Source organism: Paenibacillus sp. FSL K6-1217 (genome assembly GCF_045040735.1).
In the GTDB taxonomy this organism is placed as follows: domain Bacteria; phylum Bacillota; class Bacilli; order Paenibacillales; family Paenibacillaceae; genus Paenibacillus_AQ.
Genome location: NZ_CP150271.1, coordinates 5,760,784 through 5,818,454 on the forward strand (window position 1 = coordinate 5,760,784; position 57,671 = coordinate 5,818,454).

The following is a 57,671-nucleotide window of genomic DNA, read 5'->3' on the forward strand; positions in this document are numbered from 1 at the left end:
TGCTGGCGATCACTTTCCTGCTGACGGTATTCGCTGATCTGACCGTGGCGGTGGAAGTGGGGCTGATCCTGGCCGTTGTCCTCTTCGTCAAGCGTATGGGCGAGGTGCACAGAATCTCCAAGGTGCTTCCCGACCCGTCTTCCGTCAAGGTTGAGGCCCACATGGTAACAGAGAGCCATGATTGTCCACAGATTGGTATCTATAATGTAGAGGGGCCGCTGTTCTTCGGGGCCGCTTACCGCTTCGACCACACCATGCCCGAGCTCGGCCCGGATCAGCCCAAGCTCATTCTGCTGCGCATGGGCAAGGTGCCGCTGATGGATACGACTGGTGAGGCCAATCTGGCAGCGCTGGTGAAGGAGCTGCAGGCCGCTGGCGGCAGGCTGATGATCTCAGGCATCCAGAGTCAGCCGCTGGAGCTGCTGAAGAGAACAGGTCTATATGACCGGATCGGTGCCTCCCAGTTCTATGATCATACTGGCGAAGCGATCAATGATGCGCTGGGCAGCGTGAACCCCAGCCGTTGCCGGGGCTGTGCGCATGCGGCCTTCAGAGAATGCAGCGCCCTCTCGGGGCTGGAGGATTCCTCCTCGCGCAGCGCCACCTTCAAGGGGCGCACCCCGGCGGTGGCCCGCAAGCTGAGCGGCGGGGTATAAGCCGGGCGATGCAGGGCTGACGCGGGTGCAAGGCAACCTTAGTTGCCGGTCCGCAGGCAGCAGTTGCAGCTAGGGTAAATCATACACAAGCAGTGTTTCCCTTCGGGGTGGCGCTGCTTTTTTATTTTTGGGGTAAGGGCCAGTAACATTTATAGATAAATCCTGCATAATGTGCAACATTGCTGCTTCATACAAGCGGCCGGTGAGAGAGAGAAAAGTCTCAGGAGTGGCAGAGGTAGGAAAAAGAGAAGAGTTTAGACAAAAACTGAACACAATGGCACCCTGAGGTGGCGCATAGGCCAAATGTATGTGAAAAACCAAAACCGAATACAAAGCGCAGCGTGAGGGTTGGGAGAGTTACCTGTCCCATATTGGACACTCCCGCCCCATATTTGTACAATTACATCATTGGACTATATCAAGGTAAGGGGATATCCTTCATGAAAGAACTGAATTATACCAAGGTCTTCATACTCTTGGCTGCTATGACGGCGGCGACGCTTGCCGTGTACCGTGTAGTTTCGCTGCAGACCGATACGTTCTATGCTTTTCTGCTCTGGAATCTGTTTCTGGCCTGGGTACCGTTCTTCTTCTCCATGGCCGCGCATGAGCTGGATAAGCGGAAGATCGGCGGACTGCTGATTCTGCCGCTGGGCGTAGCCTGGCTGCTGTTTTTTCCGAATGCGCCTTATATTATGACCGATCTGGTCCATCTGACGGTCCGCAAAAGCAAGTATATCGTAGGCGGAACGATCCAGAACCGGTACTGGTATGATCTGACCACCCTCCTTCTGTTCACCTGGAGCGGCTGGCTGACCGGCTTCTTCTCCCTGTACCAGTTCCAGCACGTGATCTACCGCAAAAGCAATATGCTGCTCTCGTGGGTCTTCGTCCTGTTTGCCTGTATCATGGGCGGCTACGGCGTCCTGCTCGGCAGGGTCTACCGGCTGAACAGCTGGGATGTTCTGACGGACCGCCATCAGCTGTACCGGCTGGTCATGGATAGTCTGAACAGGCAATCGGTGTTCTTCAGCCTGTTCGTCGCTTTTGTGCTGCTGGTGATCTATGCTACGATGTATTGCCTGCTGAACGGGCTGGGCGGGAGCCGCCAAGGCCGGAGGAAGTTAAGCTAAGCCTCCTCCTCATCGCCGAACTCTGGCGGAAGCCCCAGCCCACACTCCAGCTCCAGATCAGGGGCCGGAATGTACTGGTAACGCTCCAGGTCAACCGCGCCCCGTTCATCGAAGACAACGCCCTCTCCGGTTAAGTATAGCTGCTGCAGGGAGGCGGATTCGTCCTCGGTGAGCGAGATCATTCCTTTGGCGTTGATGACCCTGTGCCACGGCAGCTTATACTTCCTGCTCATGGAGTGCAGAATGCGCACGACCTGTCTTGCAGCCCGGGGACTTCCGGCAGCCCGGGCAATCCCGCCATAGGTCATGACGGAGCCTTCCGGGATCGACTGAATGATGCGGATCACTTTTTGTGTGAATGGTGTCATCTTAGGGGCTCCTTTTCTTATGGTGTATAACCGAATGATCCGCTGTTTGATATCTATACTAACCATACCATAAAGCGGCTGCTGCAAGCAGCTTGTGCCGGGGGAAGCAGCGGCCTGGCGAATATCACTGGCTAATATCATACGAAGCTTGGCGTAAGTCAGCCCCTCTTGTACAGAGCGGGCTTATTTGCTGTGCCGTTCAGGGAGCAGTCTTCTGCTCAAATATAAGAATGTATATGTTTTATGCTATACATTATCCTTCTATTTCTCGCCGAAACGGTACCGTCCTTTAAAAGGACGGCAAAGCCGTTTCTACTTGTTCCATGCAGCAAATTTTGGCGAATAGAAGCCAGAGAGGCGGGGGATAATCAGAGCAACAGACCTGTGACAGGAGTGATGGCAGTGAAGAACAAGCAACCTGTACTGAACAGCGAAGCTGCCGGTAACCTATCAGCGCATCCCCCGCTAAGCCCTTCGCTGGAGGAGACGGTGGCGCAGCTGCGGAAGATTTTCAATAATGACGGGACACTCAGAGTAAGGATTATAGAGAACAGCCAGGGCACTCCCGTCCGCTACGGGTTAATCCATGTCGATGGCATGGTGGACCGGAATCTGATTCAGACCGGCATTATCAAGCCGGTACTGGCTTACCAGCCTACAGAAGAAGAATACCGCGAACCTGTCGCACTGATGGAAAGAATCCGGTTGACCGTCATTGATACCGCTGATGTCCTGGTTTCCGGGGAGCTGGATGGACTGATCGGGGCGATTGTCAGCGGGAAGGCGGTGCTGCTGCTCGAAGGCTATGCCGGAGGGCTTGTCATCAATGTTCAGGGATGGGATTCCAGAGCGATAGAAGAGCCTACTACAGAAAAAGCGGTACGCGGCCCCCGTGAGGGGTTCACCGAATCGCTGCTCGTCAATCTGACCCTGATCCGCCGCAGAGTACAGGATCCGGATCTGAAATTTGAATTCACGGAAATCGGAACACGCAGCAGGACACAGACTTGTATCTGCTATATGGAGAGCCTGGCCTCCCCCGCAATTATTAAGGAGCTGTATGACAGGCTGGAGAAGGTGGATCTGGATCTGATTCTGGACACGGGTTATCTGGCCGAGCTGATCCGTGATGAGCCTTACTCTCCGTTTGAAACCGTCGGGAATACCGAACGGCCGGACACCCTTGTCAGCAAAATTATGGAGGGCCGGGTTGCGGTCCTCATTGAAGGTACCCCTTTTGCACTGACCGTCCCTTATGTATTCGTAGAGAACTTCCAGGCCAGTGAGGATTATTATATCAATTATTATTTTGCAACGTTTAACCGTGTGCTTAGAGTCATGGGAGCCTTCATGTCAATCAGTATCCCGGCCGGTTATATTGCGCTTGTGACCTATGCCCAGGAGATGGTTCCCACTCTGCTGCTGCTTAGTATTGCGACTGCCAGGCAATCGGTGCCTTTTCCAACTATTGTAGAAGCGCTGCTCATGCTGACCATCTTCGAGGTGCTGCGGGAAGCGGGGGCGCGGATACCAACATCGATCGGCCAGGCTGTAAGCATCGTCGGGGCGCTAGTGCTGGGCCAGGCAGCCGTGGATGCGCGGATTGTCAGTGCGCCGATGGTCATTGTGGTGGGATTGACAGGGATAACGACCCTGCTGAATCCGAGGCTGACCGGGCCGCTGATCATAGCCAGACTGGCGCTGCTGGTCACCACCTTCCTCCTGGGTCTCTACGGGTATTTCTTCGGTCTGCTCGGTCTGGTTATTCATCTGATGAGTCTGCGCTCCTTCGGCGTCTCTTATATGCTCGGGGTAGGCTCGATCCGCCCCCAGGATATTAAGGACACAACCATCCGTGCGCCCTGGTGGGATATGAATCTGCGGCCGGCGGTTATTGGAATGCGCAACAGAAGACGGAAGCCGCCCAAGAGGCCGGCCAAGCGGTCATGAGGTCTGTACGGAGAGGATTCACCGCTCTTATCTCACTATTGCTGCTGACTCTGGGACTCACCGGCTGCTGGAACTATACCGAGGTGGATGATATGGCAATTGTAGCCGGGGTAGCCATTGATAAGAATAAGGATGGCAAGCTGCTGCTTACAGCAGAGATCGTGGATACAGGCGGATCGGCGGATAAGGCACAGGCAGGCTACAAGATGGTGAGCCTCAGCGGAAATACGATGTTTGAAATCGTCCGCAATATGATCTCCATCACCGGCAAGAAGCTTTTCTGGAGCCATGCGAAGGCCATAATCGTCAGTGAGGAAGCCGCCAGAGAGGGGCTCGTCAAAGTCATTGACTGGTACAGCAGGGACACGGAGACACGCTCGGATGTGTTCATCTTCGTGTCGGGGGAGAAGACGGCCCGCGAGGTGCTCAATCTGAACAGCACCACGGAAGCGATCCTGTCTTTTGAATTGGCCCAGATGATGCGTGATGAGAAGCATACAAGCAGCGCCCCTACAGTGGAGATATGGGATTTCATCGACAAGCTGGAGACTTTGGGGATTAATGCGACTGCTCCAATCATTCATATTCATGCCAAAAATGGCAAGACGAACGAGCGGGTGGAAGGAACCGCCGTATTCGTGAAGGACCGGATGGTAGGCAAACTGAGCGGGGATGAGACGAAAACGATGCTTACGGTCAAAAATGAACTGCGGGGAGGGGTGCTGGCTGTGGATGATAAGCAGGGAAATCCGGCGTATTCGCTGGAGATTGTCTTCAGCCAGACCAAACTGAAGCCCAGAATGGTAGATGGCAGACTCCATATGGAGATTAGTACCCTAACCAAGACCGGTCTGGATGAAGTGATGATAACGGATGGCTTTCTTGGGGAGGAGAGTATTCAGGATATCGAGCAAAGAGCGGCTGAACGGCTGCAGGCGGATATCCTTGCGTTAATTCATAAGGTGCAGCAGCAATATGATGCTGATATTTTTGGTTTTGGGGAGACCCTTTATGAGGACCAGCCCAAGGTCTGGGCCAAAGTGAAGGATCACTGGCCCGAGGTTTTTGCCGATCTTGAAGTGAGCGTCAAGTCCAAGGTGACGATAGAGAGCAGTGCCAAGACTTCGCGGGCTATCCGGCTGGGGGATTAAGCATGGTCATTTACGTGATATTGATCTACGCATTGATAGCTGTAATTGATCCATACGGGCTGCGCAAGAAGGGAATGAAGCGGGATTTCCTGGTCTGCTCCGCCCTGTACCTGATCTCCTTCACGCTGGCTTTCGCCCTGTCGATGCACTGGGAGATTCCCAGTCCGTCGCCGCTGTTCGTGGATTGGGTGAAAAGGCTATATTAGAGCGTACCGCAGAAGGAGGAGGAGATCGTGAGCAAAGAGATTATTCCGGCTGGCCAGTCCATCAGCATCGCTGTGTTATTTATTACCGGTGCTTCCCTGTTCCTGGGCACCTCGTCACAATCGGGTAACAGCAGCTGGATTGCTCAACTGCTGGCGATTCTGCTGGCGCTTCCGCTGATGCTGGTCTATGCGAGGCTCCATGTCCTGTTTCCGGGTAAGGATCTGTATGACATGCTGATTACAGTGTTCGGTTCCGTCCTGGGACGGATGCTCTCTTGTCTGTATATCTGGTATGCTTTACACCTGGGAGCACTGGTGCTGCGCAATTTCGGGGAGTTCAGCAAGACCATCGCCTTAACCTCGACTCCGATGCTGGCCCCGATGCTTACGATCGGCCTGCTCTGTATCTGGGCCGTCCATGCCGGGATAGAGGTGATTGGAAGAAGTGCCAAGTTCCTGCTGCTGTTCTCGCTGATTGTTATCGTCGTCCTGCAATTGCTCTCCGTACCCAAATTTGAATACCATCATCTGAAGCCGCTGCTGAATAACAGGTTCGACCTGATCCTTGCAGATACAGCAGGCTCGTTCACCTTCCCTTTTGCCGAGATTGTGGTCTTCCTGGGCGCATTCGGTGCGCTTCCGGCCAAGGGCTCTGCCAAGCGTGTACTGGTCGGCAGTACGCTGATTTCAGGGATTATCATTATCATGATTACGCTGCGCAACCTGCTGATGCTCGGACCTGATATTCTGTCCGGTCTCTATTTCCCTTCTTACGTGGCGGTCAGCCGGATTAATATCGGCGATTTCGTCACCCGGATCGAGGGCTCGGCGGCCATTGTGTTTGTTACGGCGCTATTCATCAAGGTCAGTCTATGCCTGTATGTAACCTGCAACGGGGTAGCGAAGGTGTTCAAGCTGGAGAGCTACCGGTCTGTAGTGCTGCAGATGGGGCTGATCATGGTCTATCTGTCAGATTTCATCTATTCCAATATTATGGAAATGGAGGAATTCGCCTATCACATCTACAAGATATATGCCCTCCCGTTCCAGGTGCTGATCCCTGTCCTGCTGTGGCTTACCGCCGAGCTTCTGGCCCGCAGAAGGAACAGTAGACACAAGGCCCTTCCAGAGCAGCAGCCGGAAGGTTCATAGAGCAGCGTCAGCTATTCAGCCCCGCCCTGCGGGGCTGTCCGGTTTTCAACCTGTGCTGAAGTTAGCTATAATGAGAGGCAAGAGAGAATCTCATAGAACAGGTAGGAAAGGCGTGGATGATAGATGAGCGTATCCAGCATTGTAATGTCCTCACATTGGGGCAGAGAGGTCAGACATAAGCTTATTACGCAAGGCTCCAAGATGCTGGCTGTGGTGTTTCCGGGACAAAATTATTCCGCCGAGCGGCCGCTGCTGGATTATGCGGGCAAGTTGGCCCGGGAATACGGCTGTGACCTGCTGCTGCTTGAATACGGCTACCAGGCTGCGAGAGTATCCTTCAAGCGCGAGGAGATTGATATTGTTGCCGAGGAATGCAAGATTGCGCTTGCTTCACTTCCCGACTACGAGCAGCTTTTGTTCATCAGCAAGAGTATGGGGACGATTATTGCCGGTAAGGTGGCGTCGGAGCCCGGAGTGGGCGAGAAGGTCTCGCATCTGTTCCTTACACCTGTTCCCGAGAGCCTTCCGTTCATCAGACAGAGCAGGGGCAGTGTAATTTACGGCGGGAGTGACCCGATGTTCACCGGGCAGTATCCTGCCGAGCTTAGCAGCATGAAGCAGGTACGGGTATACAGGATTGACGATGCCAACCACTCTCTGGAAGTGGACAGTGTCAACGAATCGCTGGCCGTGCTGCTGGTTATAATTAATTTCTATCATGAGTTTTTCCGCGATTCACTATAACATTCACTATAAAGGGAGATGGGCGCATGATCACAGAAGCAGCCATGCTACAGGTGAAGCCGGGATTTACCCGGCAATTCGAGCAGAGCTTCAGGGAAGCCTCGCCGCTGATTGCTTCGATTGACGGTTACCTGGGTCACGAGCTGCAGCACTGTCTGGAGGATGATCATAAGTATCTGTTGATTGTCCGCTGGCGCAGCCTGGAGGATCATACCGTGGGCTTCAGGGAATCGGCCCAGTATCAGGAGTGGAAGGCCAAGCTGCATCATTATTACAGTCCTTTCCCTATAGTGGAGCATTACTCGCAGATCAGTCTGGAGTAGCCGGGAGGGCATGCAGATGCAGGGGAAGGTAATCGGTCAAGGCAGAACGGCGGAAGTGCTGGAGTACGGGCAGGGAAGGATTCTTAAGCTGTACAGAGATGATGTTCCCGAAGAGCATGTGGATATAGAGTACCGCATCAGTAAATGGGTCTATGACCAAGGCATCGCTACTCCGCAGCCCCATGAGCGGGTAGTGGCAGAGGGCAAACAGGGAATTGTGTATCAGCAGATCGCTGGTCCTACCCTGCTGCAGCAGATGAACCGGAAGCCGTGGCTGAACTTCAGCGGCTTCAAGCAGATGGCCGGCCTGCATTACAGCCTTCATCAGCTGGGTGGCATGGGCGAAGCCGGAGCGCAGAAGAAGCGGCTGGAGCAGAATATTATCGCCGCACCGATGCTGGAGACTGAGGAGAAGACACAGATTCTGACCAGACTGGCGCAACTGCCAGACGGGGAGAAGCTGTGCCATGGAGATTTCCACCCGGATAATATCCTGATGGACGATAAGCTATGGGTGATTGACTGGATGACGGGTGTCCGCGGCAATCCTGCAGCAGATGTTGCACGTTCGGTGATCATGTTCAGTATCGGGGCTGTGCCTGAAGGGGCTTCTGTGTTCACTAAGATGTTCTTAGGATTCGCCAGGAAGAGGCTGACCGCGCAATATGTGCGCAGATATCTGAAGCTGTCGGGGTTGAGGCTTGCCGACATCGATCCGTGGATACTGCCGGTAGCGGCCGCCCGGCTGGTGGAAGGACTCCCGGTCCCCGAGAAGGAACTGCTGGTCCGTGAGATCCGCAGACGTCTGAGAGCATAGCGCTGCGGGAAATAGACTGTAGAGAGAAGGCGGAGCGCGGATGAATACATACATTGCTTGGCTGCGCGGCATTAATGTCGGCGGCAACAAAATCATTAAGATGCAAGAGCTTAAGGCGATGTTCGAAGCGCTTAATTATGGGAATGTGCGGACCTACATTCAGAGCGGCAATGTCGTGTTCGAGAGTGAAGCAGCCGCTGCTCCTCAGCTCGCCGGGACGATCAGCCAGCGGCTTCAGGAGACCTTCGGCTTTGAAGTGCCCGTGATCATCCGTTCCCTGGAGGAGCTGGAGGCGGTGATTGCCGGCAATCCGTTCCCGCAGGAGGAGCCGGAAGCCTACAAGCGGCTATATGTTTCGTTCCTGGAAGCGGAGCCGGCCGCTGAAGCGATGGAGAAGCTCCGCCCCTATGAGGATGGAGCCGACAAGGTACGGTTAATCGGCAGAGAGCTGTATGCCTTCTATGAAGTGAGTGTAAGCGCATCGCCGCTGTTCAAGGTGCCGTTCGACAAGCTGCTCGGGACAACGCTGACCGCGCGCAACTGGAATACCCTGAACAAGGTAGCAGCGCTGGCCCGTAAGTTGTAGAGGAAGTCAAACCCGTTTCTGTTAGAAGCTCTGCCAAATACCCCACCGGACCTGATCTGTCCGGCGGGGTATTTGGCATGTCTGTTGCTCCCGGTACGTTCAGCAAACATTCAGCGGGTATTCATTACGGGTTAAGGTATGGATGCCATAATACACCTAAGAAATGAACGAATCGGAGTGGATCAAACAATGAAATTGCTGAAAAGGCCGGGTACCGATGTGGTACTGCTAATGATACTGCTGCTGGCAGGCGTCCTGTACGGATACGGAATCTGGAATGAACAATATGCTAATACGTACTATACAACCGCAGTGGGGAGCATGCTGCAGAGCTTTCATAACTTTTTCTTCGCTTCCCTGGATTCAGCGGGTTCTGTAACGGTCGACAAGCCGCCGGTAGCCTTCTGGCTGCAGACCTTAAGCGCGCTGGTCTTCGGCCTGCATGGCTGGAGTGTCATTCTTCCGCAGGTGCTGGGCGGCGTAGGCTCGGTGCTCTTGATCTATCTGCTCGTGAAGCCTGCATTCGGCCGGGCGGCGGCAAGGCTCGCAGCGCTCGTTATGGCGGCTACCCCGGTAGCAGCGGCGGTAAGCCGGACGAACAATATTGATGCGCTGCTGGTGTTCACGCTGCTGCTGGCAACCTGGTTTCTCTTCAGGGGCACCCGGACCCACCGGACGGGCAGCCTGCTCGCTGCCTTCGGGCTGATCGGTGTCGCCTTCAATGAGAAGATGCTGCAGGCTTATATGGTTCTTCCGGCCTTCTATCTGTTCTATCTCCTGGCCGCCAGGGTGAACTGGAAAAAGAAAACCGGCACCCTTGCAGCCTGCACTGCCGTACTGCTGGCGGTGTCCCTATCCTGGGCGGTCATTGTGGATTCTATTCCGGCGGAAGAGCGCCCTTATATAGGGAGCAGCGGCACCAACTCTGTGCTGGGTCTGGCTTTTGGCTATAACGGGGTGTCCCGTCTGACCGGTGACCGCAGCACCGGAGGAAGCGGGAGCGGCGGCTTCGGCGGTGGCGGAATGCCCGGAATGAACGGGGAAATGCCGGACTTTAACGGTCAATTGCCGCCCATGGCTGGAGCTGGCGGGCAAGGGGGCACTGACGGGCAAGGGACGATGACCGGCCGTGATTCCGCCGCCGTGGACAATCAGAGCCGTGACAGCGGCGGGGCTGCTTCAGGCCAGGACGGACGCGGTGGCGGAATGGTGCCGGGCGATCAGGACGGCGGGCGGCGCGGAGAAGGAGAGAACGGCGAATTCGGCGGGTTCGGAAGCCCGAACGGACGCGGTGGGATGGGCGGTGGCGGCATGTTCAACACAGGCACTGCCGGTCCGCTGCGGCTGTTCCAGCAGGAGCTGTCCGGCCAGGCGAGCTGGCTGCTGCCGTTCGTGCTGCTTGGCAGCATCGGGATCTTGGCCGGCCTGCGCCGCAGAAGCTTCACCCGGCAGCATAAGGAAGCCCTGTTCTGGCTGGCCTGGCTGATCCCGGTCATGGGATTCTTCAGCATCGCCGGCTTCTTCCACCAGTACTACCTGATTATGATGGCTCCGCCGGTGGCGGCGCTGGCAGGTGCGGGCTGGTCTCAGCTCTGGAGCTACTATAAGGAGCGGAAGACCTGGCTGTCCTGGCTGCTGCCCGCAGCCGTGCTGGCTACAACGGCGCTTGAGGTATACATTATCCGTCCGTATGACGATACCATCGGCAGCGGGTGGTCCGTGGGCATACTGGCAGCAGGTATTGCCATGACGCTGCTGCTGGTGATTCTGCGGGTGCTGAAAGCTATGCGCCATAAGCTTTCCTGGCTGCATGCCGCTGCGGTAACAGGGTTCCTGGTGCTGCTGATTGGCCCGCTCTACTGGGCATTCACACCGATTGTCTATGGCAATAATAGCATGACTCCAGCAGCAGGGCCGGATAGCGGCAGCTCCTTCGGGATGGGGGCAATGGGCAACATGGGCAACGCGCCTGGCGTGGACACCAGGGCCGGAATGGGCGGCATGGGGGGAAGGAATAACGCCGCTGGTATTAATGAGTCTCTGCTGGGCTATCTCAAGGAGCATAATACCGGCGAGAAATATCTGTTCGCAGCGATGGATTATGGAACGGCAGGCCCGTATATCATCGACGAAGGGGAGCAGGTTGTTATCCTGAACGGCTTCAATGCGTCAGATACGCCCTACACCCCAGCCACTCTGAAGGAGCTTGTAGAGAGCGGGCAAGTGAAGTACTTCCTGGTCACCAGCGGCGGCATGGGCGGTGGTCGTGGCGGCAGCTCGGAGATTACGGAATGGATCACCAAGAACGGCACGGAGATTCCGGCCGCAGACTGGCAGGGGACGCAGAGCAGTGGCAATGCCGGAACCTTGTACGAGATCACCCTGAACTAACCTGCGGTAGCAGGAGAACAAGAAGCGCGTATATCCGGCCATGTACCGGCGCGCTTCCTTACTACTTTTGAGGAGGAGCTGCCCATGAGTGTCCAAGTGCGCTATTCCATCATTATACCGATGTTCAATGAAGAGGCTGTGATACAGGAGACCTACCGGCGCATCAAAAAAGTTATGGGGTCTACAGGCGAGCCCTACGAGCTGATCTTCGTCAATGACGGCAGCACGGACAACTGCGCACAGATGGTCGAGGAATACAGCTATTGGGATGAAAGTGTGAAGCTGATCGACCTGTCCCGTAATTTCGGACATCAGATCGCCATTACCGCAGGGATGGATTATGCGCTGGGCGATGCGGTTGTTATCATTGACGCCGATCTACAGGACCCGCCCGAGCTGATTCCTGAGATGATTGCCGAATGGAAGCAAGGCTACCAGGTCGTATATGCCAAGCGGATCAAGCGCAACGGGGAGACCCTGTTCAAGAAGTGGACAGCCAGTTTATTTTACCGGGTGCTGCGTTATTCGACAGATATCTCCATTCCGGTGGATACCGGCGATTTCCGCCTGATGGACCGCAGAGTCTGCGACGAGCTGAAGCGTCTGCCGGAGAAGAACCGCTTCGTGCGCGGTCTGGTGAGCTGGGTCGGATTCCGCCAGAAGGCGATTGAATACGAGCGGGAGGAGCGGCAGGCCGGTGAGACCAAATATCCGTTCAGACGGATGCTGAAGCTGTCGCTGGACGGCATTACCTCCTTCTCTTATAAGCCGCTGAAGCTGGCAGGCGTTCTTGGCGCGCTGTTGTCCGCATCCGGGTTCCTGTACCTGATGTATGTGCTGTACCTGGCCCTCTTTACAGACGCAGCCGTCAAGGGGTGGGCATCGATGATCGGGATCACCTTAACCTTCAACGGCTTCGTGCTGCTCATGCTGGGTATCCTGGGGGAATATGTCGGCCGGATCTATGATGAATCCAAGGGCCGTCCCCTCTACATTGTTCAGGAGTTCTACAGCGGCAGGCCGCAGCAGAGCTTACAGGAGCAGAGAACCGCCAGTCTCAACAAATAACAATATTTCTTAAGTGAGCGAACTTAGTTTTGAGGCAGCCCCATTTCTTTTGGCTGGATTGATTCAAATATTGGTTCTGTTGTAATTAATACAACTGAGTGCCTTTTTGGATGAATTAAAGTGAAATCTATTGTAGAAAATGCAATTGGAGTTAGTACACACACCACGGTCGTAGCGCTAACTCAAATAGACGAGCATGTCTTACTCAAGTAAAAAGGCTGTCCCAATAGTCATGTAATGACCATTGGGACAGCCCCTTGGTTAGCAGTCGCAACCTATGCTTTCAGCAAATCATGATCTACATACCGTGCACCGTTCAGTTCACTGATAATGTTGACGGCAACCTTGGCGCCGTCCCCGGCAGTTATAATCGCGTGAACACTCATTCCGGCCACCGTTCCGGCGGCCCAGATCCCGTCGATGTTCGTTCTGCCTTCCGGTGTGGCGGCGATAACCGTCTTGATTCTTGGCTCCGTACCCTCCTTGGTCGTTACCCCGGCTGCTGCAGCCAGATCCGTCAGAACACCCGTCGCCAGCACGACATGCTTGGCTTCATAAGTGGCACCGCTCTCCGTGCCGATGACGAAGCCTCCGCCGCTTGCCTCCAGCGAAGTTGCCTGTGCGGCAACCAGCTCTGCTCCGAATTTCACGGCCTGCTTATGTCCGGTTTCGACGAGATCCGGTCCGCCGATTTCGCTGATGCCGTAATAATTCTCATACCAGCCTCTGCGGGTCATGCCTTTGTCATTGTCAATCAGCAGTGTTTTTTTGCCGGCCTTGGCGGCGAACAGGGCGGCGCTTGCACCGGCAGGCCCGGCACCGATAATGGCGATTTCGTACATGAGATAACCTCCTAAAAGTTTTGTAGCATAACCTTCACTGAATCACTTCGCAAAACTCGCTTCGGAAGCATACGCCTTAAGTTTTGTAGCATAACCTTCACTGAATCACTTCGCAAAACTCGCTTCGGAAGCATACGTCTTAAGTTTTGTAGCATAATATTCACTTATGACTATTATATCGCTAACTGCAGCTCATTAGCTAATCCCGCAGACAAGGGAGGAAAACTGTGAAGACAGCGCCCTCACCCGGGGTGCTGGATACCGTAACTTCTCCCTGATGCGCCTCGGCAATAGACCTCGTAATCGATAATCCAAGCCCGGAGCCGCCGTATTTGCGTGTGCGGGAGGAATCGCTGCGGTAGAAGCGGTCGAAGATATGCGGGAGATGCTCGGCAGCGATGCCGGAGCCGTTATCCTTCACGGTCAGCGCTGCCAGTTCTCCCTCAGCGTGAAGGGAGATTTGGATGATGCCTGTTGCCGCATCGGTATGCTGAACCGCATTGTGGAATAGATTAAGAAGGACCTGTCTGATCTGGTCAGGATCAACCAGGCACTGGATACCGTAGGCGATGTCGAAGATGGTCTGCCGCTCTCCGGCCAGTACCCGGAGCTGCGGCTGCATGTCTTCTACCAGCTCGCCCAGAAGTACCTGCTTGACCCGAAGCCGGGGAGCGCCGTCCATCCGGGCAAGCAGAAGCAGGTCTTCCACCAGCTTGTTGATCCGCTTGGCTTCACCATGCATGCTGCCGAGCGCGCTGTATAGCTGTTCCCTGTTATCGGCGGCTCCGCGCAGCAGCACCTCCAGGAAGCCGTAGATGGAGGTCAGCGGTGTCCGCAGCTCGTGGGAGGCATCGGCGGCGAACCTGCGCATCTGCTCCTTCGCCTCCCGCTCATTCTTGAACGAAATCTCCAGCCGCTCCAGCATGCCGTTGAACGACTGGGCGAGCTGGTCGATCTCATGCTGGCCCTGCTCCACAGGGAAGCGCACATCAAGCTTGCCGGCATCGATAATCTGGGCCGATCTCCCCATGTTGGATAAGGGAATCAGCGTCTTGCGCAGTGCCGGCAAATACAGCAGCAGCCCGGCCAGCAGCGCTGCTGCCGACAACACGCCGAAGATGAGCAGCTGCTGGAGGATGACATCCCTCAGCGGTGCGGTCTCCACAGTCATCTGCAGGAGCATCCGGGGAGCGCCGGGCCTGCCCAGATTCATGAAGACGGCCAGATGCCGGCTGCCATCCCCGGCGGTAATCAGCCGGTAATCCCCGCCCGGCTTGTCCGGGCGGAGCTTCAGCAGCTGGTTATAGGCCTCATTGCTCATTCTCGGTGCAGATGAAGCTGACAGGGTCTCTTCCTGCAGATCCCTGAAGCTGCCGTCCTGATTGTAGATAGCGAGGGTGGTATGGGCGTCCAGCAGCAGGGGACGGCGGTCTCCGCCGGGCCGCCTGTTGCCTGTATTATTGAAAATTTCATACGGTACAGAGCGGATCTGGGTCTCCATCGCCTCGGCCCGGTTGCTGTAGATGAAATTACGCATAAGTACATACTGGAGTACGCCGATCAGTATAAGCAATCCCGAGAGAATGAGCAGCGAGGCGGCGAGCAGCTGCTTGCGCAGGGAACGCGGAGCATGGAATCTGCCCGTAAGCCTCCGGGTCCAGGCAGTCATAGCAGATCTACCCGGTACCCCGCGCCGCGCAGGGTGCGGATAATCCGGTGTTCCTTGTCACCGAGCTTCTCCCGGAGGGAGCGGATATAGACCTCGACGATATTCTCCTCCCCGCCGAAGTCATAGCCCCACACCTTGTCGAGAATCATCGGCTTGCTGAGGACCAGCCCATGGTTAATCACCAGGTACTGCAGCAGTTCATATTCCGTCGGAGACAGCTCCAGCACCTCCTCTTTATAGCGGATCTCCTTGCGGCGGCCGTCAATCCGGAAGGGGCCGCAGCGGACCTCGCCGAGCAGGCCGGGGAACTGGTTGCGCAGCCTTGCCTGAATCCGGGCCAGCAGCTCATCGAAGCTGAACGGCTTCACCATGTAATCATCTGCGCCCAGAGACAGGCCCGCCACCCGGTCGTCCACCTCATCCTTGGCGGTCAGCATGATGATCGCCACCTCCGCTTCCTCTGAACGGAGGGACCGGCAGACCCCGAATCCGTCCATGCCGGGCATCATCACATCCAGGATGACGACATGCGGCTTGAAGTCAGCCGCCGCTGCCAGGGCTTCAGTACCATCTGCGGCAGTCTGTACCTCGAAGCCTTCATTGATCAGGCCAAGCTCCAGGAACTGGAGGATATGAGGCTCATCATCCACCAGCAGCAGCCGGACACCTTGTGGCGCTTTCATTAGCATTTCCTCCATTTTAAGTAAGTATAGTTAGTGTAGTATGTCCATAGTATGAATTCCCCGGTTGAACGTTTGCTGAAAATAGGCCTTTGGAGCCACGGATTCGATTCATCCCGTCCGATTGCGGTTAATCATAATGGTTATCTTATTATAGAAATATATTAACGCCATTCATCTGAAATATAGTTATAAATTTAAAGTTTAAGGCAGGCAATAAAGGGTTTTGACGGCGGATCTAGAACACTTTAGAATATAAGGATACAAGCTGGTTTTTGCGCTTTATCACTCTGCTTAACCGGTAACCGGTCCTTTTCAGCTGTTTTCCTCCCCGTATAATTCGTATTCATCCTGTCACTGCATTTCTTTTGGGCTACATCTTTTCATAACACTTCTTTTTAGGGTATCTATTTAGGTCTACACTTCACAGCATAACTCATTCAACCTAATTTATTACATGTTACATTACCCATAAGTCAAGGAGGCTCTTCCATGAAGAAAAAAGAGATGGTAGCCATGCTATTGGCGGGAGGCCAAGGGAAAAGATTGAAAAGTTTGACCAAATCGATTGCCAAACCGGCTGTATATTTCGGAGGAACCTACCGCATCATCGACTTCCCTCTAAGTAACTGCTCGAATTCAGGCATCGATACCGTGGGTGTGCTGACACAATATGAACCGCTGGTGCTGCATTCGTATATCGGGGTCGGCAGCGACTGGGACCTGAACCGCAAGGATGGCGGCGTATTCGTCTTGCCTCCGCATGAACGGGAGAACGGAAGCAGCTGGTACCGGGGAACGGCAGATGCGATCTACCGCAATCTCAAGTTCGTGGATCAGTTCGATCCGGAGCATGTGTTAATCCTGTCGGGAGACCATATTTACAAGATGGATTATCATGCCATGCTGCAATATCACAAATCCAAGAACGCTGACTGCACCATCTCGGTCATTGACGTACCGCTGGAGGAAGCGAGCCGCTTCGGCATACTGAATACAGAAGATGATCTCAAAATTTACGAGTTTGATGAGAAGCCGGCCCAGCCTAAGAGCACGCTTGCCTCTATGGGTGTATATATTTTCAAATGGGATGTTCTGCGCAAGCACCTGCTTGAGGACGGAGAGAACGCCGGCTCATCGCATGACTTCGGCAAGGACATTATTCCGATGATGCTGGATGAAGGCCAATCCCTCTATGCTTATCCATTCGAAGGCTACTGGAGAGATGTGGGTACGGTAGACAGCCTGTGGGAAGCGAATATGGATCTTCTGAGCGATACGCCTCCCCTGAACCTGAATGATACCGGCTGGAGAATCTTCACCCGCAATCCGAATCAGCCTGCACAATATGTGGCGCCGGGAGCGAAGGTATCGAGCTGCATTATTAATGAAGGCTGCATCGTGCACGGCGAGGTGAAGCATTCGGTACTCTTTTACGGAGTGGAAGTGGGCGAAGGCAGTGTAATCACCGATTCTGTGATCATGCCCAAGGTGAAGATCGGCAAGAACGTGAAAATTCACAAAGCGATCATCAGTGAGAACACGGTCATTGAGGATAATATGGAAATCGGCATCGACCGGGAGAATGAGGATGAAATTCTGCTGATCGACAAACGAAGCAAGAAGCTCAAATCTGTAGCAGCCAAAACCATATAACCACAAGAGGACGGGGGATTAACGATGAAAGAGCTTATGGGCGTAATTAATCTTGATCATGAACTGGATAATCTCAATGAATTGACCTATTTCCGCTGCGGAGCAGCGGTCCCCTTCGCCAGCCGTTACCGGCTGATCGACTTCGTCTTGTCGAACATGATGCGTGCGGAGCTGGAGAGCGTAGGGCTGTTCGTCCGCCGCAAATACCGCTCACTGATGGATCATCTGGGCGACGGCAAATCGTGGGATATGAACCGTAAGCATGGCGGACTGTTCATCCTGCCGCCGGACTGGAATGACCCTACGGACACTTCCATCGGCGATCTCCAGCATTATCATAACAATCTCGATTTCTTCAAAAGGGCTGCGGCCAAATATATCGTCTTCTCCGGCAGCCAGCATATTAACACGGTGGATCTGCAGGACCTCTACCAGTATCACCTGGAGCAGGGTGCGGATGTAACCATGGTCTACAAGCAGATCGACGAGCTTCTGCCGGAGCATGATCCGTGCCTGCGGGTCGAGCTGGACGAAGACCAGACCGTGACGAATATTCACCATGAGAAGCATCATCCGAATGTGTATCTGGATATCTTTATTATGGAGAAGAAGCTGTTCCTGGAGCAGGTGGAGCATTGCATCGCCCATGGCGAGAGCTATTTCTTCCGCGATGCGATTCAGAAGAACCGCCACAAATTCAAAATTTCCGGCTATGAATATAAGGGTTATCATGCCGTTATCAATTCGTTGGAGAGCTACTATAAGAACAGCCTGGAGCTGCTGAAGCAGGATAATTACTTCGGCCTGTTCAAGGAAAATCCGGTACAGACCAAGATTAAATACGAAGCGCCTACCCGTTATCTGGATAGCGCATCGGTCAGCAACTCGCTGGTGGCCAACGGCTGTGTAATCGCCGGGACGGTGGAGAACAGCGTCATCTTCCGGGGCGTGCAGATCCGTAAAGGTGCCAGGATCATTAACTCGGTCATCATGCAGAAATGCGTCATTGAAGAGAATGCCGTGATTGAGAATGTGATCATGGACAAAGATGTGCATCTCAGCCAGGACCGGATACTCGTTGGAGACAGCAGGCGTCCATTTGTCATAGCCAAGAGCAGCAAGATATAATATCTGGATCAGGGGAAATGTGCCGCTAGGGGCATTTCTTCTGATCCAGTGTTGTAATAGGCACTATTAACAACAAATACATGCATCCTGTAAGGAGGAACCTGCTGTTGTTCAACGATAAAGAGACTTTCAAACAAGTGTTCCGCGAGAAACTCATCGGGAAATTAGGCAAGCCGCTTGAAGAAGCTTCGAACGCCGACATTTATAATATTCTCGGCAACATGATCCGTGAGAATGCCGGTAAGGACTGGGCGGCCACCAATCAGAAGTTCAAGATCGACAAGGATAAGCAGGTATATTATTTCTCCATGGAATTCCTGATCGGCAGGCTGCTGGGCAATAACCTGTTGAACATGGGTGTGCTGGAGGTCGTGCGCGAGGGCCTTGCGGATCTGGGATTCTGTCTGCAGGATATCGAAGAGGTCGAAGCCGATGCCGGCCTGGGCAACGGGGGGCTCGGGCGCTTGGCCGCCTGCTTCCTGGATTCTCTTGCTTCCCTGCAATATGCAGGACACGGCTGCGGTATCCGTTATAAGTACGGCTTGTTTGAGCAGAAGATTGTAGACGGCTATCAGGTGGAGCTGCCAGATTACTGGCTGCAGAATGACAATGTATGGGAAGTGCGCCGGGAAGACAAGCAGGTAGAGGTGCACTTCTGGGGACAGGTGGATACCCGCTGGGAGAACGAAGAGCTTGTGTTCGAGCACAGGGATTATGAAGCTGTACGGGCGGTTCCTTATGACATTCCGGTTATTGGTGCGGACCGCAGACATGTGAATACGCTGCGGAACTGGAGCGCCGAATCCATCACCCAGCCTTCGAGAGTCTTCGGCGCTCTGGGCGGTACGGATTATCATAAGTTCCTGGAATACAAGCGTTCGGTGGAATCCATCTCGGAATTCCTGTATCCCGATGATTCCCAGTACGAGGGCAAGCTGCTTCGTCTGAAGCAGCAGTACTTCCTGTGCAGTGCCGGCTTGCAGAGTATTATCCGGACCTTCGCCAAGACAGGCGTGCCGATTGAGAGCCTGCCTGACAAGGTAGCCCTGCATATCAATGACACTCACCCTACGCTGGTGATCCCTGAGCTGATGCGCATCCTGATGGATGTCTATAATCTGGGCTGGGATCAGGCCTGGAGCATGACGACCCGGATGGTGTCGTATACCAACCACACTATTCTGAGCGAAGCTCTGGAGAAATGGCCTATCAGCATGGTCAGAGAGCTGCTTCCGCGCATCTTCCTGATTATTGAAGAGATTAACGCCCGCTTCTGCGGCGAGCTGATGAGCAAATATCCTGGAGACCAGGACCGGATCAATCAGATGGCGATCATCCATGACGATCAGGTACGCATGGCGCATCTGGCGATTGTCGCCAGCCACAGTGTGAACGGCGTAGCTGCACTGCATACGGAGATTCTGCAGAAGCGGGAGATGCGGCTGTTCAATGAGATGTACCCGCACCGCTTCAATAACAAGACCAACGGCATTACGCACCGCCGCTGGCTGCAGCATGCTAATCCCGAGCTTGCCGGACTGATCAGCGAGTCGATCGGCACCCGCTGGATGCATCAGCCGCAGGAGATGATCGGGCTGATCAAATACAGCGAGGATGCCTCCTTCCAGGAGCAGGTGGCTGCTATCAAACGCCGCAACAAGCTGCATCTGGCCGAATATATCACCAGTAAGCATGGCATTCCGGTAGATCCCGACTCGATCTTCGATGTCCAGGTGAAGCGACTGCATGCCTATAAGCGCCAGCTGCTGAACGTGCTTCATATTATGCATTTGTATAATCAGATCAAGGATAATCCATCCATTAATATCGTGCCGCGTACCTTCATCTTCGGTGCCAAGGCTGCTCCAAGCTACCATCTGGCCAAGCGGATCATTAAGCTGATCAATACGGTGGCTGATGTAGTGAACAAAGATCCTGATATTAACGGGAAGATCCGTATCTTCTTCCTGGAGAATTACTCGGTATCGCTGGCGGAGAAGATTATTCCGGCCGCCGATGTCAGCGAGCAGATCTCCACAGCGAGCAAGGAGGCCTCCGGTACCGGCAATATGAAGTTCATGATGAACGGTGCGCTGACGATCGGAACCATGGACGGGGCTAACGTGGAGATGCATGAGATGGTGGGAGACAATAATATGTTCCTGTTCGGGCTCCGGGCAGAGCAGGTACTCGATTACTACCAGTACGGCGGATACCACGCCCGCGATATCTACAATGGCGACGGCCGGGTAAAAGAGGTTCTGGATCAGCTGATCGTGCCGGGCCCCTTCTGCTCCCATGCCCAGGAGTTCGATACGCTCTTCCAGTCGCTGATTGACAACAATGACGAATTCTTCGTGCTTAAGGATTTCGCCAGCTATGTGGAGACGCATGTCAAGATTGACCTGGCTTACCGGAATCAGAAGGAGTGGCTGAAGAAGTCCATCATCAATATCGGCCATTCCGGCAAATTCTCCAGCGACAACACGATTAGCCGCTACGCCTCCGAGATCTGGCATATCAATCCGGTCCGGCTGTAACGCCGCAGGAACAGGCCGCAGGATTACAATAGAAAAAGCCGCTCCATCCAGGAATGATTCCTGCGGTGGGGCGGCTTCTTTGAGTTTCAGGGCTAAGTGCTGATGAGGGAGGCTTCCCTTACAGCACCTCGGATACCATGGCGGCGAACCGTTCGAGGAAGCGGCGCTCCTCGTCGTCGAAGCGGTGCTTCAGCGGACTGTCGATATCCAGTACGCCATAGAAGGTGTCCCCTTTGACCAGCGGAACGACAATCTCGCTGTTCGAAGCCGCATCGCAGGCAATATGTCCCGGGAAGGCATGAACATCGCCGACCACAAGCGTACGGCGCTCGGAGGCTGCGGTTCCGCAGACGCCGCGGCCCAGTGGAATGCGGATGCAGGCCGGAAGCCCCTGGAAGGGGCCAAGCACCAGCTCTTTGCCGTCAAACAAGTAGAAACCGGTCCAGTTGGTGTCCGGTAGAGATAGCTTTAACAGGGCCGAGGCGTTGGCCAAGTTGGCAATGGCGTTCGGTTCACCCTCCATCAGTGCCCCGAGCTGGCTTAGAACGGCTTCGAACCGTTCGCTGCGTGTGCCATCATAAGGCATGGCTTGAAACATGTTGCATCACCTTCCTGTACCTTGAGTCAGTATGAATCCCATAACTGTTAACTATCAAGATAGTACAGGGAAGCGGGATACGTCAAGCACTAACGAAGGATTAGCAGGTTTTTCCGCTTAGTGGAAGAAGAGGAAGATGCAAGAATCCCTTAAGCCAGGATGTTTCCGGGAACTCAGGGCAGGGTAATGCTTTTATAAATACAGCAGGCTAGTAGCCAGGAGGAGTGAACCATGCGCGCCGACGTACAGAACTTGTTTATTGGAATCCATATGCTATATTGTGCACATGAGAAGGATCTGACACTAACGGAGATGCTGCCGGAGCTGGAGAACCTGGGGTACCGGGTCGCGGAGCGCGAAGTGAAACAGGAGCTGGAACGGCTGACCCAGGAGAATTTCCTCACAGCCCATGGCGACGCTTATAGTGTCACGGGAACGGGAATCGAAGAGTTCAAAGCCATTCAGGCCAAGCTGGGCGTGCTGTGCACCGAAGTGCTTAAGCCGGCTAAGGCAGCAGGTGCCTCGGGTTAAGTCTGGGGATGCAACTGCATGGAATGGAACATAACATGAGGCATAAGGTACAGCGTCTGACCGTGTGGCGGCAAGCCACGGGGGCAGGCGCTGTTTGTGATGGTTAAGCGGGAGTGGCAGGTAAACGCGCCGCCCGGGCAGAATAAGATATATACTAATAGGGTCGAAAGGGGACGGGAACATGTACGTATGCGGGGGAGTCATCCCGGAATTAAGCGGGCGGAGGGTGCATCTGCGGGCGATGCTTCCCGCAGACGCGCAGGCGCTGTTCGGGATCTGGAGCCACCCGGCGGTAGCACCCTGGGTGGACAGCCCGCCGCTGTCCTCTGTGGAGGATGCAGAAGCGCTGATTACCCAGCTCGCAGAGTGGGCCGGGGAGGAAGAGAGCCTGCGCTGGAGCATTCTTGGACCGGAAGGCGTTGTCATCGGCAGTTGCGGCTATAACCACTGGCAGCTTCAAGGCGCCTTCCGGGGAGAGATCGGCTTCGAGCTGTCCCAGGCAGCTATGCGCCAGGGGTACATGCGGGAAGCGCTGGAGCTGGTGCTTGCGTTCGGCTTCCACAGCATGGGGCTGAACCGGATTGAAGCGTTGTGCCATCCGGATAACCTCCGCGCAGAGCGGCTTCTGACGGGACTCGGATTCCGGCAGGAAGGCCTGCTGCGGCAATTCCGGCATACGGCATCCGGGTTCCAGGATGTATTGATGTATTCCCTGTTGCAAGGAGACAAGAGCGCAGGAGAGAGAACATAGAGAGAAGGTATGGATTCATTGAGTTCAATGGGGGAAAAGCAACGGAAGTTAATATTGATAGGTGTACTGCTGGCAACATTTCTGGCAGCGATTGAAGGGACGGTAACGGGACCGGCGGGACCGGCTATCGTAGGCGATTTCCAGGGGATGCAGTGGCTGAGCTGGATCTTTACAGCGTATCTGCTGGCGATGGCCGTGACCACACCTATTTTTGGCAAGTTGAGTGATCTGATCGGGAGGAAGCCCGTGTTCATAGGCGGCGCTATAGTCTTCCTCGCAGGCTCGCTGTTATGCGGGATCTCGCAGAGTATGGAGCAGCTGATTATTTACCGGGGGATTCAGGGGATCGGTGCCGGGGCGCTGATTCCGATGACTTTTACCATTATCGGAGATATCTACAGCCTGAAGGAACGGGCGAAGACGCAGGGGCTGCTTAGCTCGGTATGGGGGATCTCTTCGCTGGTCGGGCCGCTGCTTGGCGGCTATGTAGTCGATTACTTAAGCTGGCGCTGGGTATTCGTGTTCAATCTTCCCTTCGGCCTGCTGTCCATTATATTCATCTTGAAGTACCTGAAGGAAGAGAAGGTCCGCCGCAAGACAAAGATCGATGTAGCCGGCGTGCTGCTGTTCGCTGCGGGGATGGGGGCGCTGCTGTTTGGTCTGACAACAGGGGGACAGAGTCTGGCCTGGAATTCGCCGCTGCTGCTGGCCATTCTGCTCGCGGCTGTCCTGCTGCTGGTGGTGTTCATGTTCGTGGAGCGCCGGGCCGCCGAGCCCATGCTGCCGCTGGAGCTGTTCTCCATCCGTAATATTGCTGTCTCTACCGGCGCGAATCTGCTGGTCAGTACGCTGATTATCGGCCTGTCTACCTATGTTCCGTTGTGGGTACAGGGTGTATTCGGCAAAAGCGCCGCCCTCTCAGGCCTGCTCCTGGCACCGATGTCGGTCGGCTGGATGCTGGGCTCCATTGCGGGCGGGCGGATGATTCTGCGCGCAGGCACGCGCCGCACGGGAATGCTCGGCCTGTCTCTGATCGTGGTCGCGGCAGTGGGGCTTACGCTGATGAATGCAGATTCTTCCCAGCTCCTGCTGCTGGTGCTGATGCTGTTCTGCGGGGTGGGCTTCGGCTATGCCTCGACCGTCTTCACCATTATCGCCCAGTCCTCCGTGCAGCATCAGCAGCGCGGTGCCTCTACGGCACTCAACACCTTCACCCGCTCACTCGGGCAGACAGTGGGGGTAGCGATCTTCGGCTCGTGGCTCAATTTCAGTATCGACCGGAAGCTGGCGGAACAGCCGGGAGCTGCCGCCTCCGGCGCAGACATTAACCAGCTGCTTAACCCGCATAGCGGAAGCGTGCTGCCTAAGGAAGCCTGGAGCAGTCTGCAAGGTGCGCTGGAGGGCGGCCTGCATTCCCTGTTCATCGTAATGGCGGTATTCGCTGTAATATCGCTGGTGATCTCGGTGCGTCTGGACCAGGGAGTGCCGTCCATACAGGAAGTAAGCACACCGTCGAAGCGGTAGGCTTCAAGTCTTAGCGTTGTCTTCCCTAATGGGTTAATCTATCGGGCAGGAGTTTGAATATACACAGGAAATCGCTCCATTTGGGATGGATGGCGGACCTTCCATTTACCAGAAAGAGCGATTTTTTGTGTTTATTTAGGGAGTTATGATTTTCTTCTATTGTGGATAAGTATCTTAGAATACATTCATAAGAGGAGTCAGACATGTATGCGAAAAACCGAATACAATGGGTGCTGCTATGCCGAGGGAAGGGCCCCATGCTCTATAGCTAGCACCTTTTATAGAGAAATCTTGCAATAAGTGCAAGAATATTGCCCCATAGGAGCGGTCCATGCTGAAATCCTGCAGGAAATGCAACAAATTTAGCGCTAACTTGCTCTAAACATCGGAATTTGTGCAAATAATGCAACATTGTGCTTCAGTCAGTTCCTTTTATAAAGGAATCCTGCAAGATGTGCAACAATGCTGCTAGGGGAATGAAAAAAATTCTTACGATCACAGCGACCCAAACATCGGTCCGTTCACGCAGCGTTCACCCAAGTGCTCACGTTGATCCTGCTCAAAACAAAGAGCTGTTCCAAGCAGCCGGTTCATGCTTTTTGGAACAGCTCATCCTCTGGTTAGTGAATAGATTCACAACTACTGATTCATCAACTAAGTCTATTTGCGCGGGAGCGGGGAGAGCTTCTCGGCCTGCAGGCCCATCTTCTTCAGCAGAACAATCATCTGTTCCTTCTCTTCGTCGCTGAGTCCGCTGAAGGCCAGATGCAGGCGCTCCGAATATTTCGGATACATCTCGTTCATCAGGCGTTCGCCCTCGGTAGTCAGCTCGGCAAAAATAACACGGCGGTCACTAGGGCAAGGCTTGCGCTGCAGATAGCCGCGTTCTTCCAGCTTGTCAATCACATAAGTAACGTTGCCGCTCTGAAGCAGCAGCTTAGCACCGATCTGCTGGATCGGCTGCGGTCCTTTGTAAAAGAGAACCTCCATGACTGCGAAGGCCGTCGGGTTGAAGCCTTCGATCTTGCTGCCGGTTACAGCATGCTCGTTAATGCTCTTGAAGGACTTGGCAAAAACTCTGTACAGATGCAGGGTCAACTGAGTATCGCGTTCATAGGATTGTATCATGCTTCTCCACCTCTATTGTTAATCGTACGGGCTTATCCGCACGGTTTGGAATACTTGCTTTCTGATATCTAGCTTTACAATACGTCAAACAAAGTTTGAAGAACATGTCATTTGTCACAATAAGCACACTTTTAATAATAAAAAATTGAACAATCTTTTGAAGGTGCTAAAAAAATGTATACCTGCGCGAAAATTTGAAGTCGTCCACCGGTTATCCGTATAATGAAGGCTACAGGATGCGGGATGGATGAAGGGTGAAAATTATTGCAGCAAAGGCCCGTTCATGGTGCTATGATCGCATTATATTGAATGATGATGCAGGGGATGAGATAGATATGGAAGAAACGGAAGGCTCAGAGGAACGGAAGACTCCGCAGCGGACGGAGGACCAGATCAACAAGTATTACGACGAGGATGAGGACGACGAGAATATCGTGCTTGATGTAGTGATTGAGGAAGCGGGCTATGAGGCAGGGGATATACGGATCTCGGGGATATCCTTCCAGGTGCGGAAGGGCGAGCTGCTGGGACTCATCGGACCGAACGGGGCCGGCAAAAGCACAACGATCAAGACATTGCTGGGTCTGCTGAAGCATGCCAAGGCCCAGGTGAAGCTGGGCGGCGAGAACAAGTCCTACGCCTACGTGCCGGAGCAGCCGGTATTCTACGAGGACCTTACGCTGTGGGAGCATCTGGATCTGGCCGCTGCCGCCTACGGCTTAAGCTATGAAGCCTTTGAATCCACGGCGGAACAGCTGCTGGTCCAGTTCAGCATGACGCATGTGCGCGATGATCTGCCGGCGGGCTTCTCCAAAGGGATGAAGCAGAAGATGATGCTTATGCTCGGGTTCCTGGTGCAGCCGGATGTCTACATTGTGGACGAGCCGTTCATCGGGCTTGATCCCAGGGCCACCAAGGATTTCCTGCGCCTGCTGGAGGCGGAGCGGGAGCGCGGTGCCGGGGTGCTGATGTCCACGCATGTTCTGGATACAGCGGAGAAAATCTGCGACAGCTTCATTCTGATCTCCGGAGGCAAAATTGCCGCCGAGGGGACACTTGCGGAGATACGCGGGGAAGCGGGGCTGCCGGAGGGATCGCTGTTTGATTGCTTCGACGAATTAACATGAGCGTGAATTCATTTGCGTTCCCGTCCGCAAGGAGTCTCTTAAGACGAAGGCTGTTCTCCCATTTCAGGGAGCAGACGGCTATTATCCGTACGGCTGTAGACTGGACAGTCCTGCTGTATATCCTCATCCCGGGGGGCCTCCTCGGCGGCCGCTTCTATTATGGCTACTGGAACGGTGATCTTCCGGGTTGGTTCAGCCATGTACCCTTTGTGGTCGTGCCTTCGCTGCTCGCCATTCTGCTGGCTACCGGAGGCATCGTGCTGCTGCTCCAGGAAGGCGATCTGCTGTTCCTGCGGCAGCGGCAGAACTGGATCAGCACGATCCTCAAGGGCGGAATGGTCTATAGTCTAGCGGTAACTGCGCTGAAGATGGCGGCGGCGTACGTCATTCTGCTGCCGTTTCTGATCCGCGGCTATGATCTGAGCGCGGCAAGCGCCTATGGCCTGCTGGCACTGACGGTAACGTGCAGCTGGGCCGTTAAGCTGCTGGGTCATATCGTTAAGGTGCAGCGGCAGGGCTTCCGCCGCCGGCTGTGGCTGATCCTGGCGGTGGCCGTACCCTGCGGGATCTACCTGCGTCTCGCGCTCTTCTGGAAGGACAGCCCGGCCCTTCTGTTCCTTGCGGCTGCCGCCTACGCGGCAGTGACCGTCCTGGCCTTCAGAGCCCGCCTGCGCCTGCGCGGCACGTTCATGAATGATGTACGCGAAGACTACAAGCAGCGGATGAGCATTGCAGCGATTCTGCTGCGCCGTGTGCTGGATAAGCCGCGCCCGACACGCTATAAGCCCTGGATCTTCCGCAAGTCGCAGCCGCTGCTGGCTTCGAAGTTGCCTGAGAGCCGCTTCGCCGCCGCAGGGATGAAGGCGATGCTGCGCAATCCGGCCCATCTCAAGCTGTATTTGCAATTCACCGGGGTGTCGCTGGTGGCAATCTTTATTGTGCCGGTAGTGCTGAAATGGCTGCTGTACGCCATCTTGACTTGCCTGATGGCCTATTGGCTGACCTCCTTCTGGAATCTGTTCTCCGGGGATGACTATATCGGGATTCTGCCGTTCACCAAGGTGCAGAAGGCGGATGCCGGTTCCAAGGCGATGCCTATTCTGCTGACGCCCTTCGCCGTCTTATGCTCCGCAGTGCTCTGCATTCCGGCCTACGGCTGGTGGGGCTTGCTGATCTTCATCCCTGTCGGGGCTGCCGCCGGAATCTGGATCGGCCGCATATTCAGTGTCATAAGGTTTGCCAGATAACAGCAAGAAGCCTTCCTCCACAAGCCGGGGGAAGGCTTCTTGCTGTTAGGTCTATTTCGGCAGCATCCCGGATACCACACCAGGAAGCCGCTACATACAGGCGCTGCTTATCCGCCCTTACTGCGCAGCTGCATGCTTGCCGGCCGTATAGCCGGTGGAGAAGGCGGCTGTAATATTATATCCGCCGGTATACCCGTGAATATCGAGAATCTCGCCGCAGAAATAGAGTCCTGAGGTCAGCTTGGATTCCATCGTCTTGGGGTCGATCTCCTTGAGTGAGACTCCTCCGCCGGTCACGAAGGCTTCCGCCAGGGAGCGGGTCCCATGAACCTGTACGGGCATCCGCTTCACCAGGGCAGCCAGCGCCGCGAGGCCCGTCTTCGGCAGATGATGGCTTGTAATCTCCCCGTCCAGGCCGCTAATCAGCAGCAGCAGCGGGATCAGGCGCTCGGGCAGCAGCCCCTTAAGCGAGTTGCGGATCGCCTTCTTCGGCTCCAGGTCCAGCTTATTCTGGAGCATGGACTCCGCCTCCTGGAGGGACAGGTCCGGGAACAGGTCGATGGACATCTCCACGGTATCGGTTCCCGACTTCTGCTGAACCTGACGCAGGAACTGGCTGCAGCGCAGCGCAATCGGGCCGGATAAGCCGAAATGGGTGAAGATCATATCCCCCCGGTGGGAGATCACCTTCTTGCCCTTAGGATTCCAGACGCTCAGTGTTACATCCCGGAGGGACAGGCCCTGCAGCTCCCCGGACTTGATCCACGCCTCCTGTGAGAGGATGGGGACCTCGGTCGGGAACAGCTCCGTGATCGTGTGTCCGGCAGCGGCAGCCCAAGGGTACCCGTCGCCGGTAGAGCCGGTCTGCGGCACGGACTTGCCTCCGGTGGCGATAATGACAGCCTTCGCGCTGAAGGCTTTGCCTGACTCCAGGCGGATGCCCCGGACGGCCCCTTCCTCGTAGAGCACCTCACGGACCGGGCTGTCCGTCATGATCTGCACGCCAAGACTACGCACCTTGCCAACTAGTGCAGAGACTACGCTTGCGGCCTTGTCCGATACAGGGAACATCCGTCCGTTATCCTCCTCCTTCAAGGCGATTCCCAGCCCCTCAAAAAAATCTATAATATCCCGGTTGTTGAAATGGTCAAACGAGCTGTATAAAAAACGGCCGTTGCCCGGTATATGGGCGATCAGCTCCGAGGTCTCCTTGATGTTGGTGACATTGCAGCGTCCGCCGCCCGAGATTCCCAGCTTGCGGCCCAGCTTCGCCCCTTTGTCTACCAGAAGTACGGACGCCCCGTGTCCGGCTGCGGCTACGCAGGCCATCAGCCCGGACGGGCCGCCTCCAATGACGATTACATCATAGCTATTCATCTATCTGCTCCTTTGCTTAATGCGGCACTCTATTAACGGCATCATACCATTCCAGGCGGAGCGTAGCCAGGCCCTTCATGTCGAATTCTGATTATCGTTGTCAGGAATGCGCGGTTATGCTTTAATCTAAATGGAAAAGGTATTTTATCCAATTTGAGGAGTGATTGCAATTATTTATGCAGTAAAGGATATTTTATTGCAAATATCGGCTGCCTGCATGTTCCTGTTTCTTTTTCAGTGGAGGATGGACCGGGGCGATCCCTTACGCCGGAACATCAGGTTTCCCGATGATCAGACCTTCCTGATGATCTGCTGCGCACTGGGCATTACGCTGTGCATGGCACTGTCGGATACAATGTTCGGGGCGGTCTATCTGAATCTGGCGATTCTCCCGGCCTATATCGGGATCTTATATGGTAATCTGCCCTCCAGCGTCTATCTGGCGCTGTATTTCTTCTTCTGCAATGCCTTGTTAAGGGTGCCGACAGGCCTGGAGCATCTTCTATTGAATACAGGGGTACTGCTGTATCCGCTGCTCTTCGGCATGGCCGGGATGTTCAAGAAATCCGCAATACCCGCCAAAATCGGCATCCTCTGGGGCGCGCTTTTTCCAAGCATGCTGTTCATTGTCCTTGTACCGAATATGCATGGCCGGAGTGTCCTGAACATCCCGCCTGCCGAAGCCGCTCTCGCTGGACTCTATGTGCTAACAGCCTTAATTCTGGGCGCCTTGTTCATTATCTATATCGATAAAGCCTGGGACAAGCTGCAGGTCAAGATGCAGATGCAGGGGATTTCGGAGAAATTCCAGTGGGAATCGGAGAAGCTGCAGCAGATCACGAATGTGGTGCCGCTGAATATTATGGAGTTCGATGACAACGGGTATGTGACGGAGCTGAATGAATATATGCTGAGTCTGATGCAGCGTCATTGCCCCCTCTTGACCAGAGAGATTATTTTGTCCAGCCCGGCCAGTGAGATCTTCGGCAAAAGCATGGATCAGGCCACCCTGACCTTGTTAGAGGGGGTTCTGCGCAGCAGACAGCGTTCGAATAACAAGATCAGGGTGGATTCGATGACCTATCATATTTTTACCGCGCCGCTCCAGCATGAATCGGGGCTGCCGGGCGGAATCGTCATGATTATTCAGGATTTGACAGAAGAGGAGAAAATGCGCAGTGAGCTTGACAATGTTGAGCGCCTGTCGCTGGTCGGGCAGATGGCTGCGGGAATTACGCATGAGATCCGTAACCCGATGGCGGTAGTACGCGGCTTCCTGCAATTGATGCGAGAAAAGAGTCCGGAGGACCTTCACTCCTATTATCATATTGTCATGGAGGAGCTGGACCGGGCCAACAGCATCATCAATGACTTCCTGTCGCTGGCGCAGACCCGTGTATCGGACAAGGAGCCGGCCGGGCTCCAGCATATTATAGAGGAGCTTGCGCCGCTGATCTGGGCGGATGCCAATCTCCGCGGCCAGAGCGTAGAGCTGAAGATCAGCCCGGCGATGCCGCTGCTGCAGTTAAATGTCCGGGAGATCAAGCAGCTGATTCTGAATCTGGCCCGCAACGGGATGGAGGCGATGGAAGCCAAGGGTGTGCTGACGCTTGCCGCCCGTGAGCATGAGGATAACGTGCTGCTGATGATTACGGATACCGGACCCGGCATGCCCCAGAGCCAATTGAGTCAATTGTTCACCCCGTTCTTCACCACCAAGAGCCAGGGGACAGGCCTGGGGCTGCCGCTCTGTCTTAGCATTGCAGAGCGGCATAACGGCACAATCCGGGTGGAGTCGGAGGTAGGGTTAGGGACCTCGGTCATTGTTACTTTTCCGGTGGAGCTGAGAGAAGGGAGGGTCCAGAGCCCTGTATATATGTAGCGGATGGGGGGCGGAGAGTACCTTTTCGAGGCTGTACAGAGGCATGCTGGAGCAGGCTGCTTCTCTTGCTTTCGCAGAGTATGTATGTATAATAAAGTTAGCAAGTAGTGCCGGAACGCGGTAACGTTAGCCGGGTTCTGACCTGATCTCAATTCAAGTGATGAAGGAGAGTGCAGAGAAATGTCCATGTCTTTTAATCAATATATGAGAGATTCCATTCAGCCTATGCGTGACGATCTGACAAGCATCGGATTTCAGGAGCTGTTGACACCGGAGGAAGTGGAAGCCACCCTTCCCGCAGCCAAGGGAACTTCGCTGGTAGTCGTTAACTCCGTATGCGGCTGTGCCGCAGGACAATGCCGTCCAGGGGTAGCCCAGGCGCTGCAGAACGAGATTCTGCCCGATCACCTGTTCACCGTATTTGCCGGTCAGGAGAAGGAAGCTACCGCCAAGGCGCGCGAATATTTCGCACCGTATCCGCCATCGTCCCCTTCCATCGCCCTGATGAAAGACGGCGAGCTGGTTCACTTCATCGAACGTCACGGTGTAGAAGACCGTTCAGCCGCCGAGATTGCTGCGGAGCTGAAGGAAGTTTTTGACCGCGTGTGCCAGTAATAGTGCTCTGCAGCTAGAGGGCAGCAGCATGGATAAGGAATGATCCCGCATCAGCCAGCCGTCAGCCGGGGGCTTGACTCATGCGGGATTTTTTTCTACTGTCAGGGAAGGGAATACCATTATAAGAAACGGGGTGGGCCTATGAGTCTACAGGAAGAGATTATTGCTGCTCTGGGAGTGAAGCCGGAGATTGATACAGCGGCGGAGATACGTAAGCGCGTGGATTTTTTGAAAGCGTATGTGCTTCAGGCGGGGGCCAGAGGTCTGCTGATTGCGATTAGCGGCGGTGTGGACAGCGCGGTGGCTGCGGGTCTGTGCAAGCTGGCGACGGACGAGCTGACGGCTGATGAAGGCAAGGAATATATGACACTCGGGGTATTCCAGCCTTACGGGGAGCAGGAGGATATTGAGCATAGCTATGCGGTGGCCCGGGCTTTTGAGCTGACCCATACGGTGGAGACCAACATCGAAGAAGCGGTGAACGAGATTGCGCTGGAGGTTGAGCATAGCCTGAAGGCTCTGGGCCAGCACAAGCATATTACCCATCAGGGCAAGGGGAATGTAAAAGCGAGAACGCGGATGGTGATGCAGTATGCGCTTGCTTTTGAGAACAATCTGCTGGTGGTGGGTACCGATCATGCCTCTGAAGCCATTACCGGGTTCTATACGAAGTGGGGCGATGGCGCCGTCGATATTACACCGCTGTCCTCCCTGAACAAACGTCAGGTACGGCAGCTGGCTGCGGCGCTTGGCGTACCGGCGGATGTCGTGACCAAAGCGCCGACGGCCGGACTCTGGCCGGGCCAGACAGATGAGACGGAGCTTGGAATCACCTATGATGAGAACAGCGATTATCTGGAGGGGAAGACGGTCAGCCCTGAAGCCGCTGAGAAGCTGGAGCGCTTCTTCCGGAGAACGGCGCATAAGCGCGATAGTATTCCGGGAATCTAAGCAGGTTATGCCGGAGCCGCCGGAGCGCTGCGTTTGATGCAGCCGCTCCGGCGGTTTTTGTTCAAATATAAGAATTTAAACTATACTGTTATTCCGCCAGCACCCGGTCGATGAACTCACGGGAAGCTGCTATCGCCTGCTCCAATTGCGGGGTAGTTCCGGCAAAAGGATGAACGGTGCCAAAGGTATGATTGCCCCCCGGTATCTGAACCCACTGGATATCCGGCCGCAGCCGGACTAATTGCTCGGAGCCGCGCCGCAGATGCTCTGCGTCCTCACTGCCTTGAATCAGGACAACGGGGAAGCTGGCCTGCTTCATGCGCACAACAATATCATAACGCTCCGCCTGCTGCTCCAGATCTTCTATAATTATGGCATCCAGCGGCATTTGCTGTCCTGTCCGTCCGTTGAGCACGTGGGTCCGGCCCTTCTGCCGCATCTCCAGCTTCTGCTGCTCGGTGAACAGGTCCAGGTTAGTGATCCCGTTCCAGGAGATAACCCCGGTGATTTCAGCAGGATGATCCAGTGCGTAGAGCAAGGAATCGCCCCCGCCCCGGCTATGCCCTAACAGGAAGAGGGGGAGGCTGCCGAACCTGTGGTGCTGGCTCAGATAAGAGAGCAGGATCTCCATATCCTTGATCTCACGCTGGTAGGTGTTGCGGGCGAACTTATCCAGCTCGGTGAAATTCTGCAGATCCTCGCCGATTCCGGCATGGGAGAAGTTGAAGCTGATCACTTCATGCTCGTCGCTGAGCGCCTGTGCCGCATACGGGAACATCCCCCAATCCTTGAAGCCTTTGTAGCCGTGAGCGATGACCACTACACTTCTGGCCTCTCCCTGAGCAGGGAAATGGGAGCAGCGCAGCACCGCATCCTCTCCTGCGGGTAATTCAAAATTACGGGACATAAGGTATTCTTCCTTTCCTGGATATCTTGGAACGACCGGTTTGACTTCATATACCTGATTTACCTGATTACATGATTACCTGATTTGCGCGTAATAGACTTTCGCTTTTTTTTCTTTTAAGATAGCAGAAAGCTGGCGCTAAGACTATTATTAATAATACTTGGCCAAGAGCAGACAGGCTTCACTGTTACAGGAGATCTGTGGCAGCCCTAGCAAGATCATATCATTAGACGCAGGGTAAGGATAGAAGGTAAAATAAGAGGGTTAAGGAATGCATAGCCAGGAGAGGTGAGGGATGGTGATTTACGGAATCGGACATGATCTGCTGGAAATCGGCAGGGTTGCCGGGATTGCAGAGAGCAGTCTGGGCAACCGGTTCACCCGGAGAATTCTGACCGGGCAAGAACAGGTGCTGGCCGCAGGCAAAGGCGCTAATATGACGGAATTTATCGCCGGGCGATTCTCGGCCAAGGAAGCAGTTGTGAAGGCGCTTGGCTGCGGCATCGGTCAGATTGTGGGTTTCAAGGACATTGAGATTCTGCCGGATGCGCTGGGCAAGCCGGTAGCCACGCTGTCGGCGGAGGCCTGGTCCCGGCTGGGGCTGCCGAAGCAGGAGCATATCATTCATCTCACGATTACGCACAGCCGCGGACTGGCCTCGGCCTTCGCGGTGGTGGAGCGGACGTCCGGCTACAGCCTGTAACTATATGAACGGCAAGGAGAATAACAATGACGACAGATGAGAAGCACATAGAAGCGCAGCAGGAAGCCAAGTTATTCTTCAGCCGCTTCCTGCTGGAATGGTATCACCTCCAGAAGCGGGACCTGCCATGGCGGCGCCACCGCAACCCGTATTACATCTGGATCTCGGAGATCATGCTGCAGCAGACACGGGTGGATACGGTAATTCCTTATTTCAACCGGTTCATTGAACAGTTTCCGACCGTGGAGGCGCTCGCGGATGCGCCGGAGGAAGAGGTGCTGAAATGCTGGGAAGGTCTTGGCTACTACTCGCGTGCCCGGAACCTCCAGCATGCCGCGAAGCAGGTGAAGGAGCTGTACGGGGGGCAGGTACCGGATGACCGCGATGCCGTATTCGGCCTTAAGGGCGTAGGCCCGTACACAGCCGGTGCTATTCTAAGCATCGCGTTCAACCGGCCGGAGCCGGCGGTGGATGGCAATGTGATGCGGGTCTTATCCCGGTATTTCTTGATTGAGGATGATATTGCCAAAGGGCCGACACGCGTGAAAATGGAGAAGCTCGCCGCCGAGCTGATCCCCGAAGGGGAGGCGGGCAGCTTCAATCAGGCGCTGATGGAGCTTGGCGCGCTGATCTGCACGCCGAAATCACCGCGCTGCCTGCCGTGCCCGGTGATGGAGCACTGCGCCGCGCGGCTGGCGGGCTGCGAGGCTTCGCTGCCCGTCAAGACCAAGGCGAAGCCGCCGCGTCCGGAGGAGCGGCTGGCCGCCCTGGTGGAGGGCCGCGGCGAGCACGCGGGCCGGGTACTGATCCGGCAGCGGCCGGCTAGCGGGCTTTTGGCCCGCATGTGGGAGCTGCCGCACTGGCCTGCGCCGCCTGCTGAGGCCGGGGGCGCGCGCGGTGCGCTGCTGCCGGAAGCGGCAGCGCTGGACCGGCTGCGCCGGTCCATGAGCCAGGCCGGGATACACGCCCGGCCTGAGGAGCACTGGATGGCTGCGGAGCATACATTCAGCCATATTGTGTGGACCCTGCAGGTGTACCGCTGCAGGGAAGAGGCGGCGCTGCCGCTGGCAGCGGAGAGCCGCGCCGTGTATGGGGCGGCGCCTGCGGAGCGCGGCGGCAGCTTGCAGGCCGCGGACGCTGGGGCAGCGCAGGCGCAGCGCGGGGACGGCCCGCTGGGCGCGGAGGCCGGGGCGGTGCTTGCGGCGCTGGGGGCACAGCCGCCGGAAGACGCGCCGCTGGCGCTGTTCGACAGCGGGGATGCCGCGGCCGATGCGGCAGACAGCGGTGCGCAGCGCTGGATCAGCCGCGAGGACATGAAGAACTACGCCTTCCCGAATGTGTTCCTCAAGCTGCTGAACAGCTATTTCGATGAGCAAGGGAAGTAGTCTCTAAGCCACAACCACTAGGCTATTTCGTGCTGAGCCGTGCAGTTCGCGGAGGGACGAGCATCACTGCTGCTGGTTGCAGTGTAAAGATCAGTATGTTTGGTGCTAGACGGGGGTTCTTCTCTCGTGTTCTCACCAACTCTGCAACGGCTGCCGTCCTTTTAAAGAGAGTGCTACCATTTCCGTATGCTGTTGCACAAATGTGGGAGCATCGGTTATAAACAAACTGGAATTAAGTGTTACCGCACCTAAAACCGCCGAAAGTACAACACATGCACCACAGAACGCGCCGGAATTAGGCTGCAAAATTCCATTAAATGTACCGGAAGTGAGCGGGGGGCGCAATCAAAGGATGGTAGCAGAAATGAGGGGCACAAATACCCCTAAATTCGGCGAAAGCTGGAGACTGGCACGAATAAAGGGCCATTAAGCATCATCCCCACCCCCCGCGCCCTGCCCCCTGTCACAACTCCTGCTCCAACCAATCTCCCACCCCGCCCCAGTCCCCGCACCCATCCGCCCGGATGTCAGCTGCCATAAGCAAGAACGTGAGACCAAGGAGGTAAAGGATGAAGACGATTACCATATATGATATCGCCAAGGAGGCCCAGGTGTCCGTAGCCACAGTCTCCCGTGTCCTCAACAATACAGCTCCGGTCAAGGAGAGCACCAGAGAGATCATCATGGCTGTGATTGAGAAGCATCAGTTTCAGCCGAACGCGCTTGCCCGCAGTCTGCTCAAGAAGGAGACCGGGACCATCGCCATGATTCTGCCTGACATCACCAACCCCTTTTTCCCGGAGGTCTTCTGGGGAGCCGAGAATGTGGCCCGGGAGAAGCGGTATACCTTCTTCCTGTGCGATACAGCGGGGGACCATAGCCGCGAGTCGGAATATCTTAGCATTCTTCGGGAGAAAAGAGTGGACGGGATTATTTTCCTGGGCGGCAGAATTAACCTGAACCAGTGTCCGCCGGCGTTGTCCCAGGAGGTAGTGGAGCTGTCCAAGCATGTACCGATTGTACTGGTCAATGGCAATCTGCCCCGAAGCGGCCTGCACCGCATTTACACCGATGAAGAGGAAGGGGCGGCGCTGGCCACCCAGCACCTGCTGGATCTGGGACACCGGAGGATCGGCTTCCTCGGGGGGATGGAGGAGACCTCCACAACCCAGGTGAAGCTGAAGTCCGTCCGGATGAAGCTGAAGGAGCAGGGGCTTGAGCTGCGCAAGGATTGGGTCATGTTCCACGACTTCTCGATCGAGGGCGGGCGGAAGCTGATGGACCGGATGCTGGAGCAGGAGGACCGGCCGACGGCGGTGCTGTGTGTGAATGATTTTACGGCTATCGGCGCGTTGAAGTCGGCAACCCAGCATGGGCTGCGGATACCGGAGGATCTGTCGATTGTCGGCTTCGATGATTCGCCCTTGTCCAGAGCGGTGATTCCGGAGCTGACCACGGTGTCGCAGAACACCAATGAGCTGGGTGAGCTGTCGGTAGAGATGCTTCATGAGCTGATCAGCGGCAGAAAACCCAGGAAACGGACGGTGCTCCAGCCTAAGCTGGTGGTACGGGACAGCACGGGACGCCCGAAAAAGTCCGCAGAATAACCCGCAGATTACACGCAGAATAGTCTACTACCGGAATTTGCGTACCGGGCAGGTCTGCTGCACAGTCCATTGAGCATGTTCATCCAGGGCCGGTCAAGAACTTTCCAGGCGTATGTGGAGGCGTCAGCACGAGGGGGCCTGTATTCTGGAAAGTTTTTGGATTGAAGCGCGGATCGGCGTGCCTGGCGGAGTGAATTTTTGGAATTTGTGTAAAGTAGGATTGACCGGGGGATAACCAGAAGTTATAATGAAATGGATTTCATGAAACCCGTTTCATTATTTTTCGATTTTTGAGTAAGCGGTTACTCTGGCGGTACATATGGGACAAGGAGATTTTGCGAATTTACTGATAATTTGAAAAGTATAAGGATTCGCAGCCATAACCCACCAGTTACCCTGATATTCCCACGAGAGAGGCACCGCCCGTATCCAAGTTCATTTATTTCCAGGTTTTCTTTTCATCACTTCAAGGTTTATCTTCAAGACTTTCCTTAATGGCTTATATGCTGGCATCCGCCACTATATAAATATGACATTGGAAGGGAGCGGGGTACGGACGCATACAGGCTTGGATTAGCTTAATATCACTGAAATTAGGGGAGCGTGGCGAACAGTGAAACAGTTGAAGAAGAAAAGCTCGGCTTGGTTAATGCTGCTGACAGCCGTAGTTACACTTGTAACCGGTTGCAGCGGGGGCAACAACGCGTCTGCACCGGCAACACCGGCAGCGGAGGCGACTCAGGCTCCGGCAGCCAGTGAAACGGCACCGGCGGCAACGGAAGCGCCCAAGGAGGAGCCGGCGGCCGACCTGAACGGGCGGGAGATCCGCATCTCCCACTGGTGGGATGCCACTCCTGTCGGGGATTCAGAGGCAGATGAGCTGGCCCGCGAGCGGATCAAAGCGGTGGAAGAGAAATACAACGTCAAGATTAAATACCTGAATACAGAGTATTGGTCCACCGCCGAGAAGCTGTCCTCTTCCGTTATGGCGAGCGATCCGTTTGCCGAGATTGTCCGGCTGCCGGACGGATTCATCTGGGGCCTGATGCATGGAGGCTTCCTTACACCGCTGGATGATTATCTGAAGGATTCCCTCATCGAGCCGAGTGTAATTGATTCCATGCGCTTCGGCGGCGACAAGGTCTATGGCCTGGAGAGCTGGTACAGTCCGAACGACAGCGGCGTGTTCTACAACAAGCGTATTTTCAAGGAAGCAGGCCTGAAGGACCCGCAGCAGCTGATGGATGAGGATAACTGGAACTGGGATACGATGCTGGAAGCGGCGAAGAAGTTGACGATTGACAAGAACGGGGACGGCAAGATGGACCAATACGGTCTGGCCGGAGCCCATTATGTGATCTCGGAGCTGCTGATCGCCAGCAACGGCGGCAAAATCTACGACGAAGCTACCCAGAAGGCGGTCTTTGATTCACCGGCATCCATGGAAGCGCTTAACTTCCTCCATAAGCTGTATACGCAGGATAAGGTGTTCAAGCCGAACGAAGGCAATGACTGGGAAGACCCGGCCAAGTATTTTGGAGAAGGGACCGTTGCGATGTATCCTGGCGGCCTGTGGGAGATCGAGGGACGTATTCTCGGCAAGATGAAGGATGAATGGGGATATGTCTATATTCCAAAAGGACCGCAGGCGGATAAGTACTACGATCCGCTGGGCCAGACGGCAGCCTACGCCATTCCCAAAGGGGTCAAGGATGCGGAAACAATCGTGAAGATCTGGGAGGATCTGCAGCCGTTCGACAGCTGGCAGGAGAACCGCAGATTGTCGATGGAGAATGTGTTGCCGGATGAAGCCTCAATCACCAATGCGATGAATGATGCGGGTAAGGTGGAGCGGGTCTTCGGCGGACGCTACGGCGGTCTTGGCGTCAAGGATCAGCTGGATAAGGTGACTGAGAAATTCCTCAAGGGCGAGGTCACGCCGTCCACCGGGGTTGCCCAAGTGATAGGAACAGCGCAGGCCGCAGCCAAGAAGGTACTGAGCGGCGAGCAGGATAAAGAGAAGAAATAGCTGGACAGACAGCTCATAACAAGGAGAATTCCTGCTTGCCTATGGCATACCTTCTTGTCTTGTGCCATACCTGCTTGTCTTATGCCATTCCTGCTGTGCCAGAAGAACCGGCAGCCGCCCTTCTAGGGCGGCATAGCCTTGTGCGCTTGAGATATAAGAATGTATATGTCTCACACAATAACTCATGCGCTGCAACGGTACCGTCTTTCCAAAGGACGGCAAGGCCGTTACCACTCGAAATGTAACGAGCTGCATCTGTATCACTCTTAATTTGCAAGTCTGCTAGAGGAGGGAACCCGAGTGAGAATGTCATTATCCCGGCGGGCGCTTCACCGGACACTGGTAACCGTCATGCTGATCTCCATGATGGCGCTGCCTGCGGCAAGCGCAGAGCGGCCTGCTGCCGAGGTGCAGGGTGTAACGGGGAACGGGCAGGAGGTGCGGCAGCTGCCAGAGGGCAGCTATGAGCATTATCTGCAGCAATACGAGGGCGAAGAGCAGCCCCGTGAAGAAATTATGCTGAAGGGAGCCGATTATACAGGGGCCGAGGCAATGAGCCCGGAGGTGCTAAATGAGCTTGGCGGGGAGACGGGAAGATACGTCAGAACGGAGGAGAGCGGTTCGGTGGAGTGGCAGGTGGATGTGCCGAAGACCGGGCTATACCACATCTCTGTCCGGTATTATCCGGTGAAGGGCAAGAGCTCGGCCATTGAACGTGAGCTGCTGATCGACGGCAAGCTTCCGTTCGCCAGTGCCCGCAATCTGTCCTTCGGGCGGATCTGGGTCAATGAGAATCCTGAGATTCAGCAGGATAACCGGGACAATGACCTCCGGCCGCGCCAGATTGAAGCTCCGGCCTGGGAGGAGACGCTGCTGAGAGATACGGAGGGCTACTATGAGGAGCCTTATCAATTCTATTTTCCCGCCGGACGTCACACCTTGACGCTGGTGTCGGGCAGAGAACCGATGGTCATCGACTATATTAAGCTGCACAGCTACGCTGCACCCGCAACCTACGCAGAGGTGAAGCAGACTTACGAAGCGCAAGGGTATAAGGCCACGAGCGGCCATACGGTTAAGGTGCAAGGGGAAGCGGCTGCCTACAAATCCTCTCCAACCCTGTATCCGGTCACGGACCGCTCAAGCCCTTCGACAGAGCCTTACGATGTCTCCAAGATCAGAATGAACACGATTGGCGGCAACAACTGGCGCGTACCGGGCCAATGGATCGCCTGGGAAGTCGAAGCGCCGGAGGATGGTCTCTACAACATTACAATCAAGGGCAGGCAGGAGCTGCTAAGAGGGATTTATTCCACACGCTCCCTGCGGATTGACGGAGAGATTCCGTTCCGGGAAATGCTGCAAATTCCGTTCTACTACGATTCGGATTGGCAGATGAACCGGCTGGGGAACGGGACAGAGCCTTATTTATTCTATTTGAGCAAAGGAACTCACGAATTGCAGCTGGAGGTCAGCCTTGGGGCGATTGCGCCGCTCTTGCGCCAGGTGGAGGCCAGCGTGCTGGATATGAATGCCATGTACCGGAAAATCCTGATGATCACAGGCAATGTGCCAGATCCTTACCGCGATTACCGGCTGGAGGAGCAGATCCCGGATATGACGGCGGTCTTCCGTGAGCAGAGCCAGATTCTATACGGCGTATCGGAAGAGCTGGTCCGGCTTACAGGTGAGAAGAGTGATAAAACTGCAACCTTGAATAAAACTGCCTATCAGCTGGCGGACATGGCCGACAAGCCGGAAACGGTGCAGAAACGGCTGGCGCAGTTCAAAATCAATGTCGGCAGCGTAGGCTCCTGGATTCTGGAGGTACGGGAGCAGCCGCTGGAGATTGATTATCTGCTGCTGTCTTCGCCGGATGTGAAGCTGCCGAAGGCGAATGCTTCGGGGTTCAGCAAGCTTGTGCATGAGGTGTCGTCCTTCACCTATTCGTTCTTCGAGGATTACAACACGATTGGCAATACCACGGAGAACGGCGAGACCCTTGATGTATGGATCGGAACCGGCCGCGATCAGGCGCAGGTGCTGAAGGCAATGATTGATGATACATTTACCCCGCTCACCGGCATAGGGGTCAACCTGAAGCTGGTGAGTCCGAATGTGCTGCTGCGCGCCTCGCTGGCCGGGGAAGGCCCGGATGTGGCGATGCAGGTCGGCAATGATATGCCGGTGAACTTCGGGATGCGCCAGGCGGCGGAGGATCTGTCGAAGTATCCCGGCTACGATGAGGTGGTGAAGCAGTTCAGAGACAGTGCGCTCGTGCCGTACCGGTTCGAGAATCAGGTCTTCGCCCTGCCGGAGCAGCAGATCTTCAACATGCTGTTCTACCGCAAGGATATTCTGCAGGAGCTGAATCTGCAGCCGCCGCAGACCTGGGATGAGGTCTACGCGATGATTCCGGTGCTGCAGAAGCACCGGATGGATATGGCGCTGCCGCTCGCGCAGACGACAGGCGTGCCGGTACTGGAGGTTAACCGCGCTTATGCCATGCTGCTCTATCAGATGGGCGGATCCTTTTATCTGAATAACGGAGCCAAGAGCGGACTCGATACCGAGACGGGGCTGGCTGCCTTCAAGAACTGGACCAATTTCTATACCAGCTATAAGCTGCCGCTGATCTTCGACTTCCCGATGCGGTTCCGTACCGGCGAGATGCCGGTCGGCATTCAGGACTATACCTTCTATAACTATCTGAGCGTATCGGCGCCGGAAATTAAGGGATTGTGGGAATTCATTCCGGTTCCGGGCACGAAACAGCCGGACGGCAGCATCCGCAGGGATGTTGCCAGCGGGGGCACCGCCGCGCTTATGCTCAAGCAGGCCAAGAATAAGGAGGCGGCCTGGGAATTCATGAAGTGGTGGGTAGACAAGGATTCGCAGGTCCGCTTCGGCCGGGAGATGGAGGGCCTGATGGGCGCGGCTGCGCGGTATCCGACCGCCAACGTTGAAGCGCTTAAGGAGCTGCCGTGGCCGACAAGCGATTACCGCCATCTGGAGGAGCAGTGGCAATGGGTGCAGGGTGTGCCTGAGGTGCCTGGTGGTTACTTCACAGGCCGCCATCTGGACAATGCCCTGCGCGAGGTCATCAACAATGGAACGAACACCGCCGATGCCCTGTACGATTATGTGCAGGAGATCGACTATGAGATTGATCAGAAGAGAGCAGAGTTCGATTTGAAACGAAGGGAATAGGGAGGGACTCTTGTGCAGAAAGTGAAAAATACGGCCGAACCCTTGATTCAGCCCCGGCTGTCCCCTTCCGGGCTGCGTAATTACTGGGCATTGTTCGGCAAGGATGTGCGGCGGGATAAGCACCTGTACGTCCTGCTGGCTCCATATATGGTGCTGTTTCTGTTGTTTACCGTACTGCCGGTTGTTATTTCGATCATCTTCAGCTTCACGCACTTCAATATGCTGGAGATGCCGCGCTGGATCGGCTGGGAGAATTACTCCAAGCTGCTCTGGAACGATGATGTGTTCCTGATCGGGGTCAAGAATACGCTCATTTTCTCGGTGGTTACCGGACCGGTCAGCTATATCGCCTGTTTTCTGTTTGCCTGGCTGATCAACGAACTGAATCCCAAGCTCCGGGCGTTTATGACCCTGATCTTTTTTGCGCCGTCGATCTCGGGGAATGTCTTCTTCATCTGGCAGATTATCTTCTCCAGTGACTCCTACGGGATCATCAACGGTCTTCTCATGCAGCTTGGCGTAATCTACGAGCCGATCCAATGGCTGCAGGACCCCAAGTATATGCTGGGGATCATCATGCTGGTACAGCTCTGGCTAAGCCTGGGGACCAGCTTCCTGGCCTTCATCGCCGGACTGCAGACCGTTGACAAGACGCTGTATGAAGCAGGAGCCGTGGATGGCGTCAAAAACCGCTGGCAGGAGCTGTGGTTCATCACCCTGCCTTCCATGCGTCCGCAGCTGATGTTCGGCGCGGTCATTCAGATTACGGCGTCCCTGGCGGTTGCCGATGTGGCTATGGCGCTGGCAGGCTTCCCGAGTGTGCAGTACGGGGCGCATACGATCGTAACCCATCTGGTGGATTACGGTACGATCCGCTTCGAGATGGGCTACGCCTCGGCGATTGCCACCGTGCTGTTCGTAATGATGCTGGGCAGCAATCTGATTGTTCAAAAGCTGCTGAAGAGGGTGGGTGAATAAGCGGGATGAAGTTGGCTCTACGTCTGAACAAAAAAGTTAACCGTTCCTGGCAGGTCGACGCCCTGCTGTTCCTGGCCCTGGCCGGATTCGGCTCCTTCATGGCGATTCCGTTAATTTATGTCATTAACAATGCGTTCAAGCCGCTGGATGAGCTGTTTATTTTTCCGCCTACGCTGTTTGTACGGAATGCTACATTTGAGAACTTCGCCAATCTGTTTCAGGTGATGAAGAATTCATGGGTGCCGTTCTCCAGATATATATTCAACACGGTATTCATTACCGCAGCCGGAACGGCCGGACATATCCTGCTGGCCTCGGCGGCGGCTTATCCGCTGGCGAAGCATAAATTCCGCGGCTCTAAGGTGCTGTTCACCGTGGTTGTTCTGTCGCTGATGTTCTCGCCGCATGTCACCGCGATACCGAATTATATGATTATGTCCGCGCTGGGATGGATGGACTCCTACCAGGCGGTTATTGTTCCAGCCTTTGCCTATCCGCTTGGACTCTATCTAATGAAGCAGTTCATGGAGCAGATCCCGGATGCGCTGCTGGAGGCGGCGAAGATTGACGGAGCCAGTGAATACCGCATCTTTTGGCAGGTCGTCATGCCGCTGGTGAAGCCGGCCTGGCTGACGCTGCTCATCCTGATGATGCAGATGCTATGGGGCACGGACGGCGGCAGCTTCATCTACAGTGAGCAGCTCAAGACGCTGCATTATGCGATGGGCCAGATTATTCAGGGCGGGATCGCCCGTGCAGGAGTCGGGGCCGCGGTAGCGGTGATTATGATGACGGTGCCGATTGTGACGTTCATTCTGTCACAGAGCAATGTGATTCAGACGATGGCTTCGTCCGGCATGAAGGACTGAGGCGATGGAGGCGTTAGGGTTGAGAATAAAGTCATCGATACTGGTGCTTGTATCCGTGCTGCTGCTTGCGGGCTTATGTCCTAAGCCGGCCGGGGCGGCGCCGTATGAAGGATATACCTACTCCTACTGGGGCGAGGCGGTTCAGTCGCCGATTGCTTATCTTCCTTCGAGGGCCATCACCGGGCAAGAGGCGGGGACGGGAGCCTGGAACGCTCCGGGGGACCTGTTTGTTTCGGCTGAGGGGCTGCTCTATGTACTCGATTCCGGGAACGGGCGGATTGTGGTGCTGGATCAGGAGTGGAACACACTCCGCGTGATCGAAGGCTTCCGTAACGGGGATCAGCAGGACAGCTTCAATAACCCGGAGGGGATCTTCGTTACGGACGCCGGCCGGATCTACGTGGCGGACACGGAGAACAGACGGCTGGTCGAGCTGGACGGAGAAGGGAGCTTCGTGCGGGAGATCGGAGCGCCGAAGGCGGATGTGATCGGAGCGTCTTTTGAGTATTTTCCGCGGAAGGTGATTGTGGATAAGGCAGGCCGCATCTATGTGGTCGGCAGAGGGGTATACGAAGGGCTGATCGAGTTCGACAGCGACGGGCAGTTCACAGGCTTCATGGGCACGAACAAGGTGCAGTTCGATCCTGTGGATCTGTTCTGGAAGTCGGTATCGACCAAGGAGCAGCGCGAGAAGATGGTGCAGTTCATTCCGCTGGAATTCAATAATCTAGATGCCGATGAAGATGGCTTCATCTATACCACTACCGTGGATAAGAAGACCTTCTCTCCTGTAAAAAGACTGAATCCGTCTGGCATCGATGTCCTGCGGGTCAGCAGGGAGATCCCGCCGATCGGCGATCTGAGCCTGGACCGCTCCGCCTTCATTGACATTGATGTGACCGGAAGCGGTGTCTACCGGACACTGGACGCCACGCGCGGGCGGGTCTTCACCTACAATGATGACGGCAAGCTGCTGTATGTCATCGGCCAATTGGGCAGCCAGCTCGGCACGTTCAAGAACCCGGCGGCGGTGGAGAGCGATGGGGATGCGCTCTATGTGCTGGACCGTGATCTGGGGAGAATTACCGAGTTCACGGTGACCCGCTTCGGCAGCATGGTCAATGAAGCCAACACCCTGTACAGCTCCGGCAAGCATGATGAAGCCGCGAAGCTGTGGCGGGAGGTGCTGAAGCTGGATGCCAACTATGAGATGGCCTATGTCGGCATCGGCAAATCGCTGCTCCGCCAAGGCGAATACAAGGAAGCTATGACCTATCTGAAGCTGGGCAATGACCGTGAATATTACTCCAAGGCGCTGGGCAAATACCGCAGGGAATATATGCGCGATCACTTCAGCCTGTATATGACCGGAATGCTGGCCGTGCTGCTGGGCGGCTACGTCATCGTCCGCCTGGTGAAGCGGCCGAGAAAAGGAGGGAGGGTTCAGGATGCCGTTTCTTAAGGACATTAAATATTCACTGCATGTAGTAGTCCACCCCTTCGACGGATTCTGGGATCTGAAATACGAGAATAAGGGCAAGCTGCGCATGGCACTGGGCATTCTTATATTCCTTACCCTGACCATGATTGTGAAGCGCCAATATGTAGGCTATGTGGTCAATTATAATCACCCGCTTGCCCTGAACAGCATCAATGAGCTCAAGTATATTATTTTCCCGTTCCTGCTCTGGTGCCTGGCGAACTGGTCGCTGACAACGCTGATGGACGGGGAAGGGAAGTTCGGAGAGATCGTCATTACGACAGGCTACGCCCTGCTTCCGCTGATTCTGATCAACATTCCCAACATCCTGCTCAGCAACGTGATTACGCTGCGGGAGGCTTCCTTCTATCATTTGCTGGATGCTGTTGCCACGCTGTGGTTCATGTGGCTCTTGTTCATCGGGACCATGACGGTTCATCAATATACGGTGCTCAAAACGATTACAACCATGCTGCTGACACTGGCCGTGGTGGGCATCATCATCTTCCTGGGCCTGCTGTTCTTCAATCTGATCCAGCAAATTGTCAGTTTTGTATATACCGTCTACCAGGAGCTTTCACTTCGCGGATAAGAAAGGAGGAGCCAGGCTTTGAAGAAGAAGCTAACCATCATTGCAGTTGTGCTTATGCTCAGCGGCGCAGCCGTGCCGCCCTACGTGAACTTGGCGGAATCCGCGCCTGAAGCTGCAGCGGCGGTACAGTCTGAAGTGCAGAGCGGGCAGGATACCCGCACCCCGAAGGCGCCGGAGCTATCCGCAGACATGAAGGCGGTCCTGGACAATGAATATTTGACCCTATATCTGAATAAGGCCACAACGGAGATTGCCGTTAAGGATAAGAGCAGCGGAGCGCTCTGGTATTCCAACCCGCAGGACCGCGAGCAGGATGCTGTAGCCACCGGATATAACAAATCGAAGCTGAATGTGCAGGTCGGGCTGACCTACTATGATAACAAGGGCAATCTCATGAACTACGACAACTACACCCACAGTGTGCAGAGCAGCCAGTTCACCATCGAGCAATCCGGCGACAGCCTGAACATCGTGTACACGCTCGGGGAGGTCAAGAGCAACATCGACGGAATTCCCAAATATATCAGCGAAGAACGCTTCCGTACCCTGATTATCGGTCGCCTTGAGAACGACAGTGACAAGAGGGAGATTGAGAAGCGCTTCAGGTACGATGAGCCGAACAAGCGGTATGAGCGAAGAGATACATCCTTCAAGGGCGTGGGGCTTAAGAAAGTCACCTCCCTGTTCGAGCAGGTCGGCTATGATGAGGCGCAAACCGCCATCGATAAGGCGGCCTACGGTGAAGAGGATGACGGAGCCGCCCTCGTAACGCTTCCCCTGGAATACAGGCTGGACGGGAAGCAGCTAAGGGTAAGCATCCCGGGCGACAAGGTCCGGTATCCGGATACCATGCACATTCAGACGTTGTCGCTGCTGCCGTTTTTTGGGGCGAGCGGGACGAAGGATGAGGGCTACAGCCTGGTGCCGGACGGCTCGGGGTCACTGATCCATTTCAATAATAACAAGCTCTATGCCTCGCCTTACCGGACTGCGATGTACGGGCCGGATGCTGCGCTGACCCAGCTTGGACAGGTGCAGAAGGAGGAGACCGCACGGCTGCCTGTATTCGGCATGAAGGTTCAGGACCGCGGTTTCCTGGCGGTGATCGAGAGCGGGGATGCGGTTGCGGCAGTGGAGGCGGATGTCAGCGGCCGACTGAATCAGTATAACAATGTCTTCTCCAGCTATACGCTGGGCAGTCTGGAGGAAGTGACGCTGACCAACGGCTGGCGCTCCAGTACGGTGAAGCAATTTCAAGCGGGTACCTTCTCCGGAGATATCACTGTAGCGTACAGCTTCCTGGATAAGGAAGAAGCCAGCTATTCAGGCATGGCCGCGTATTACCGGGAGTACCTGACCGAACATACCGGGATGACAAGGCTGGACGGGACAGAGGGCGTGCCCTTCTATCTGGAATTGATCGGCGGCATTCCGAAGAAGAAGTTCTTCCTGGGCATTCCCTACAGCGCTTATGAGCCGCTTACCTCGTTCAAGGAGGCCAAGATCATCCTGGAGCAGATGCAGGAGAAGGGGATCGGGGACATTCAACTGCGGTATACCGGATGGTTCAACGGCGGCATCAATCATGATTATCCGAAGAGCGTATCTGTGGACAGCAAGCTTGGCGGGGCAAAAGGCCTTCAGGCCCTACAGTCCTACACGCAGGACAAGGGAATTACGCTATATCCCGATGCTTCGTTCCTGCAGAGCTTCCCGGAAGCCAAGGGCCTCGGCAAGTCACAGGCCTCCCGGCTGATTACGGGTAAGCTGGCGCATACCTATCCCTATGATATCTCTAACCTCAAGCAGGATGTGAAGCAGCCCTCCGGCTATGTCGTCAGTCCCCGGGTGCTGCCGGATATGGTGGACGGCTTCCTTAAGGACTATACAGAGCTTGGAGTGAGCGGCTTGTCCCTGCGGGATTTCGGCAGCGGGCTGAATTCCGATTTCAAAGCGGAGGATCTGGTAGACCGCCAGCGGGCCGAGGGGATTATTAAGGAGCAGCTGGAGCGCATGAACAGCTCGGTGCCCCGTCTGATGATTGAAGGCGGCAATGCGTACGCGGCTCCCTTCGCCCGTCATATTGTGGCTGCGCCCATGCAGAGCAGCGGGTTCAATATTACGGATGAGAGTATTCCCTTCTTCCAGATGGTGTATCACGGCTATCTGCAATATACCGGAACCGCCTGGAATATGGCTGAAGATCAGGATGCGGCATTCAGTCTGCTGAAGGCGCTGGAGACCGGGAGCGCACCGCACTATACATGGTTCTATGCCGATCCCTCCAAGATCAAGATGACGGGCTTTGGCAGCCTCTACTCGGCGGATTACCGCAGCTGGATGGACCAGGCAGCGAAGCAGTATCAGGAATTGAGCCGTGTACTGAAGCGTGTCCAGTCCCAGACGATCAGCGAGCATAAGAAGCTTGCGGAAGGTGTCTATCAGACGGCTTATGAAGCGGGCACCACAATCATAGTGAATTATAACCAAACGCCGGTTAGTGTGGGCGGAGTGACCATAGACGGACGGAATTACCGGGTAGGAGGTGAACGGCAGCCATGAGACTTAAGAAGCTGTCCCTGGAGCAAAAAAACAGATATTACGGCCTGTACTTCATCCTTCCCTGGTTCGCGGGCTTCTGCTTCCTGTTCCTGACGCCGCTGCTGTCTTCCCTGCGGTTCAGCCTCAGTAATCTGCAGGTCAATGACGAGGGCTTCACGCTGAAGTATATCGGACTCGCGAACTTCCGGGAGGCGCTGTTCTCCCATGAATCCTATGTCCGGACATTAACGGAATCCGTAATGAACATCCTGCTGAACACTCCGCTTATTCTGATTTTCAGCCTGTTTTTCGCGGTGCTGCTCAATCAGAAGTTCCATGGCAGAGTGCTGGCCCGGGCCATCTTTTTCCTGCCGGTCATTCTGGCCTCGGGCATTATTGCCAGCATTGAGAACGGGGATCTGATGCAGTCCGTGGTGCGCAGCGCCAGTGATTCCACGGGCGGAGGCCTGTCTGTAATCAAGAATCTGGAGCTGACCACGCTGCTGATCGAATCCGGTCTGAGCCCTACTGTGGTACAGTATCTGACCGGAGCGGTCAGCCGGATCTATGAAATTGTCAGCCAATCGGGCGTGCAGATTCTGATCTTCCTGGCGGGGCTGCAATCGATCTCCCCTTCGCTGTATGAGGCGGCGAAGATTGAAGGCTCCACAGGCTACGAGGCCTTCTGGAAAATTACGTTTCCCATGATCAGCCCGCTGATCCTGACCAATCTGGTCTATACCATCATCGACAGCTTCATCAGCGACAAGACCAGCCGCATGGTGGTGGATACAGCGTTCAAGAGCTTCAATTTCGGGCTGAGCGCTGCGATGTCCTGGATGTATTTTGCCATCATTGCGCTGCTGCTGTGGATAACGACGGCGCTGATCTCACGGAAAGTCTTTTATCAAGACTAGCGGTTTGGAAGGAGGAGCATTCATGAAGACAGAGACCGCAGCAATGCCGCACCGTCCGGTGAAAGAGCGGCTGCACCGGCTGGCTTCGGCCGCCTATTGGGTGGAATTTTCGAAAAAATGGTTATGGGTGACCGCCCGTTTCGTACTGGTCTTCGGTATATCGTTCGTCATCCTGTACCCGATCCTGCTGAAGCTGTCGATTGCGTTCAAGAGCATGGACGATTTGTATGATTCCACCGTGATCTGGATCCCGCAGGCCTTCACCCTGGAGAACTTCAGGCTGGTCTTCACAGCGATGAACTATCCGGCAGTACTGCGGAACACCCTGCTGTTATCTTCGGCGGTCATGGTGCTTCAGACCCTTATCTGTGTGCTGGCCGGTTACGGTTTTGCCCGGATTAAGTTCAAGGGGAGCGGGCTGCTCTTCGCGGCAGTGATCTTCACGATTCTGGTCCCGTCCCAGACGATCATGATTCCGCTGTACCTGCATTTCAAGAACTTTGACCTGCTTGGCCTGATTGAGCTGTTCACGGGGAAGCCGGCCAATCTGATCAATACGTATTGGCCGTTTATTATTTCCTCGATGCTCGGGATGGGCGTCAAGACAGGGCTGTATGTCTATATTTTCCGCCAGTTCTTCAAGGGCATTCCAAGGGAGATTGAGGAAGCGGCCTATGTGGACGGAGCTGGCTATTTTGCCACCTTCGCCCGGGTCATTCTGCCCAATGCCGTTCCGTCTATGGTGACGGTGATGCTGTTCTCCTTCGTGTGGCAGTGGAATGACTCCTTCTTCACCAATATGTATCTGAACGAGCCGAAGGTCATGTCATCGATGATGTCATCGGCCGGCTATGGCATTGCTACCTATATGACAGGCGGCGGACAGGCGGCGAATTCGCTCGTTCAGGACCCGTTCTTCATGTCCATGATGATGAATACCAGTGTGCTGATGGCGATTCTGCCGCTGATTATCCTCTATGTATTCGTGCAGCGTCATTTCGTAGAGAGTGTGGAACGGTCCGGTCTGGTCGGTTAGGAGGAGAACATGAACATGAAGCGGCTGGCGGTTACAGCGGTTACCGGCGTTATTCTAATATGTATGATTGTCATTCTGTTCAGTAATAGGAAGAAGGAGGAAATCCCTGTGCAGCACCAGAAACCGCCGGATGCGGCAGTGACGATAGACGGCAAGCTCCGCTATCAGACTATCGACAACTTCGGCGCATCCGACGCCTGGTCCATGAACCCTCTGGGGAAGGAGTGGACCGAAGAGAATAAGAACAAGGTGGCAGATTTGCTGTTCTCGCGTACCGGGGGAATCGGGCTGTCAGCCTGGCGCTTCAATATAGGCGCAGGCTCGGCAGAGACCGATCAGGCGATCATTCCAGATCCGTGGCGAAGAACGGAAGCCTTCAAATTAACGGAGAAGGATCCGTACGACTGGAGCAGGCAGGCAGGCCAGCAGTGGTTCCTGCGGGCGGCTAAGGAGCGCGGAGTCGAAACGCTGATTGCCTTCGTCAACAGCCCGCCGGTCTGGATGACCAGGAACGGTCATGCCCAGCCTGATCCTGAGGTAGGGTCGAGTAATTTGAAGGAAGGCGCTGAGGCTGCCTTCGCCTCCTTCCTGATTGATGTGCTGGAGCACTTCAAACAGGAGGGTCTGGAATTCGATTATATCAGTCCCGTTAACGAGCCGACCTGGGACTGGAATTATGCGCAGCAGGAAGCCAGCCGTTACAACAATGACGACTTGAAGCGGGTGATTCTGGAGCTGCATGGCCAGCTCCGCGCAAGCGGGCTGGAAGCGCAGATCAGTGCCCCTGACGGGGTGGAGATTATCTCTCTGCTTGATGATGAGCATTACCAGGAGTTCGCAGGAAGCGGCGTCTATTCCAGCGGGGCAGGCAGCCTGGGTCTGGGGAAATACCGGGAATACATTAAGGATCTGCTGGGTGATCCTGTGCTGAAGGAAGCGGTCGGCAACAAGATCGCCTCGCATTCCTACTGGTCCGATTACAGCCATTCCGGCGATGACCGGCTGGTGAAGCTAAGACAGCTGCTGGAGCGCAATCTGAAGCAATATGATCCGCAGGCCAAATATTGGGTCACCGAATACTGCATTATGGGCGATTATGGCCCGGGACGGGATCTGGGAATGGAGCCGGCGCTACAGGTGGCGCGCACCATTCACTTCGATCTGACCGAGGCGAATGCTGCTGCATGGCAGTGGTGGACGGCAGTATCCAAGGTGGATTACAAGGACGGCTTGCTGTACACCGATTACACTCAGCCTGGGGACGGGCAGAACATTCTGACCTCGAAGATTCTATGGTCGCTCGGCAATTACAGCAGGTTCATCCGCCCCGGAGCGGTGCGGATTGGACTCTCCGGTCTGAGCCAGGAAGCCGGGAGCGAGCTGCTCGGCTCTGCTTATGTGCACGAGGAGGAGCAGAGCCTGACGGCGGTGCTGGTCAATGACAGCCTGGAGGAGAAGCGGGTGCAGCTTACCTTGAGCGGACTGGGACTGAAGGCATCAGCCTTGCGCTCCTATATAACCAATGCGGAGCTGGATCTGGCCCGCGGCGCAGATGTGACCGCCGATGCAGCCGCTGATGGGACAGCAGATGGGGAGCAGGTATTCCAGGCCGTTATTCCGGCCAAGTCGGTGGTGACCCTGGTGGCAGGCAGGCCGGAGTTAGAGGAGGAGGCTGGCCAGCCGGGTGAGGTTACAGGAACTCAGGTTACCGGGACTCAGGCTGCACAGGGCATTCCGGCGGCGGTGGAATATGCGGGCTATCTGTTCAGCTATTTCACCGGCGAAGGGACCGAAGATGGCGAGCAGGTATACTTCGCCCTCAGTAAAGGCAATGACCCGCTGCATTGGAAGGAGCTGAACGGAGGGAAGCCTGTGCTGACCTCCCCCTTGGGCGACAAGGGAGTCAGAGACCCCTTCATCATCCGCTCGCCTGAAGGGGACCGGTTCTATCTGATCGCCACCGATCTGAAGATCAACGGCAATTGGGATTGGGGCGCAGCCCAGACACGGGGCAGCAGGTCGATCATCGTGTGGGAATCGGATAATCTCGTGGACTGGTCAGAGCCTTGGGAAGCCAAGGTCTCGCCGGAGGAGGCAGGGAATACCTGGGCACCTGAGGTGATCTATGATCAGGAGAGCGGGAAATATATCGTATTCTGGGCCTCGCGGATGTACGCCGATTCCAGTCATACCGGGGACGCCTATCAGAACATCATGTACAGCACAACGCAAGATTTCCGCACGTTCACAGAACCGCAGGTCTATATGGACTATGGGCATTCGGTCATTGATACAACTATGGCGGCGTATAACGGCAAGATCTACAGATTCACCAAGGATGAACGCGAGCAGAGCCCGGAATCTCCGTTTGGCAAAAGGGTATTCCAGGAGTCCCTGGACTCCATATTTGCACCTGAGGCGAAGCTGCTTAGCGGGAGTGTCGGCGGACTGAAAGGAATTGAAGGGCCGACCCTGTTCCAGTCCAACACGGAGAAGAAGTGGTATCTGTTTGTGGATGAATTCGGAGGTAGAGGGTACATCCCGCTGGAGACGGAGGATCTGAATTCCGGCAAGTGGACGGTATCCGCTGATTATGAGCTTCCGTCCAGCCCCCGCCATGGTACGGTCATTCCGGTCACCCGGCAAGAGTATGACGCACTGCACGCCAAGTTCATGCAATGAATCAAAAAACAGGTTCACCCTTGCCGTTAAGGCAGAGGTGAACCTGTTTGCTTAGAGCATCATGCTGAAAGCTGATGCTTATTTCGCGCTTTCGTAACGCTTGCCGACTTCTTCCCAGTTCACTACGTTCCAGAACGCCTTGATGTAGTCAGGACGTTTGTTCTGGTAGTTCAGGTAGTAAGCATGCTCCCATACATCGAGACCGAGGATTGGAGTTGCGCCTTCACTGATCGGGTTATCCTGGTTAGGAGTGCTGGTTACAGCAAGCTTGCCGTCCTTCACAACGAGCCAAGCCCAGCCGCTGCCGAAGCGTGTAGTAGCCGCAGTAGCGAAGTCTTCCTTGAATTTATCGAAGCCGCCCAGCTCGCTGTCAATGGCAGCAGCCAGTGCGCCCGCTGGTGCGCCGCCGCCGTTCGGTCCAATCACTTCCCAGAACAGGGTGTGGTTGGCATGTCCGCCGCCGTTGTTGCGGACCGCTGTGCGGATCGCTTCCGGTACAGCGTTAAGATCGGTCAGAAGCTCATCGATGCTTTTGTTTTGCAGTTCGGGTGCCTTTTCCAGTGCGGCGTTCAGGTTCGTCACATAAGTGTTATGGTGCCTGTCATGATGAATCTCCATCGTCAGTGCGTCGATGTGTGGTTCAAGTGCGTTGTTCGGGTACGGTAGTGCCGGTAATTGAAAAGCCATGGAAAAATCCCTCCTGATTATATGTTGGTTTTTGGTATATATCCGTTGAGATACTACTATTAAAACGTATCTGGAACAATAATGCAACACTAAATAAACATTATTGTTTAAAAAGTATTTTTTCGTCCTCAGCTCACCGAAAGTGTTAAGCCTATGTTAAACTGATAAGACTCGTAAGCGGGACGTTTGGACTACTGCAATCTCCTAATACATGTTAAATATGAAACTATATTCAATGTAAACGCTTCATATCAAGCGCTTTCAAAAGAAAAATGGTGATAACGCGAGAAAAGTGTGCTTTAATAGAGACAAAAGCAGGTATTCCTCGGTTTTTGATGCTTTTTCCACTTTATACTGTTATGGAAACCCCTTCTTTTTGTAAAATCATAAGCCATAGAAAAGGGAGACTTGAAAGTATGCACGTTCGTTCCTTTCAATTAAGCGATGTTACTCCAGTGACTGAATTGCTGCAGACTGCATTATCGGAAGAATGTTTCGAGAGCACGATCGAGCCTTTCTCCAGGCAATTGTCATGGGACTCTGATCTCATTGTAGTTGCTGAGGATGAAGGAGAAATCATCGGTGCGCTGATTGGTACGATTGAGAAGAATCACGGCTGTTATTTCCGCATTGCCGTCCATCCGGATTACCGCCGCAGAGGAGTCGGCAAGAGTCTTGTCACGGCTATGGAGAACAGATTTCAGGCGCGGAAGGTCAGCGGTATCTATGTTGCCGTGGATGAACACAATTCTTTTGCAATGCCGCTCTATGAGGCCATGGGTTATGACGAGAACCAAATCTTCAAATCCGTGCGCAAGCTGAGCATTGTCGGGTAACTGTTGCTGAACCGGTGCTGTAAGCGGAAACAAATGTCAGAGTAGAGAACTGTTGCAGGGCGGATACTTCAAGCCAATGGGTATTCCTGCATAGTCTGTTTCATTATACTAAAGCATATCTTCCCTATGTCCATTGCAAATGGGCGGGAGATATGCTTTTCTATTGTTAAGGAACGGATAACCCAATCGAAGCAAGTAGGTGGCCTATGAACCGGGAGCTTGAAGAAGAGATCATGCGGAGCCGCAGGCAAAGATACCGGTCGGCTACGCATAGCAAGTCCAGACAGCAGTCCAGAAGAACGTGGATCAAGGATATGCGCGAGTGGATCATTACGGCGGGTATTGTGTTCGCGGTGATGTCGCTGCTTAATATTTATGTGTTCAATGTGTCTACTGTAATTGGCCAATCTATGCAGCCTACCCTGTATCAGGGAGAGAAGCTGATTATTAATAAAATCGCCCTCAGCTTCGGGAATCCGGGCCGCGGGGAGGTTGTCGTCCTGCATGATCCCAGTACGGGACCAAGCCGCAAGGAATATCTGGTGAAGCGGGTGATCGGCATTCCCGGCGATATCATTGAAGTGCGGGACCAGCAGCTCTATCTCAACGGCAAGCTGCTGAAGGAGCCTTATATCGATACGTCTATAGAAGATCCCGATTTCAGCAGCCTGACAGTAGAGGCAGGGACCTACTTCGTCATGGGGGACAACCGGCATGCCGGAGCCAGCAAGGACAGCCGTTATTTCGGCGCTGTCGCAGGGGAGAGTATCGTGGGTAAGGTGTCCCTGATCTGGTGGCCTGTCTCTAAGATGAAGGTCCTGTAGAGCTATCTTATTCAATCTATAAAGGAGAGGCGGATATGCAGCTCAACATCCAGAAAGGTTACGCTCCGCCTCCTTCCAGGTGGGAGGAACTCAAGGCAGAGATTAAGGCGGCTCTACCTGCGCTCGGTATCGATGATATCGGGTTCACCACTGCGGAGCCGTTTTTATATTTGAAGAACATTCTCCAGGAGCACCGGGATAACGGCTATGAATCCGGGTTCGAGGAGCCGGATCTGGACAAGCGGACGGTCCCGGCCCTAGAGTCCGGAGAGCAGCCGCTCTCCATCATTGCCATTGCGGTGGCCTATCCCTCCAAAATGGAGGACCCGCCCAAATCCGAGCCGGGGGCGCGCAGGGGCATTCTGGCCCGGGCCTCCTGGGGACAGGATTACCATCATGTCCTCCGGGAAGCGCTGGCGAAGCTGGAGAGCTTCATCCGTGAGCGCGTCCCGGATGCCGTGCTTGAGAGTATGGTAGATACGGGAGCGCTTGTAGACCGGGCTGTAGCAGAGCGGGCGGGCATAGGCTTCAGCGCCAAGAACTGTGCCATTATCTCACCCAAGTGGGGATCATGGATCTATCTGGGGGAGATGGTGACGAATCTCCCGCTTCCCCCGGACCAGCCTGTAGAGGAGGGCTGCGGCGACTGCACCAAATGCATCGATGCCTGCCCTACCGGCGCGCTGGTCGGCCCGGGACAGCTTAATGCCCAGGCGTGTATCTCCTTCCTGACCCAGACGAAGGGCTTCCTGAGCGATCACTATATGACCAAGATCGGCAACCGGCTGTACGGCTGCGACACCTGCCAGATTGTCTGTCCGCATAACCGGGGCAAGAACTGGAACCACCGCCCGCAGCTTCTGCCCGATCCTGAGGTGGTCAAGCCGCTGCTGATGCCGATTCTGGACCTCAGCAACCGGGAGTTCAAGGAGAAGTTCGGCAGCAGCTCGGCGGCTTGGCGCGGCAAGAAGCCGATCCAGCGCAACGCGGTCATTGCGCTGGGCAATTTCAAGGAGGCTTCGGCTGTGCCGAAGCTGACGGAGCTTCTGCTGAAGGAGCCCCGGCCGGAAATGCGCGGAACCTCGGCCTGGGCGCTCAGCCGCATCGGCGGCGAAGAAGCGCTTGCGGCTGTGGAGCAGGCGCTGGAGAGCGAAGAGGACATGACGGTGCGCGGCATGCTGGAGCAGGCCGTAGGCAAGCTGCGCGAGCAGGGGGCGGCAGACGGGAAATGAACCGGCTGCCAGCGGGATTTGCCAATTGCTGTCCAGTTGTTGAAATGCTATGATAGATTCGCGTGCCTTAACAGGGTTATCGCCAGACAATAGAGTACAAAGGTGGATTACAGATGAATATTGCATTGCCTATTATTGCGCTTGTTGTAGGTCTGATCGGCGGATTCTTCATCGGCGTGTATTATCTGCGCAGACAGATGACAACGATGCAGAATGATCCTGAGATGCTGCAGAAGGTTGCCAAGCAAATGGGGTATAACCTGAACGGGAAGCAGATGCAGCGTGCCCAGCAGATGATGAAGAACGGTAATCCTCCGGGGCGTCCCGCTGCGGGCAAAGGACATTCCCGCAAGAAGTAATAATGA

The 57,671-nt window shown here is 55.1% G+C and carries 48 protein-coding genes and 1 pseudogene (1 of these 49 running past the window's edge); 40 read left to right on the top strand and 9 right to left on the bottom strand.

The genetic code is table 11. The features are described 5' to 3' along the window. Nucleotides 1-656 carry the 3' portion of a SulP family inorganic anion transporter gene (locus MHH28_RS25490; protein ID WP_405106697.1) on the top strand. Its footprint begins 1,123 nt before the window's first position, so 656 of the gene's 1,779 nt are visible here — the last part of the coding sequence; its start codon lies off the left edge, out of view; it ends in the stop codon at nucleotides 654-656. A 440-nt stretch (nucleotides 657-1,096) separates the two neighbouring features. Next, nucleotides 1,097-1,789 carry a DUF1361 domain-containing protein gene (locus tag MHH28_RS25495; RefSeq protein ID WP_405106699.1) on the top strand — a complete coding sequence of 231 codons (693 nt, stop codon included), beginning with the start codon at nucleotides 1,097-1,099 and terminating at the stop codon, nucleotides 1,787-1,789. Here MHH28_RS25495 and MHH28_RS25500 read toward each other — a convergent pair. Next, on the bottom strand, nucleotides 1,786-2,157 hold the full coding sequence (locus MHH28_RS25500) for an MGMT family protein (protein WP_405106701.1): 372 nt from the start codon (nucleotides 2,155-2,157) through the stop codon (nucleotides 1,786-1,788). The two genes, MHH28_RS25495 and MHH28_RS25500, sit on opposite strands and share 4 nt — an antisense overlap. Before the next feature lie 402 nt (nucleotides 2,158-2,559). Here MHH28_RS25500 and MHH28_RS25505 point away from each other — a divergent pair, with 402 nt between their 5' ends. From MHH28_RS25505 to MHH28_RS25550, 10 genes are all read left to right on the top strand, one after another. Further along, nucleotides 2,560-4,107 carry a spore germination protein gene (locus tag MHH28_RS25505; RefSeq protein ID WP_405106703.1) on the top strand — a complete coding sequence of 516 codons (1,548 nt, stop codon included), beginning with the start codon at nucleotides 2,560-2,562 and terminating at the stop codon, nucleotides 4,105-4,107. Then, nucleotides 4,104-5,258 (top strand): Ger(x)C family spore germination protein, encoded by a 1,155-nt coding sequence (locus MHH28_RS25510; RefSeq protein ID WP_405106705.1) that lies wholly within the window; start codon nucleotides 4,104-4,106, stop codon nucleotides 5,256-5,258. Before MHH28_RS25505 ends, MHH28_RS25510 begins: the two co-directional genes overlap by 4 nt. Before the next feature lie 2 nt (nucleotides 5,259-5,260). Next, nucleotides 5,261-5,464 (top strand): hypothetical protein, encoded by a 204-nt coding sequence (locus tag MHH28_RS25515; protein ID WP_405106707.1) that lies wholly within the window; start codon nucleotides 5,261-5,263, stop codon nucleotides 5,462-5,464. A 27-nt stretch (nucleotides 5,465-5,491) separates the two neighbouring features. Further along, nucleotides 5,492-6,616 (top strand): endospore germination permease, encoded by a 1,125-nt coding sequence (locus tag MHH28_RS25520; RefSeq protein WP_405106709.1) that lies wholly within the window; start codon nucleotides 5,492-5,494, stop codon nucleotides 6,614-6,616. 123 nt (nucleotides 6,617-6,739) lie between these two features. Beyond that, complete coding sequence (locus MHH28_RS25525; RefSeq protein WP_405106711.1) at nucleotides 6,740-7,360, top strand: hypothetical protein; 621 nt, start codon at nucleotides 6,740-6,742, stop codon at nucleotides 7,358-7,360. A gap of 26 nt (nucleotides 7,361-7,386) precedes the next feature. Next, nucleotides 7,387-7,683: an antibiotic biosynthesis monooxygenase family protein gene (locus MHH28_RS25530; protein ID WP_405106713.1), complete on the top strand. Its 297-nt coding sequence runs from the start codon at nucleotides 7,387-7,389 to the stop codon at nucleotides 7,681-7,683. A gap of 16 nt (nucleotides 7,684-7,699) precedes the next feature. After that, entirely contained in the window at nucleotides 7,700-8,500 is an 801-nt protein-coding gene (locus MHH28_RS25535; RefSeq protein ID WP_405106715.1) for a phosphotransferase family protein, read from the top strand. Nucleotides 8,501-8,540: 40 nt separating this feature from the next. Beyond that, entirely contained in the window at nucleotides 8,541-9,086 is a 546-nt protein-coding gene (locus tag MHH28_RS25540; RefSeq protein ID WP_405106717.1) for a DUF1697 domain-containing protein, read from the top strand. Nucleotides 9,087-9,275: 189 nt separating this feature from the next. Next, nucleotides 9,276-11,477, top strand: coding sequence for a glycosyltransferase family 39 protein (locus MHH28_RS25545; RefSeq protein ID WP_405106719.1), 2,202 nt, complete (start codon nucleotides 9,276-9,278; stop codon nucleotides 11,475-11,477). An 84-nt stretch (nucleotides 11,478-11,561) separates the two neighbouring features. Continuing rightward, nucleotides 11,562-12,545, top strand: a complete 984-nt coding sequence (locus MHH28_RS25550) for a glycosyltransferase family 2 protein (protein ID WP_405106721.1) — start codon at nucleotides 11,562-11,564, stop codon at nucleotides 12,543-12,545. Between the two features lie 275 nt (nucleotides 12,546-12,820). Here the strand turns inward: MHH28_RS25550 and MHH28_RS25555 are convergent, their stop codons facing one another. From MHH28_RS25555 to MHH28_RS25565, 3 genes are all read right to left on the bottom strand, one after another. Continuing rightward, nucleotides 12,821-13,387, bottom strand: coding sequence for an FAD-dependent oxidoreductase (locus MHH28_RS25555; RefSeq protein WP_405106723.1), 567 nt, complete (start codon nucleotides 13,385-13,387; stop codon nucleotides 12,821-12,823). A 199-nt stretch (nucleotides 13,388-13,586) separates the two neighbouring features. After that, entirely contained in the window at nucleotides 13,587-15,056 is a 1,470-nt protein-coding gene (locus MHH28_RS25560; RefSeq protein WP_405106725.1) for a sensor histidine kinase, read from the bottom strand. Then, complete coding sequence (locus MHH28_RS25565; protein ID WP_405106727.1) at nucleotides 15,053-15,739, bottom strand: response regulator transcription factor; 687 nt, start codon at nucleotides 15,737-15,739, stop codon at nucleotides 15,053-15,055. Before MHH28_RS25565 ends, MHH28_RS25560 begins: the two co-directional genes overlap by 4 nt. A gap of 489 nt (nucleotides 15,740-16,228) precedes the next feature. On the opposite strand from MHH28_RS25565, the gene MHH28_RS25570 reads away from it, so the two are divergent. The 3 genes from MHH28_RS25570 to MHH28_RS25580 all read left to right on the top strand — a co-directional run bounded on the left by MHH28_RS25570 (nucleotide 16,229) and on the right by MHH28_RS25580 (nucleotide 21,060). Continuing rightward, nucleotides 16,229-17,392, top strand: coding sequence for a glucose-1-phosphate adenylyltransferase (locus MHH28_RS25570; RefSeq protein ID WP_405106729.1), 1,164 nt, complete (start codon nucleotides 16,229-16,231; stop codon nucleotides 17,390-17,392). 24 nt (nucleotides 17,393-17,416) lie between these two features. Next, nucleotides 17,417-18,520, top strand: a complete 1,104-nt coding sequence (gene glgD, locus MHH28_RS25575) for a glucose-1-phosphate adenylyltransferase subunit GlgD (RefSeq protein ID WP_405106731.1) — start codon at nucleotides 17,417-17,419, stop codon at nucleotides 18,518-18,520. 107 nt (nucleotides 18,521-18,627) lie between these two features. Beyond that, the gene (locus tag MHH28_RS25580; RefSeq protein ID WP_405106733.1) at nucleotides 18,628-21,060 is read left to right on the top strand and encodes a glycogen/starch/alpha-glucan phosphorylase; all 2,433 of its coding nucleotides are present in this window, start codon (nucleotides 18,628-18,630) and stop codon (nucleotides 21,058-21,060) included. Between the two features lie 118 nt (nucleotides 21,061-21,178). Here MHH28_RS25580 and MHH28_RS25585 read toward each other — a convergent pair whose 3' ends face one another. After that, nucleotides 21,179-21,658 carry a GAF domain-containing protein gene (locus tag MHH28_RS25585; RefSeq protein ID WP_405106735.1) on the bottom strand — a complete coding sequence of 160 codons (480 nt, stop codon included), beginning with the start codon at nucleotides 21,656-21,658 and terminating at the stop codon, nucleotides 21,179-21,181. A 231-nt stretch (nucleotides 21,659-21,889) separates the two neighbouring features. Between MHH28_RS25585 and MHH28_RS25590 the strand changes: the two genes are divergently transcribed. The 3 genes from MHH28_RS25590 (at nucleotide 21,890) to MHH28_RS25600 (ending at nucleotide 24,464) form a co-directional block, all read left to right on the top strand. Beyond that, a complete protein-coding gene (locus MHH28_RS25590) occupies nucleotides 21,890-22,189 on the top strand; it encodes a hypothetical protein (protein ID WP_405106737.1) in 300 nt (99 codons plus the stop codon). A gap of 181 nt (nucleotides 22,190-22,370) precedes the next feature. Further along, nucleotides 22,371-22,940 carry a GNAT family N-acetyltransferase gene (locus tag MHH28_RS25595; protein ID WP_405106739.1) on the top strand — a complete coding sequence of 190 codons (570 nt, stop codon included), beginning with the start codon at nucleotides 22,371-22,373 and terminating at the stop codon, nucleotides 22,938-22,940. A 27-nt stretch (nucleotides 22,941-22,967) separates the two neighbouring features. Then, nucleotides 22,968-24,464, top strand: coding sequence for an MDR family MFS transporter (locus MHH28_RS25600; protein ID WP_405106741.1), 1,497 nt, complete (start codon nucleotides 22,968-22,970; stop codon nucleotides 24,462-24,464). A gap of 660 nt (nucleotides 24,465-25,124) precedes the next feature. On the opposite strand, the gene MHH28_RS25605 is transcribed toward MHH28_RS25600, so the two are convergent. Beyond that, nucleotides 25,125-25,592, bottom strand: coding sequence for a MarR family winged helix-turn-helix transcriptional regulator (locus tag MHH28_RS25605; RefSeq protein ID WP_036700143.1), 468 nt, complete (start codon nucleotides 25,590-25,592; stop codon nucleotides 25,125-25,127). 335 nt (nucleotides 25,593-25,927) lie between these two features. On the opposite strand from MHH28_RS25605, the gene MHH28_RS25610 reads away from it, so the two are divergent. Next, the gene (locus tag MHH28_RS25610; RefSeq protein ID WP_405117250.1) at nucleotides 25,928-26,719 is read left to right on the top strand and encodes an ABC transporter ATP-binding protein; all 792 of its coding nucleotides are present in this window, start codon (nucleotides 25,928-25,930) and stop codon (nucleotides 26,717-26,719) included. Next, a complete protein-coding gene (locus MHH28_RS25615) occupies nucleotides 26,716-27,966 on the top strand; it encodes an ABC transporter permease (RefSeq protein ID WP_405106744.1) in 1,251 nt (416 codons plus the stop codon). The genes MHH28_RS25610 and MHH28_RS25615 overlap by 4 nt, the downstream gene beginning before the upstream one ends. A 117-nt stretch (nucleotides 27,967-28,083) precedes the next feature. On the opposite strand, the gene MHH28_RS25620 is transcribed toward MHH28_RS25615, so the two are convergent. Continuing rightward, nucleotides 28,084-29,343 carry an NAD(P)/FAD-dependent oxidoreductase gene (locus MHH28_RS25620; RefSeq protein ID WP_405106746.1) on the bottom strand — a complete coding sequence of 420 codons (1,260 nt, stop codon included), beginning with the start codon at nucleotides 29,341-29,343 and terminating at the stop codon, nucleotides 28,084-28,086. Between the two features lie 217 nt (nucleotides 29,344-29,560). On the opposite strand from MHH28_RS25620, the gene MHH28_RS25625 reads away from it, so the two are divergent. From MHH28_RS25625 to nadE, 3 genes are all read left to right on the top strand, one after another. Continuing rightward, nucleotides 29,561-31,225, top strand: coding sequence for an ATP-binding protein (locus MHH28_RS25625; RefSeq protein ID WP_405106748.1), 1,665 nt, complete (start codon nucleotides 29,561-29,563; stop codon nucleotides 31,223-31,225). Nucleotides 31,226-31,405: 180 nt separating this feature from the next. Beyond that, entirely contained in the window at nucleotides 31,406-31,840 is a 435-nt protein-coding gene (locus MHH28_RS25630; RefSeq protein ID WP_405106750.1) for a BrxA/BrxB family bacilliredoxin, read from the top strand. 141 nt (nucleotides 31,841-31,981) lie between these two features. Beyond that, nucleotides 31,982-32,791 carry an ammonia-dependent NAD(+) synthetase gene (nadE, locus tag MHH28_RS25635; protein ID WP_405106752.1) on the top strand — a complete coding sequence of 270 codons (810 nt, stop codon included), beginning with the start codon at nucleotides 31,982-31,984 and terminating at the stop codon, nucleotides 32,789-32,791. 88 nt (nucleotides 32,792-32,879) lie between these two features. On the opposite strand, the gene MHH28_RS25640 is transcribed toward nadE, so the two are convergent. Next, nucleotides 32,880-33,698: an alpha/beta hydrolase family protein gene (locus MHH28_RS25640; protein ID WP_405106754.1), complete on the bottom strand. Its 819-nt coding sequence runs from the start codon at nucleotides 33,696-33,698 to the stop codon at nucleotides 32,880-32,882. Between the two features lie 298 nt (nucleotides 33,699-33,996). Between MHH28_RS25640 and acpS the strand changes: the two genes are divergently transcribed. The 13 genes from acpS to MHH28_RS25705 all read left to right on the top strand — a co-directional run bounded on the left by acpS (nucleotide 33,997) and on the right by MHH28_RS25705 (nucleotide 53,727). Then, nucleotides 33,997-34,401, top strand: coding sequence for a holo-ACP synthase (gene acpS / locus MHH28_RS25645; protein ID WP_405117251.1), 405 nt, complete (start codon nucleotides 33,997-33,999; stop codon nucleotides 34,399-34,401). A 26-nt stretch (nucleotides 34,402-34,427) separates the two neighbouring features. After that, a complete protein-coding gene (gene mutY / locus MHH28_RS25650; protein WP_405106756.1) occupies nucleotides 34,428-35,786 on the top strand; it encodes an A/G-specific adenine glycosylase in 1,359 nt (452 codons plus the stop codon). A 569-nt stretch (nucleotides 35,787-36,355) separates the two neighbouring features. Then, complete coding sequence (locus MHH28_RS25655; protein ID WP_405106758.1) at nucleotides 36,356-37,393, top strand: LacI family DNA-binding transcriptional regulator; 1,038 nt, start codon at nucleotides 36,356-36,358, stop codon at nucleotides 37,391-37,393. Nucleotides 37,394-38,006: 613 nt separating this feature from the next. Then, nucleotides 38,007-39,422 carry an extracellular solute-binding protein gene (locus MHH28_RS25660; protein WP_405106760.1) on the top strand — a complete coding sequence of 472 codons (1,416 nt, stop codon included), beginning with the start codon at nucleotides 38,007-38,009 and terminating at the stop codon, nucleotides 39,420-39,422. A 306-nt stretch (nucleotides 39,423-39,728) separates the two neighbouring features. Then, nucleotides 39,729-42,632: an extracellular solute-binding protein gene (locus MHH28_RS25665; protein ID WP_405117252.1), complete on the top strand. Its 2,904-nt coding sequence runs from the start codon at nucleotides 39,729-39,731 to the stop codon at nucleotides 42,630-42,632. 72 nt (nucleotides 42,633-42,704) lie between these two features. Next, on the top strand, nucleotides 42,705-43,610 hold the full coding sequence (locus MHH28_RS25670; RefSeq protein WP_379258976.1) for a carbohydrate ABC transporter permease: 906 nt from the start codon (nucleotides 42,705-42,707) through the stop codon (nucleotides 43,608-43,610). Between the two features lie 5 nt (nucleotides 43,611-43,615). Next, the gene (locus MHH28_RS25675) at nucleotides 43,616-44,479 is read left to right on the top strand and encodes a carbohydrate ABC transporter permease (RefSeq protein ID WP_405106762.1); all 864 of its coding nucleotides are present in this window, start codon (nucleotides 43,616-43,618) and stop codon (nucleotides 44,477-44,479) included. A gap of 19 nt (nucleotides 44,480-44,498) precedes the next feature. After that, nucleotides 44,499-45,941 carry a tetratricopeptide repeat protein gene (locus MHH28_RS25680; RefSeq protein ID WP_405106764.1) on the top strand — a complete coding sequence of 481 codons (1,443 nt, stop codon included), beginning with the start codon at nucleotides 44,499-44,501 and terminating at the stop codon, nucleotides 45,939-45,941. Then, complete coding sequence (locus MHH28_RS25685) at nucleotides 45,928-46,551, top strand: Yip1 family protein (RefSeq protein WP_405106766.1); 624 nt, start codon at nucleotides 45,928-45,930, stop codon at nucleotides 46,549-46,551. Before MHH28_RS25680 ends, MHH28_RS25685 begins: the two co-directional genes overlap by 14 nt. An 18-nt stretch (nucleotides 46,552-46,569) precedes the next feature. Then, complete coding sequence (locus MHH28_RS25690; RefSeq protein WP_405106768.1) at nucleotides 46,570-49,113, top strand: DUF5696 domain-containing protein; 2,544 nt, start codon at nucleotides 46,570-46,572, stop codon at nucleotides 49,111-49,113. Next, entirely contained in the window at nucleotides 49,110-50,009 is a 900-nt protein-coding gene (locus MHH28_RS25695) for a carbohydrate ABC transporter permease (RefSeq protein ID WP_405106770.1), read from the top strand. Before MHH28_RS25690 ends, MHH28_RS25695 begins: the two co-directional genes overlap by 4 nt. Nucleotides 50,010-50,031: 22 nt before the next feature. After that, nucleotides 50,032-51,045 (top strand): carbohydrate ABC transporter permease, encoded by a 1,014-nt coding sequence (locus tag MHH28_RS25700; RefSeq protein WP_405106772.1) that lies wholly within the window; start codon nucleotides 50,032-50,034, stop codon nucleotides 51,043-51,045. 9 nt (nucleotides 51,046-51,054) lie between these two features. Beyond that, a complete protein-coding gene (locus MHH28_RS25705) occupies nucleotides 51,055-53,727 on the top strand; it encodes a glycoside hydrolase (protein WP_405106774.1) in 2,673 nt (890 codons plus the stop codon). Nucleotides 53,728-53,805: 78 nt separating this feature from the next. Here the strand turns inward: MHH28_RS25705 and MHH28_RS25710 are convergent, their stop codons facing one another. Next, nucleotides 53,806-54,414: a superoxide dismutase gene (locus MHH28_RS25710; RefSeq protein WP_340757296.1), complete on the bottom strand. Its 609-nt coding sequence runs from the start codon at nucleotides 54,412-54,414 to the stop codon at nucleotides 53,806-53,808. A 416-nt stretch (nucleotides 54,415-54,830) separates the two neighbouring features. On the opposite strand from MHH28_RS25710, the gene MHH28_RS25715 reads away from it, so the two are divergent. From MHH28_RS25715 to MHH28_RS25730, 4 genes and pseudogenes are all read left to right on the top strand, one after another. Then, a complete protein-coding gene (locus MHH28_RS25715) occupies nucleotides 54,831-55,250 on the top strand; it encodes a GNAT family N-acetyltransferase (protein WP_405106776.1) in 420 nt (139 codons plus the stop codon). Between the two features lie 206 nt (nucleotides 55,251-55,456). After that, nucleotides 55,457-56,074: a signal peptidase I gene (gene lepB / locus MHH28_RS25720; protein ID WP_405106778.1), complete on the top strand. Its 618-nt coding sequence runs from the start codon at nucleotides 55,457-55,459 to the stop codon at nucleotides 56,072-56,074. 35 nt (nucleotides 56,075-56,109) lie between these two features. After that, nucleotides 56,110-57,297: pseudogene (gene queG / locus MHH28_RS25725) on the top strand (tRNA epoxyqueuosine(34) reductase QueG); the annotation flags it as partial. 122 nt (nucleotides 57,298-57,419) lie between these two features. Next, nucleotides 57,420-57,665 carry a YneF family protein gene (locus MHH28_RS25730; RefSeq protein ID WP_405106780.1) on the top strand — a complete coding sequence of 82 codons (246 nt, stop codon included), beginning with the start codon at nucleotides 57,420-57,422 and terminating at the stop codon, nucleotides 57,663-57,665. The last annotated feature ends 6 nt before the right edge of the window (nucleotides 57,666-57,671 follow it).

Bases quoted from the DNA above. Each gene is read 5' to 3' on its own strand.
- MHH28_RS25495 (WP_405106699.1), top strand. From the start codon at position 1,097: ATGAAAGAACTGAATTATACCAAGGTCTTCATACTCTTGGCTGCTATG.
- MHH28_RS25500 (WP_405106701.1), bottom strand. From the start codon at position 2,157: ATGACACCATTCACACAAAAAGTGATCCGCATCATTCAGTCGATCCCG.
- MHH28_RS25510 (WP_405106705.1), top strand. From the start codon at position 4,104: ATGAGGTCTGTACGGAGAGGATTCACCGCTCTTATCTCACTATTGCTG.
- MHH28_RS25515 (WP_405106707.1), top strand. From the start codon at position 5,261: ATGGTCATTTACGTGATATTGATCTACGCATTGATAGCTGTAATTGAT.
- MHH28_RS25525 (WP_405106711.1), top strand. From the start codon at position 6,740: ATGAGCGTATCCAGCATTGTAATGTCCTCACATTGGGGCAGAGAGGTC.
- MHH28_RS25530 (WP_405106713.1), top strand. From the start codon at position 7,387: ATGATCACAGAAGCAGCCATGCTACAGGTGAAGCCGGGATTTACCCGG.
- MHH28_RS25535 (WP_405106715.1), top strand. From the start codon at position 7,700: ATGCAGGGGAAGGTAATCGGTCAAGGCAGAACGGCGGAAGTGCTGGAG.
- MHH28_RS25540 (WP_405106717.1), top strand. From the start codon at position 8,541: ATGAATACATACATTGCTTGGCTGCGCGGCATTAATGTCGGCGGCAAC.
- MHH28_RS25545 (WP_405106719.1), top strand. From the start codon at position 9,276: ATGAAATTGCTGAAAAGGCCGGGTACCGATGTGGTACTGCTAATGATA.
- MHH28_RS25550 (WP_405106721.1), top strand. From the start codon at position 11,562: ATGAGTGTCCAAGTGCGCTATTCCATCATTATACCGATGTTCAATGAA.
- MHH28_RS25555 (WP_405106723.1), bottom strand. From the start codon at position 13,387: ATGTACGAAATCGCCATTATCGGTGCCGGGCCTGCCGGTGCAAGCGCC.
- MHH28_RS25560 (WP_405106725.1), bottom strand. From the start codon at position 15,056: ATGACTGCCTGGACCCGGAGGCTTACGGGCAGATTCCATGCTCCGCGT.
- MHH28_RS25565 (WP_405106727.1), bottom strand. From the start codon at position 15,739: ATGAAAGCGCCACAAGGTGTCCGGCTGCTGCTGGTGGATGATGAGCCT.
- MHH28_RS25570 (WP_405106729.1), top strand. From the start codon at position 16,229: ATGAAGAAAAAAGAGATGGTAGCCATGCTATTGGCGGGAGGCCAAGGG.
- glgD (WP_405106731.1), top strand. From the start codon at position 17,417: ATGAAAGAGCTTATGGGCGTAATTAATCTTGATCATGAACTGGATAAT.
- MHH28_RS25585 (WP_405106735.1), bottom strand. From the start codon at position 21,658: ATGTTTCAAGCCATGCCTTATGATGGCACACGCAGCGAACGGTTCGAA.
- MHH28_RS25590 (WP_405106737.1), top strand. From the start codon at position 21,890: ATGCGCGCCGACGTACAGAACTTGTTTATTGGAATCCATATGCTATAT.
- MHH28_RS25595 (WP_405106739.1), top strand. From the start codon at position 22,371: ATGTACGTATGCGGGGGAGTCATCCCGGAATTAAGCGGGCGGAGGGTG.
- MHH28_RS25600 (WP_405106741.1), top strand. From the start codon at position 22,968: ATGGGGGAAAAGCAACGGAAGTTAATATTGATAGGTGTACTGCTGGCA.
- MHH28_RS25605 (WP_036700143.1), bottom strand. From the start codon at position 25,592: ATGATACAATCCTATGAACGCGATACTCAGTTGACCCTGCATCTGTAC.
- MHH28_RS25610 (WP_405117250.1), top strand. From the start codon at position 25,928: ATGGAAGAAACGGAAGGCTCAGAGGAACGGAAGACTCCGCAGCGGACG.
- MHH28_RS25615 (WP_405106744.1), top strand. From the start codon at position 26,716: ATGAGCGTGAATTCATTTGCGTTCCCGTCCGCAAGGAGTCTCTTAAGA.
- MHH28_RS25620 (WP_405106746.1), bottom strand. From the start codon at position 29,343: ATGAATAGCTATGATGTAATCGTCATTGGAGGCGGCCCGTCCGGGCTG.
- MHH28_RS25625 (WP_405106748.1), top strand. From the start codon at position 29,561: ATGTTCCTGTTTCTTTTTCAGTGGAGGATGGACCGGGGCGATCCCTTA.
- MHH28_RS25630 (WP_405106750.1), top strand. From the start codon at position 31,406: ATGTCCATGTCTTTTAATCAATATATGAGAGATTCCATTCAGCCTATG.
- nadE (WP_405106752.1), top strand. From the start codon at position 31,982: ATGAGTCTACAGGAAGAGATTATTGCTGCTCTGGGAGTGAAGCCGGAG.
- MHH28_RS25640 (WP_405106754.1), bottom strand. From the start codon at position 33,698: ATGTCCCGTAATTTTGAATTACCCGCAGGAGAGGATGCGGTGCTGCGC.
- mutY (WP_405106756.1), top strand. From the start codon at position 34,428: ATGACGACAGATGAGAAGCACATAGAAGCGCAGCAGGAAGCCAAGTTA.
- MHH28_RS25655 (WP_405106758.1), top strand. From the start codon at position 36,356: ATGAAGACGATTACCATATATGATATCGCCAAGGAGGCCCAGGTGTCC.
- MHH28_RS25665 (WP_405117252.1), top strand. From the start codon at position 39,729: ATGTCATTATCCCGGCGGGCGCTTCACCGGACACTGGTAACCGTCATG.
- MHH28_RS25675 (WP_405106762.1), top strand. From the start codon at position 43,616: ATGAAGTTGGCTCTACGTCTGAACAAAAAAGTTAACCGTTCCTGGCAG.
- MHH28_RS25685 (WP_405106766.1), top strand. From the start codon at position 45,928: ATGCCGTTTCTTAAGGACATTAAATATTCACTGCATGTAGTAGTCCAC.
- MHH28_RS25695 (WP_405106770.1), top strand. From the start codon at position 49,110: ATGAGACTTAAGAAGCTGTCCCTGGAGCAAAAAAACAGATATTACGGC.
- MHH28_RS25700 (WP_405106772.1), top strand. From the start codon at position 50,032: ATGAAGACAGAGACCGCAGCAATGCCGCACCGTCCGGTGAAAGAGCGG.
- MHH28_RS25705 (WP_405106774.1), top strand. From the start codon at position 51,055: ATGAACATGAAGCGGCTGGCGGTTACAGCGGTTACCGGCGTTATTCTA.
- MHH28_RS25710 (WP_340757296.1), bottom strand. From the start codon at position 54,414: ATGGCTTTTCAATTACCGGCACTACCGTACCCGAACAACGCACTTGAA.
- MHH28_RS25715 (WP_405106776.1), top strand. From the start codon at position 54,831: ATGCACGTTCGTTCCTTTCAATTAAGCGATGTTACTCCAGTGACTGAA.
- lepB (WP_405106778.1), top strand. From the start codon at position 55,457: ATGAACCGGGAGCTTGAAGAAGAGATCATGCGGAGCCGCAGGCAAAGA.
- MHH28_RS25730 (WP_405106780.1), top strand. From the start codon at position 57,420: ATGAATATTGCATTGCCTATTATTGCGCTTGTTGTAGGTCTGATCGGC.